Genomic DNA, 56,220 nt, shown 5'->3' with positions numbered 1-56,220 from the left:
ACAGGTCGGCCACGCCGTGCCGGATCAGGTGTGCGAGGAGGTCGTCCGGGTCTTCACGCAGTTCGCCGGCGGTCACCAGGCGGGCGGCCGCGTCCACCTGTGCGGAGGAGACGAAGAAGAGCGGCAGCCCGACGAGCAGTTCCACCAATCCGTCCACGGCCTTGAACGCGAACCCGACGAGGAAGGCGATGTCGAACCAGCGGTCCCCGGCCCTGCGTTCTCGATGCATCCGTCCATCGTGGCCCGCGGCCTCCCAGAAAGCGCGGATCATGCGGACCGTGGCCCGTCGATGCTCAGCGCCGCGTCCGGCGGCCAGGTCGCTCTGGCGGTCAGGCCGCCGCCCGGGCCCGCCGGTGCAGCGTCGCCGACGGTGACTCGCCGAACTCGGCTGCGTAGTAGCCGGCGAACCGGCCGAGGTGCGCGAAGCCCCACGCTCCCGCGACGGCTGCGACGGTCGTCGTCCCGGGATCGGCCGCGACCAGGTCGGCGCGGACCCGGTCGAGCCGGAACTCGCGCAGGAACCGCATCGGCGTCGTGTCCGCGTGTCGGCTGAACGCCGCCTGCAGCCCGCGTGCGCTCATGCCCAGCGCGCGGTGCACGTCGGTGCTCGTGATCGGTTCGCGCGCATGGGCTGCGATCCACTCCTGGGCGTCGCGGACCGTCCGACTCCCGCTGTCGACCACGCGTCCCGTCGGCGTCACGTCGAACGCGGCGATGACGGCCTCGGCGATGCGGGCGTTCACGGCCCGCCGGTGCGGCCCGCTCGCCGCCCCGAGGATCGTGGGCGCCGCGCTCCGGATCGCGTCCTGCAGTGTCCGGACCGCTTCCGTGTCGAGCGTGCGGCGGAACCGCAGCGGCTTGGGCAGGTCGTCCCGCGCCGACGCCGCGACACCCTCGAGGAAGTCCGCGTCGAACCGGAGCACGTGCTGCGTCGCCGGCAGCGCGTCGAACGTGAACGCCCGCTGCGTCGGGTACATCACGGGGACGCCCGGGAGCATGGCGATCGGGTCACGACCGCCCGTGTCGAGGGTCATCCCCGGCACCGTCGCCCAGGCGAGCACGTACTCGCGGCCGGCGTTGATCGTGCCCCACCGTCGCGCGTCGACGGTCGAGGACGCCGCCGTGACCTGGTCGTCGCCCACCGCGCGGTACCGGTACGAGAACCCGTCCGGTCCTGGCACGCCGACGTTGATGTCGTGACTGGCGTAGACGCGCTCGAACAGTTCCACGCAGTCGTCGACACCGCTGCCGGACCGGGCGGTCCGGAGGAGTTCGGGTTCGGGTCGAGCGATGGACATCGGGTCCACTCTGCTCCGACCGGCTCGGCGTCGCCGGTGAGTCGCTGGGAACCGCAACGGCGCACCCTGCTGGCGCACCGACCCGGTCACCGTACGGGGAGCATCCGCAGCGGCTCGACGTCCGGGGCCGGATCGACGGCCAGGCGCGCGTGGGTCTCGACGTCGAACCGCTCACGGCCGTACCGGAGCTTCAGCCGCTCGACGCCCTCCGCCGCGAACCCCGCGGCGACGGCGACCCGGCACGACGCGGGGTTGTTGACGCGGTGACCGAGCTCGAGGCGGAACGAGCCCTCGTCGAACGCCCGCTGCGCGACGGCGGCGACCGCGCGCGCGGCCAGGCCCCGACCACGTGCGGTGCCGGCCAACCAGTAGGACACCCACGCGGTGTCGTGCCGGTGCTCGATCGCGCTCAGGCCGACGTTCCCCACCGCCACCCCGTCGACGACGACCGCCCAGTGCTGGACGCTGTCGTCCACCCGGAGCGTCTCCTCGATGAACCGGGCGGCGTCGGCGTGGTCGGACAGCGGCCCGAACTGGGTCGCCAGGTCATCGTTCTCCCGCCGTGCCGCGAGCAGGGCCTCGGCGTCGGTCGCCGACCACGGTCGCAGCAGCGCCGACGGGTGGTGCATCGGCTCGTGCATGCGCCCACGCTAGCGGTGCCCGCGGTAGCGTCGTCGACGACCTCGGGGAGGAACTGCATGACGACGACGACCACGGCCGGCCGCGAGCGACTCCGCGCCGACTGCTCGTCGTGCGCAGCGCTCTGCTGCACGGCGCTCGGGTTCCAGCGCAGCGCGGACTTCCCGGTCGACAAGCCCGCCGGGACACCGTGCGGCAACCTCGATGCCGACTTCGCCTGCACGATCCACCGCTCGCTCCGGCCGCGCGGGTTCGTCGGCTGCACCGTGTTCGACTGCTTCGGCGCCGGTCAGCACGTCATCACCACGCTGTACGGCGGACGTACCTGGCGGGACGACCCGGACAGCGCCGACGAGCAGTTCCGCGTCTTCGGGGTCACCCGCCGCCTGTACGAGCTGCTGTGGTACCTCGCCGAGGCCGCGGACCGTGCGGTCGACCCGGACACGGTCGACCGTGTCGACGCGCTCCGGTCCGCCGTCACCGCCGCGACGGCGAGCGCGGCCGCTGCGCTCGCCGCGGACGCCGAGGCGCTCCACGGTGCGGTGCGCGACGTGCTGGTCGAGGTCAGCCTGGAGGCACGGGGCGGCTACGCGGGTCGATCCACGGACGTCGACCCGGCAGTGGGGCCGGGGGCGGACCTCGCTGGTCGCGACCTGCGAGGCGCACCGCTGTGCGGCGCGGACCTCCGGTCGGCAGTGCTCATCGCGGCGGACCTCCGTGGGGTCGACCTCACCGACACCGACCTGCTCGGCGCCGATCTCCGCAACGCACGGCTCGACGGCGCCGACCTCTCCCGAACGCTGTTCACCACGTCGACGCAGCTCGCCGGCGCGCACGGCGACCACCGGACGCGCCTGCCCACCGCGGTGGCACGTCCGGCGCACTGGCGCTGAGCCGCGGGGGTCCGGCGTCAGCGCGCTGTGGCGAGCGCCGCCAGGCGCACCATCAGTGCCCGCGGGACGAACCGGTGCGCGCTCGCCGTCAGGCGGTTGCCGAGTCCGGACACGACGGTCGGACCGCCACCACGCGCGAAGGCCGCGAGCCCGACCGACGCGACCTCGTCCGGGGTCTGGCGCCCGGCCTCCAGGAGGGCTTCGCCACCGCCGGCCGCCTCGAAGAAGCCGGTCGACGTCGGGCCGGGGCAGAGCGCGAGCACCCGCACGCCGCGGCCCAGGGTCTCCTGCCAGAGCGACTCCGTGAACGACAGGACGAACGCCTTCGTCGCGCCGTAGACGGCCATGCCCGGGGTCGGCTGGAAGGACGCGGTCGAGGCGACGGTGAGCACACCGCCGACCCGACGGGCGAGCATGCCGGGCAGGAACGCGTGCGTCAGCTCGGTGACGGCGGCGCAGTTCAGCGCGATCTGCGTCGCGGTCCGGTTGCTCGATTCGTCGACGAACGGTCCGTGCGAGCCCACCCCGGCGTTCGCGACCAGGATGTCGATCCGCGTGTCGGCGAGCTGCGCGACGACGTCGGCGACCCCCTCGGTCGTGCTCAGGTCGGCGACGAGCACCCGGGCGTCGACGCCGTGCCGGCCCGCCTCGTCCGCCACGGACCGCAGGGCGTCCTCGGAGCGGGCGACGAGCACGAGGTCCGACCCCGCGGCGGCGAGCTGCAGGGCGATCGACCGGCCGATGCCGCCGCTGGCGCCGGTGACGAGGGCGCGACGGCCGCGGAAGGGGGAGCGGTTGCGGGTCATGTGTCCAGTCGTACTCGTCGTGCCCGCTCCCGGGTGCTCGGACGTCGTGCGGTGACGAGGACGTCGATGACGACGAACGCGAGCAGGGTGACGCCGAGCGCCGGGAGGAACGCGCCGAGGACGATCGCGCCGACCGCGACGAGCCCGGACCCCCACCAGGGCGCGCGGACGAGCGCACCCGATGCCGGGGCCTTGCCGAACCGCTTGCCGGCGGGACGGCGCTGCCACCACATGACGTAGCCGAACACGACCATCGCGGCGATCCCGAGCGCGGTGACGAACAGCAGGATCTGGTTCGGCAGTCCCCACATGGTGCCCATGTGGGTGTCGATGCCCCAGCGCGTGAGCTTGGCGGGGAGGGAGTAAGCGTCGAAGTCCGTCTCGGACACCACGCTCATGTCCCGCGGGTCGATCGCGACGGAGTTCACCGCGGTCGGCCAGGACCGCTTGAGCTCCGCGACCGTCCACGCCTGGTCCGCGGTCGCGGGCGGGGTGATCTGCACCTGGGACGAGTGGATGTTCGCGCTCTTCGCCGCCGCCAGGACCTCGTCGAACAGCGCCGGGGTGACGGTCGCCGGTTCTGCCCCGGTCGCTGTGCCGCCGCCGTGGTGGGCGGCGTGCTCACCGCCACCAGCTGCCGTGTCGGTGCCGGTGAGGGAGGTGGTCAGGGCCGGGGTGCCCCAGCTGAGCGCGGAGCGGAGCTGGTCGACGTTCCCGCCGCCGTACTGTGACCAGGTGATCCCGGTCGCGGACAGGAACAGCGCCCCGAGCAGCAGCCACACCCCGGTGGAGGCGTGCCAGGAGAAGACCCGCCGGTAGCCGCGGACGCCGCGTGCGGGACGGACCATGTCGCGCTTGGCGCGCATCTTCCGGATCCGGATCACCCACAGGCCGAGCCCGGCGAGGGCGACGACGCCGAGCCAGGACGCGGCGGTCTCGGAGTAGAGCCGGCCGATGTCGCCGAGGAACAGCGTGCGGTGGAACGTGCTGATCCAGGTTCGGAACGGCAATGATCCAGAGGTGCCGTAGACCAGGAGGTCGCCGCGGACCTCGGCTGTTCCGGGGTCGACGAAGACCGCGCGGTCCTGCGAGTCCATCAGACCCGCTTCGGCGTACATCACCCGGGTCGTGGCGCCCTGCTCGGGTGCGGGGCGGACGGCGGCGAGTGTGTCCTCGGGGTGGTGCGCGTCGATGTAGGCCTGCGCGGCGTCGATCTGGTCCGCGAGCGGCTTCGCGGCGGCCGTCGAGGGCGCGGTGAGCTCGTGCCGGTACAGGCCCTGCTCGATCGTCGGGCCGAGCGCGTACACGGCGCCGGAGAGCGCGGCGACGAGGATGAACGGGCCGACGAAGAGCCCGGCGGAGAAGTGCAGCCGCAGCAGGAGCTGCCCGAACCAGCCGCGGTGCGGACTCCGCGGCGGTGTCGCGGCGGGCGTGGGGGCGATCGGCGGCGTGGGACGGTCGTCGGTCGTCGTCATGTCGGTGTCCTCAGCTCAGGGGATGAACGCGAGCGCCATGCCGGCACTCATCAGGGTCAGCAGCACGCCGTCGACGCGTGCGAGGGGGTGCAGACGGACGCGGGCCGACGTGGCCACGCGGACGAGGAGCCAGAGCGTGGCGAGCCCGAACAGGACGACGAACGCCCACGACACGGGTGTCCACCCGGACCAGGTCGAGCCGGACATCGCGTGCCCACTGGACATCCGCATGCCGGGCATCGACATGGCGCTGCCGCTCCCGGTGGGCAGCATCATGACGCCCATCACCACCATCGCGCCCATCATCAGCACGTGGTAGCCGAGCACGAGTCGTCCGGATCCGCCCGGTCCGTGGTGGTCGTGCCGGCCGAGCCGTCCGCCGCTGAGCACGAGCACGAGGTAGAACGCCGTGCCGATGCCGAACACGACGACCTGCAGGACCGGCGGCGCGACCGTCATGCCCCACGACCACGGCATCGCGAGCATCGCGACGCTCATCAGGACGTGGAGGACGTCGCTCACGCGGGCGACGCCGTCCGAGCCGGGACGGCACGCGAAGGCGAGGTACCCGGCACCGGTCAAGGCGAACAGCACCGTGAGCGCGGTGGACAGCGGCAGGGCGTGGGACACGGGGACCTCTCGACGAGTGGCGGGGCGGCGCAACTCTACAAGTTGTAGAGCAGTGTTTTCTACTCGATGTAGAATCTCCGCGTGTCCAATCGTCCGGAGTCGTTCGCCACGGGTCCCCGCACGTGAACGGCAGGCGTCCGCACGGCTCGCTCGAGGCGCGCGTCGTCCAGGTGCTGACGGCGGCGGTGCCCACCCCGTCCGACCCGCCCGCCACCGGTCGGGCGGTCCGCGACGCGCTCGCCGCTGCGGGGGACGAGCTCGCCGTCACCACGGTGCTCACGGTCCTCACGCGGTTGCAGCGGAAGGGCCTCGTCGAGCGCGACGCCGACGGCCGCGCATACCGTCCGACCCGCAGCGGATCAGAGGCCACGGCCGAGGCGATGACCGCGGTGCTCGCCCGGGCGGGGGACCGCGCAGCGGTCCTGCAGCGGTTCACGGGAGCCCTCGACGAGCACGACCTCGACGTCCTGCGTGCGGCGCTCGGGTCCGGTCGCCGGCTCGACTGACCCGGCACCCGGTGGGAGGATCGTCACCGTGCTCGTCGTCCTCGGTCTCGTCGGCTCCGCCGTCGCGGTGACCCTCGCCGCACCCGTCGTGCTCGGACGCGGCACCTGGTGGACCCGGCACCCGACGCTGGCGCTCCGGTCCTGGCTCGTCGCCCTCGCGCTCGCCGCCGGAGCACTGCTGCTGAGCGTGGCCGTCGCGGCCACCATCGTGGCGGTCCGCGCGCACACGTCCGGGTTCGGGGCGGTCGCCGCCGGGCTCTTCGCCTGGTGCGGCCTGGCCGTCGCCGGCGGTGTCGGAGCGCTGCTCCTGACGACCGCCGAACCGCTGTCGGACGCCGCACGCCGCGCCGACGCCGCGGTGACGCTGCTGGTCGCACGCTCGGCCGGGCGGCCGCGGCGGGTCGGGGCGCACGAGGTCGTGTCGCTGCCGGTGGACGTCCCGCTCGCGTGCGCGACGCCGGACGGGCGCATCGTCGTGTCGACCGTCGTCGAGGCCGCCATGTCGCCGCAGTGCCTCCGCGCGGTCGTCGAGCACGAGCGGGCACACGTCCGAGGGCGGCACGAGCTCATCCGGCGCATCGCGGCCGTCAACGCCGCCGCCTTCCCCGGCCTCCGGACGGCGCAGGACCTCCGGCGGACGGTCGCGCTCCTCGTCGAGCTGGTCGCCGACGACGCCGCCGCGCGCGTGTGCGGTCCGGCCACCGTGTGCAACGCGCTGGTCGCGATGGATGCCCTCGACCCGGACCCCGGCCTCCAGCTCCGTGCCGAGCGGCTCGCGAGGGTGCGGGTCCGGACGTGGGAGCACCGCCGAGGCGCCGTCGCAGCACGCTGAACGCTTGCACAAGAATGCACTGCGGGATCGATTTCTACCCGTCGTAGAATGTGCTGCATGGAGCAGTTCGAGTACCACGTGGACGGCATGACCTGCGACCACTGCGAGCGTCGCGTCGCCGCCGAGGTCGGCACGGTCCACGGCGTCGAGCACGTCACGGCGGACGCGTCCACCGGGCTCGTGGTCGTCACCGCGGACCACCGACCGGACCGGGACGCCATCGCCGAGGCCGTCGACGAGGCGGGCTACGAACTCACCCGTGGCTGACGCCGCGGTCGAGCCCGACCGGGAGCCGGACCGTCCCGTCCCGTCCCGTCCCGTCCCGCGCCGAACCGTCCTGCGCCGACCCGGCCGGACTCGGCTCGTCCGGCCCGCCCGTGGCTCCTGCCCGTGGCGGCCGCGGTCGTCGGGGCGGTCATCGTCGTCGTCGCGGTGGTGCTGCTCGGCGCGGCCCCCTACGACCAGCTCAGTCGCGGGTACCCGGGCCTCCCCACGTCGATCACGAGCGCCGTGCTCCGGCTGGTCGCCGACCTCGCGGGCGGCACCACGGTCGGCGGACTCCTCGCCGCCGCGGTCCTGACGCCGACCCGGGCACGCGGCACCGTCGGCGGCGGTCTGGAGCGGTCGGTCGTCCGACCCGCCGCGTGGGTGTGGTTGATCGCCGCGGTGCTCCTCGTGCCGGTCGACGCGGCGGACGCCAACGGTGAGCCGTTCGCCAAGCTGCTCGAACCGGGCGCGCTCGCGTACCTGGTGCAGGCGAGCTACCTGCCGGGCGCCTGGCTCGTCGTCGTCGGTGTCGCACTGACCGTCGTCGTCGCGGTGCACCTCGTCCGCAGCTGGGTCGCCACCGTGCTGCTCGCCGCGATCGGTGCCGTCGGTCTGCTCGCCCCCGTCCTGGTCACCCAGGTGCTCGTCGGGCCGAACCACGACTTCGCCGGGGACGCCGCGATGTTCGCCACCCCGGCACTCGGGGTCTGGACCGGTGCGACGGCGGCGCTCGTGGCCCGGTGGCGACGTGGCGTGCCCGGCCCGACCACGCTCCGGCGCCACCGCGTGCTCGCCGTCACGACCTGGGCGACGTGGACCGCGGGGAGCGTGGTCGTCATCGCGGTCGAGCTCGCCGGCCGCGCGCCGTGGTCGGTGCCCACCGGGGTGCTCGCCACCGTGCAGCTCGGGCTGGTGGCGGCCGTCGCGGCGCCGCTCGTGCTCCGTCGCCGGGCTGCCGCGTCGGCGACCACGCCGTCCGTCGTGCTCGCCGTGCTCGTCGTCGCCACGGCCGTCGGGGTCGTCATGACCCGGGTCCCGCCGCCCGTGTACTTCGTCCCGACGGACGGTCAGCAGCTGTTCCTCGGCTACCGGGTGGACACGCCCCTCACCCCGATCACGCTGTGGACCGCGGCCCGCGTGAACATCCTGTTCCTCGTGGTCTCCCTCGTCGGGATCGTCGCGTACGCGGCCGCCGTCGTCCGGCTCCGGCGGCGGGGCGACCACTGGTCGAACGGCCGCACGAGCGCGTGGATGCTCGGCTGGGTCTCCGTCATCCTCACGACCTCGTCCGGCGTCGGCCCCTACTCGTCGGCCTCCTTCGCCGTGCACATGGCGCTCCACATGAGCCTCAACATGCTCGGACCGCTCCTGCTCGTGCTCGGCGGTCCGGTCACCCTGTTCCTCCGGGCGACGACCGCGCACCGACGCGACGAGTTCGCCGGCCCGCACGAGTGGCTCGTCGCCGTGACCCACTCGAAGCTCCTCCGCGCGACCTACAACCCGCTCTACGTCCTCGTCGTGTTCGTCGGGTCGTACTACGTCATCTACCTCACGCCGTTCTTCGACTGGGCGATGCGGTACCACTGGGCGCACCAGGCCATGACGCTGCACTACCTGGCGATCGGGTACGTCTTCTACGCGCTCATCATCGGCGTCGATGCCCCGCCACGCCCGCTGCCGTACATCGGGAAGCTCGGCCTGGTGCTCGCCGCGATGCCGTTCCACGCGTTCTTCGGCGTCGTCGTCATGACGAGCGACACCCTGCTCGCCGGCACCTACTTCCGCTACCTCGACGTCCCGTGGATCGGCAGCCTCGCCCACGACCAGTACGTCGCCGGCGGGGTCGCCTGGGCGGCCGGCGAACTGCCGCTCGTGGTGGTCGTCATCGCCCTCGTCACGCAGTGGGCGAAGCAGGACGCCCGCCAGGCGAAGCGACTCGACCGGCACGCCGACCGCGGCCTCGACGACGACTTCGAGCAGTACAACGCGATGCTCGGCCGCCTGTCGACGCGCGACGAACCCGCACCGGAGCGCACCGCGCAGCGGCCGACGCTCACCGTCACCGACCACGGGGAGCGACCGTGACCACCTCCGCCAGCACCACCTCCGCCAGCACCACCTCCGCCAGCACCACCACCGTCGGCTCCTCGACCGGCTCCGTCGACCTCCGGCTCGAGCTCGACATCGGCGGGATGACCTGCTCGGCCTGCGCGAACGCGATCGAACGGAAGCTCGGCAAGCTCGACGGCGTCACCGCGTCCGTGAACTTCGCCACCGAGCGCGCCACCGTGAGCGGGCTCGGACCGGACGACGCCGGGACCGCCATCGCCCAGGTCGAGCGCGCGGGGTACACCGCGGCCGTGCACACGCCGGGCGACGACGCCTGGAGCGCCCGCGCCGCCGAGACCCGGACCACCACGCTCCGCCGACGGCTCGCGGTCGCCGCGCTCCTGACGATCCCGCTGTGCGACCTCACGATCATCCTGGCGCTCGTCCCCGCCTGGCGGTTCCCCGGCTGGCAGGCGCTGTGCGTGCTCCTCGCGGTGCCGATCGTCACGTGGGCCGCCTGGCCGTTCCACCGCGCGACGCTCCGCGGGATCCGGCACCGCAGCACGAGCATGGACACCCTCGTCTCACTGGGTGCGGTGGTGTCCTTCGGGTGGGCGCTCTGGACGCTGCTCGTCGACCCGGCGACCACCCCCGGGTACTGGCTCGGCTTCGGGCGCACCCCGGCCGGCGCGGACTCGATCTACCTCGACGTCGCCGCGGGCATGGTCACCTTCCAGCTCGCCGGACGCTACTTCGAGAGCCGCAGCCGCCGTCGCGCCGCCGACGTCCTCGAGGCGATCGGTGACCTCGGCGTCAGCGAGGCACAGGTGCTCGACGACGACGGGGAGCGGACCGTCCCGCTCGGATCGGTCCGCGTCGGCGACCGGGTCGTCGTGCGTCCCGGGGGTCGCGTCCCCGTCGACGGGACCGTCACCGAGGGGACGGCGACCGTGGACACCTCGGCCATGACGGGGGAGTCCGTCCCCGTCGAGGCCACGCCCGGCGACACCGTCATCGGCGGCACGCTCGTGGCGGGCGGGCGGCTCGTGGTCCGTACGGACGCGGTGGGCACCAGGACCCGCCTCGCGCAGATGGCCGCGGTCGCCGACGACGCCCAGCGCCGCAAGGCCGCGGTGCAGCGGACGGTCGACCGGGTCACGTCGGTGTTCGTCCCCGTCGTCATCGGCATCGCGGTCGTCGTCGCCGCCGGCTGGCTCGTGGCCGGTGCGCCGACGGGCACGGCCGTCGCGAACGGCGTCGCCGTGCTCATCATCGCCTGCCCGTGCGCCCTCGGTCTCGCCACCCCGACGGCGCTCATGGTCGGTGTCGGTCGCGGTGGGCAGCTCGGTGTCCTCATCAAGGGGCCCGATGCACTCGAGGCGAGCGGACGCATCGACACCGTCGTCCTCGACAAGACCGGCACGCTCACCACCGGGCGCATGGCGGTCACCGGGATCGACACCTTCGGCGCGGACGCCGACACGGCGCTGGCGCTCGCCGCGGCGCTCGAATCGGCCTCCGAGCACCCGATCGCGACGGCGATCACCACCGCGGCTGCGGAGCGGGTGGGGCGCCCCGGACCGGTCGCGGACTTCACGGCCCACGCGGGGCTCGGCGCCTCCGGCACCGTCGACGGGCGGCGCTGCGTCATCGGTCGACGTGAACTGCTCGAGGACGCCGGCGTCCCGGTCGACGCGCGGGTGCGCGAAGTGGTGGACGGCCGGGAGGCATCGGGTGCGACGGTCGTGCTGCTCGCGGTCGACGGGGTGGTCGCCGCCGTCCTCGCGGTGCGCGACACGCTCCGGCCCGGTGCCGTCGAGGCGGTCGGGCGGCTGCGCCGCCTGGGGCTGCGCACGGTCCTGCTCTCGGGCGACGCGGAGGCGACGGCGGCCGCCGTCGGCGCCGTCGTCGGCGTCGACGAGGTCATCGCCCGCGTCCTGCCGGACCAGAAGGCGGAACGTGTGGCGCGCCTCCAGGCCGACGGCCACCACGTCGCGATGGTCGGCGACGGGGTCAACGACTCCGCCGCGCTCGCGACCGCGACCCTCGGCGTGGCCGTGGTGCAGGGGACCGACATCGCGATGAAGGCAGCGGACGTGATCGTCGTGCGCGAGGACCTGCAGGCGGTCGTGGACGCCGTGCTGCTGTCGCGGGCGACGCTCCGGACGATCCGCGTCAACCTCGTGTGGGCGTTCGGCTACAACATCGCCGCGATCCCGCTCGCGGCGGCCGGGTTCCTCAACCCCCTGATCGCGGCGGCGGCCATGGCGCTGTCGTCCACCCTCGTCGTGTCGAACAGCCTGCGGCTGCGGTCCTTCGGGCGCTGAACAGGGCGCCCGGAGGACTGCTCGGGACACCAGCCGGAAGACGCACCCGTCCGTGAGGGGTCATCAAGACCCCCCGAACGGGGCACACATGGTGCACAATGTCCGGGGACGCATCACCGAACGCTGCCCCACGACCGTTCGGACGTCCCCTGCACCAAGCGTCCTGCGCCCTGCGAACCCGACACCTCCGAGGAGCTCGACATCTCTGTCTCCACGACGCGCACCCGCGCGCACGAACACACATCCATGCCCATCGACGATGGGAGCACCCGGTGAACCGCCGGCGCATGGTCGTCGCGGCCTCGACCGCCGCGGCCCTGCTGATCGGCATCCCGACCGCCGCCTCCGCCGCACCCTGGTGGGGATGGCACCACCACTGGCACCCGACGCCCACGCCGACCGCCTCGCCGGACCCGACGGACACGCCGACGGACACGCCCACGGACGACCCGACCGACACGCCGTCGGACGAGGCGACCCCCACCGCCGAGGCCACACCGAGCGGCGCCCCGATCGAGGTGACCCCGAGCGAGGAGTCCACCCCGACGGCGACGGCCACACCGAGCGCCGAGGCCGACCAGGTCGCGTCCGACCCGAGCGGGGCCACCCCTCCGGCGGCGTCGTTCGTCGAGGACTTCGACGCCTCGGCCGCGCTCGGCCAGGTCGCTTCGCTGTACCAGCAGGCGTGGCAGCCGTACCCGGACGGCACCTCCGGCATCTACGACCCGAGCAAGACCGTCACCGTCCACGACGGCGTCATGGACGTCGCGCTCGGCGGTGCGGGCACGGCCGGCACCTTCGGCACGAAGGACGGCGCGTGGGGCCACGTCGGCGGGTCGTTCTCGGTCCGCGCGAAGGCCACCGGCGGTGACGGCAACGGCGCGGCGTTCATGCTGTGGCCGACGTCCGACAAGTGGTCCGACGGGGAGATCGACTTCCCCGAGGGCAACTTCGAGTCGGAACCGATGGCGTTCCACCACTCGATGACCCCCGGGCAAGAGGCCGAGCGCGTCCAGGTCCCGACCGGGGTCTCGTGGCGCGACTGGCACACGTACACGGTCGACTGGGACCCGGGGAAGTCGGTGACGTACAGCGTCGACGGCAAGGTCCTCGCGACCATCACCCACGACGTCCCGACGACGCCGCACCGCTTCATGTTCCAGACCGGCAACTGGGGTGCCGACGGCAACCTCCTCATCGACTGGGTGTCGACGACGGAGTGATCCACCCGGTCGCGGACGCCGATCGTCGCGCGACCGACACAGCCACCTGACGGACGGGAGGCACGGTGCCCAACCGCAGCGTGCCTCCCGTCCGTGCGTCCACCGGTAGCGTTCCGGCATGATCGTCTGGTTGAACGGCACGCACGGGGTGGGCAAGACGACCACCGCCCGACTGGTCCAGGAGCGCCTTCCGGGCTCGCGCGTCCTGGACGCCGAGAAGGTCGGGGAGACCCTGATGGACGTGTCGCCGTCCCTGGGGTGGACGGGCAACTTCCAGGACTGGGACCCGTGGCGGCCCCTCGTCGTCGAGACCGCGCGGCGGGTGCTCGAGTACGCCGGAGGCACGCTCGTCATGCCGATGACGGTGCTCGTCGAGGCGTACTGGCGCGAGATCGCCGCCGGCCTCGCCGAGCACGGAGCCCCGGTCCGTCACTTCGTGCTGCACACCGACCCGGAGACGCTCCGCCACCGCATCCTGCACGATGAGGTCGTCGGACCGTCGACCTTCCGGCTCGCGTACGTCGACCGGTACGCCGAGGCTGCCGCGGGCTGGCTGCATGCCGAGGCCGAGGTCGTCGACACGACGTCCGCACCGGCCGCGGAGGTGGCGGACCGGATCGCGGCGTCCGTGCTCGGCGGCTGACGGCGGACGGGACGGCCGTGGCGGACGAAGCCGGGGCGGTGGCCGGCGCGGGCTGTGGCTCCCGTCGGTCCGACGCGTCCGCCGGTCAGTGCGCGGCGTCCGGGGGAGCGGACCGCACCGCCTGTGCTCGCCAGCTGATCTCGGCGACGAAGGACTCGGTGTCCGGACCGAGCGGATCGTCGGGGGCGTCCTCGACGAGGACGCCGAGCGCCGGGGCGAGCAGGAACGAGGTGGTGGTCTGCGTGCCGAACGGGTCGACGGTCGGCACCGCGACGACGTCGCTGAGGCCGGCGTGCGCGAGGGCCGCGGCGTAGTCGAGGACGGCGTCCGCGGCCTCGTCCGTGGTCAGGACGGCGGTGAGTCCGTAGACGATGTGCTTCATGATCCGTGCTGCGGATGGTGGGGTGAGCACGCGCGGGACGAGTGTTCCGGACAGAGGGGGGCGACGCCCATCCGGAGCCGGTACAGCGGAACCGGCTCGTCCTGGACAGTACGCGCCGTTCCCGGGTGGCGCACGGGTGCGGTGCGTACAGTTGTCCGGACCGCGTACGCGGCAACACATCGTTCGGCCGAAGGGCTGTCCCTGACGGAAGCGCCCACGCCATGGCCACGTCGTCCACCCTGTACCGCCCCACCGCACCACGTCCGGCCACGGTCCGGTCCGGCACCTCCAGCTACAAGGACCTCCTCCAGCAGGTCAAGGACGCGGGACTGCTCCGCCGTCGCACCGGCTTCTACTGGACCGTCTTCTCGGTCCTCGTCGCCGTCGGCGTCGTCGCCTTCGCCGCGACCGCCGTCATCGGGCACAGCTGGTTCGCGCTCATCCCCGCCGGGGTCCTCGGCGTGGTCTTCACGCAGTTCGCGTTCCTGTCGCACGAAGCGGCGCACCGGCAGATCTTCGCCTCCAACCGGTGGAACGACCACGCCGGTCGGTTCGTCGGGGTGTTCCTCGTCGGCATGTCGTACTCGTGGTGGATGAACAAGCACACGCGGCACCACGGCAACCCGAACACCATCGGCAAGGACCCGGACATCGCGCAGGACACGGTGTCGTTCGTCGAGGAGGACGCCGCGAAGCGCCGCGGACTGCTCCGGCTGTTGACCCGCGTGCAGGGCTGGGCGTTCTTCCCGCTGCTCACGATGGAAGGGGTCAACCTGCACTGGCTCTCGATCCGTGCCGTCGTCACGGGCGAGCACGTCAAGGGCACCGCGCGGGGCCGTGCGGTCGAAGGGGTGCTGCTGCTGGTCCGCTTCGGGCTGTACTTCTGGGCGGTGTTCGCATTCCTGCCGGTCGGTATCGGCTTCGCGTTCGTCGGGGTGCAGGTCGCGGTCTTCGGCGTGATGATGGGCGCGTCGTTCGCTCCGAACCACAAGGGCATGCCGGTGATCGCCGAGGGAGCCCGCATCGACTTCTTCTCGCGCCAGGTCCGCACGTCCCGGAACATCGTCGGAGGACGGTGGGTGGACCACCTGCTCGGCGGACTGAACCACCAGGCCGAGCACCACCTGTTCCCGAGCATGGCGCGACCGAACCTCCGTCGGGCGAAGCCGCTCGTCCAGGCGCACTGCCGCGAGCTCGGCGTGCCCTACACCGAGACGACCTTGCTGCGGTCGTACGGCATCGTCGTGGCGTACCTCAACCGGGTCGGCCTCGCGGCGCGGGACCCGTTCGCGTGCCCGATGGTGACGTCGCTGCGGCTCCACTGACCCGTACGGACGATCGGCGACGTCATCCCTGCCCCTCGTCCCGGAGGCGCCAGCCGTCCGTGGTCCGGACCCAGCACCACGACCAGTCGATCGTGCCCGGGTCGTCGCCGTTCATCCACCGCTGCGTGATCATCGAGGACACGCAGGTCTCCGCCGGGGTGCCCTGCCCGGCCGGGAACGCCTCGCCGGCTCCGACGTCCCGGTAGGCGCGCAGCTCCGGTTCGCCGTCGCTCCACGCCGTCGGCGCCCGCGGGCACCAGTCCGTCTTCCCGTCCGCCTGCAGGTAGTCCATCAGCGCGCAGTCGTGCCGGACCGCTGCCCCGAGGTAGGCGAGCGTCACCTGCCGTGCCGACGCGTCCCGCGGGGGTGCCTCGGCAGCGGCACGGGCGTGGGCGGCGGCGTCGACCGCGGCCGAGTGGATGACGACCGCGGTGCCGACGGCCACGACGGCCGCCGCGGCGAGCACGATCCGCCACCGCGTGCGCAGCCGTCGCGGCGCCGGTCCGGTCGTCGTCATCATCCGTGCTCCCGATCCGTCGTGGTCATCATCCCTGCCCCTGGTCCCGGAGTCGCCAGCCGTCGGGCGTCCGGACCCAGCACCACTCCCACGGCAGGGTGCCCCGGTCCGGGCCGACGAGCCCCCGCTGCGCGATCGTCGTCGCGACGCACTCCTCGTTCCGGGAGGTGGTCGGCGGCCCCTCGCGCACGGCGTGACGGGCGACGTGGCCGTACCCGGTGAGCGTGGGCTCGCCCTCGGCCCACCCGCGGAGGCCGCCGCACCAGGCGGTGGTGTGCGACGTCGTGAGGCGTGCCGTGAGGTCGCAGTCGTGCCACTCCGCGGCGTCGAGGTAGGTCCTCGTGACCGCGACCGGCGAGGCGTCCCGGGCGGGCGGGGCGACGTCGCCGTGTCCGAACGCGAGCGCACCGAGGATCCCCGAGGTCACCACGAGGGCGGCGAGGGTGATCGTCTGCGAGGTGCGCACTCCGTGATCGTGGCACGGCCGGCGACCGCCGTGGTGCCCCGCGGCGGGAACTCCGTCCCGGGGACGGTCCCGTTCGTCCTCGGGAGGGAAGCGTCCGGCCGACCGGCGGGCGCGGGCGGCGCGCAGGGCGGTGAGACGCCTGGCAGCCGGGGCGGATGCTCGTCAGCCGGCGGGCGGTGCGGCCGTGCTCGCCCGGACGACGAGTCGCGTCGGGACGAGGTCGGCGACGGTCGACGCCGGCTCCGGGTGGCCCTCGATCTGTCCGAGGAGGTTCCGGACCGCGCGCCGGCCGACCTCGTCGAAGGACTGGTGCACGGTCGTGAGCGGCGGCCAGAACGAGTCGGACTCGGGGGAGTCGTCGAAGCCGACCACGCTGAGCGACGCGGGCACCTCCCGCCCGGACTCGTGCGCCGCGCGGAGGACCCCGAGCGCGGTCTGGTCGTTGGCGGCGAACACGGCGGTGATGTCCGGCCGAGCGGCGATCGCGAGCCCGGCCTCGTAGCCGTGGGAGGTCGTCCACCCGCCGTGGAACACCGGTGGGACCTCCCGGCCGGCGCGTTCGAGGGTGTCCTGCCACGCCGCGAGCCGCCGTGCGGCCGAGTAGGACGAGACCGGTCCGGCGACGTGCCACACCGTCTCGTGTCCCAGGTCGAGCAGGTGTTGCGTGGCCTGGCGGGCGCCGTCGGCCTGGTCGGTGTCGATCGCGGGGTGCTGCGTGGTGCCGGTGGAGTCGATCACGACCATCGGGACGCCGTCGGGCAGGACGACCTCGGCGGTGTCGATGATGTGCGACTCGATGATGATGACGACCCCGTCGACCGCCTGCTCGTGCAGCCGCGAGAACGCCGACCGGACGCCCTCCTCGGTCCGGGACGCCATCGGCAGCAGGGTGATCGTGAAGTCGGCGGCCCCGGCGGCGTCGGCGATGGCCTCGAGCGTGCGCATGTTGCCGAAGGACGCGAGCGTGAACATGATCACGCCGATCGTCCGGAAGCGACCCGAGCGCAGTGCCCGTGCGGCGCGGTTCGGGCGGTACCCGAGCTCGTCCATGACCCGCTGCACCCGGTCGCGGGTGTGCGGGGAGACGTTGTCGAAGCCGCGCGCCACCCGGGACACGGTCTGCATCGACACGCCGGCGGCCTCAGCGACCGCCGCCAGGGACGGAGCACGGCGCACCCCGCTCAGTTCCGTGCTCACGGGCCCTCCCTCGACGCTCGTCATCGGATCGTGATCGAGCCCGACTCCGCTGACGCTAGCGCATGTTGACGTTGCCATGCTATCGTCGCGTCGTTCGATGTTGACGTCAACACGGCAGTGACCGAAGACGGTCGCCGCGGTGGTGAGCGGCGGCACCGACGCACCCGGAAGCAGGACGACAAGGGAGTCACATGACCACGCTCGAAGCGCGCGCACCCGGAGCCGCGGCTCCGGCGACGCCGCCACGGCGCCGCACCAAGCAGCGCGGCCGCTGGACCGGCTGGATGTTCGTCGGCCCCTTCGTCGTCGTCCTCACGGCGATGCTCATCGTGCCGATCGGCTACGCGCTCTGGCTCAGCCTGTTCCGCGACCAGCTCATCGGCGGCAACCAGTTCGTCTGGTTCGCCAACTACGCCCAGCTCCTGCAGGACGCCAAGTTCTGGACCGGGTTCGGCCGCGTCGCGCTGTTCCTCGTCGTGCAGGTGCCGATCATGCTCGTGGTGGCGCTCATCGCCGCGCTCGCCCTCGACTCCGCCCGTCTCTGGGCCTCGTCGTTCTTCCGCATCGCGATCTTCCTGCCGTACGCCGTCCCCGGTGTCGTCGCCGCGCTCATCTGGGGCTTCATCTACGGCAACCAGTTCGGTCTCACCGGGTCGATCAACAACGCCCTCGGCATCGACCTGCTCCAGCCGTTCAGCCCCGACTGGGTGCTCGCCTCGATCGGCAACATCGTCACGTGGGAGTTCGTCGGCTACAACATGCTGATCTTCTACGCGGCCCTGCGTGTGGTCCCGACCGAGCTGTACGAGGCCGCCGAGATCGACGGCGCCGGCCCGCTGCGCACCGTGTGGTCGATCAAGATCCCGGCGCTCCGCGGCTCGATCGTCATCGCGACGATCTTCTCGATCATCGGCAGCTTCCAGCTCTTCAACGAGCCGAACCTGCTCAAGACGCTCGCACCGAACGTCATCGGCACGTCCTTCACCCCGAACATGTACGCCTACTCGCTGTCCTTCAGCGGCCAGCAGTTCAACTACTCCGCCACCGTCGCGATCGTCATGGGCGTCATCACCGCCGTGATCGCCTACGTCGTCCAGGTGCGCGGGACCCGAGCGGAGAACCGATGAGCGCCGTCGACACCCAGACCCCGGCCGCCACCGTGACCGAGGCGGTGACCACCCGCCGCGGCGGCGGGGCGGGCCGCACCCGGGCCTCCCGTCCGAGCGCCCGTCAGGGCCGCGGTCCGCGCGCCCGCAAGTCACCGCTCCTGCTCGTGGTGATGATCGTCATCACCGTCTACTCGCTGCTGCCGCTGTTCTACCTCGTCGTCAACGCGACGAAGACGCAGGACCAGCTCCTCAGCACCTTCGGACTGTGGTTCGGCAACGGCTTCTCGCTGTTCCAGAACATCGGCGAGACGCTGACGTACGACAACGGCATCTACCTGCAGTGGCTCGGCAACACCGTCCTGTACGTCGTCGTCGGCGCCGGTGGGGCGACGCTCCTCGCGACCGTCGCCGGCTACGGCATGGCGAAGTTCCGCTTCCCCGGCCGGCGTGCCGTGTTCGCCGTCGTCCTCGGCGCGATCGCCATCCCCGGCACCGCGCTGGCCGTCCCGACCTTCCTGCTGTTCTCGGCGGTCGGGCTGACGAACACCCCGTGGGCGATCATCCTGCCGTCGCTCATCAGCCCGTTCGGGATGTACCTCATCTGGACCTACGCCATCGACGCGGTCCCGACGGAGGTCATCGAGGCGGCCCGCATGGACGGCGCCGGCGAGTTCCGGATCTTCTTCACGATCGCCCTGCGGCTGCTCGCCCCCGGCGTCGTCACGGTCCTGCTGTTCGCCGTCGTCGCCACGTGGAACAACTACTTCCTGCCCCTCATCATGCTCAGCGACCCGAAGCTCTACCCGCTCACGGTCGGCCTGAACCAGTGGAGTGCGCAGGCGCAGGGTGTCTCCGCGCACCCGATCTACAACCTCGTCGTCACCGGATCGCTCCTCACGATCATCCCGATCGTGGTCGCGTTCCTCTTCCTCCAGCGCTCCTGGCAGTCCGGCCTCGCGGCCGGTTCCGTCAAGGCCTGATCCCGCCACCCGGCCGCCGGTCCGCAGCAGCGGGCGACGGCCGGGAGGCACGGTGCGGGTCCGCCAGCGGACCGCACCGCAGCACACAGCAGCACCGCCAACACCCCGTCACGAAGAAGTGGAAGGCACACCCGAATGAAGAAGCAACTGCGGCGCGGGCTCAGCGCCCTCGCCATCGGCGTCACCGCGGCCATCGCGATGACCGCCTGCGCGTCCGGCAGCTCCGGCTCCGGCGGCGGCTCGGCCGACGACATCACCAAGGCGCTCGAGAAGGGCGGCACGATCACGTACTGGTCGTGGACCCCCTCCGCCGAGGCCCAGGTCGCCGCGTTCGAGAAGGCGTACCCGAAGGTCAAGGTCAAGCTCGTCAACGCCGGCACCGGCAACGACCAGTACACCAAGCTCCAGAACACGATCAAGGCGGGTTCGGGCGCCCCCGACGTCGCGCAGATCGAGTACTTCGCCCTGCCGCAGTTCGCACTGAGCGACTCGCTCGTCGACCTGAAGTCCTACGGCTTCGACAAGCTGTCCGACAAGTACGGCGCCGGCACCTGGCAGTCGGTCGACCTCGACGGCAAGATCTACGGCCTGCCGCAGGACTCCGGCCCCATGGCGATGTTCTACAACAAGAAGACCTTCGACGAGGCCGGCATCAGCTCCCCGCCGAAGACCTGGGACGAGTACGTCGCGGACGCCAAGAAGATCCACGAGTCGAACCCGAACGCCTACATCGCCGCCGACTCGGGCGACGCGGGCTTCACCACCTCGATGATCTGGCAGGCCGGTGGTCGCCCGTTCGAGGTGAACGGCACTGACGTCACCGTCAACCTGCAGGACTCCGGCACCAAGAAGTGGACCTCGACCTGGAACCAGCTCGTCGAGGGCGGCCTGCTCTCGCAGACCCCCGGCTGGACCGACGACTGGTACAAGCAGCTCGGCAACGGTGAGATCGCCACGATGGTCACCGGCGCCTGGATGCCCGGCGTCCTCGAGTCGAGCGTCAAGGACGGCAGCGGCAACTGGCGCGTCGCCCCGATCCCGACCTACGACGGCTCCTCCGACGTCACCGCGAACAACGGTGGTTCCGCCGAGGTCGTCATGAAGCAGTCGAAGAACCCGGCCCTCGCCGCCGGCTTCCTCAAGTGGCTGAACTCCTCGCAGGACTCGATCAACGTGTTCCTGAAGTCCGGCGGGTTCCCGTCGACCAAGGCGCAGCTCGACGCGTCGTCGTTCACCACCGAGACGCCGTCGTACTTCGGCGGCCAGGCGATCAACGAGGTGCTGTCGAAGGCGTCCTCGAACGTCGCCGAGGGCTGGCAGTACCTGCCGTTCCAGGTGTACGCGAACAGCATCTACGCGGACACCGTCGGCCAGGCGTACCAGGACAAGTCCGACCTGAACGCCGGCCTCGAGGCCTGGCAGAAGGCGATCGTGAAGTACGGCAACGAGCAGGGCTTCAAGGTCACCTCGAAGTAGTCCTGTCCCTCTCGTCCTGATCGAACCGGGGCCGCGCGGACACCGTCCGCGCGGCCCCGCCCCTGAAAGGCCCTCCCATGCGCTTCGCCATCGGCGACACCGACTTCCTGCTCGACGGCGAGCCGCACCGCGTCCTCTCCGGCGCGATCCACTACTTCCGCGTCCACCCCGACCTGTGGCAGGACCGGATCCGCAAGGCCAAGCTCATGGGCCTCAACACCATCGAGACCTACGTCGCCTGGAACGCGCACGCACCGCGCCGCGGCGAGTTCGACCTGACCGGCGGACTCGACCTCGGCCGCTTCCTCGACCTCGTCGCCGAGGAGGGCATGCACGCGATCGTCCGTCCCGGCCCCTACATCTGCGCCGAGTGGACGAACGGCGGGCTGCCGTACTGGCTCTTCGCCGACGGGTCCGTCGGGGTGCGCCGTGACGAGCCGGGGTTCCTCGCAGCAGTCTCGTCGTACTTGGAGGCGTTGGCGCCGGTGCTGGTCCCGCGGCAGATCGACGACGGCGGCCCGATCGTGCTCGTCCAGGTCGAGAACGAGTACGGCGCCTACGGCTCCGACCCCGTCTACCTGTCGAAGCTCGAGCAGATGCACCGCGACATCGGCCTGACGGTGCCGTTCACGAGCGTCGACCAGCCGATGGGCACCATGCTCGAGGACGGCTCGCTCCCGTCGCTCCACAAGACCGGCTCGTTCGGGTCCCGTTCGGCAGCGCGCATCGAGCGTCTCCGCGAGGTCCAGCCCACCGGCCCGCTGATGTGCTCCGAGTTCTGGGACGGCTGGTTCGACAGTTGGGGCGAGCACCACCACACCACACCGGCGTCCGACAGCGCCGCCGAGCTCGACGTCCTCCTCGCCGCCGGGGGGTCCGTGAACATCTACATGTTCCACGGCGGCACGAACTTCGGGTTCACCAACGGGGCGAACGACAAGGGCGTCTACCGCCCGATCGCGACCTCGTACGACTACGACGCCCCGCTCGACGAAGCCGGTCGCCCGACGGAGAAGTTCCACGCGTTCCGCTCCGTCATCGAGCGCTACGCGCCCGTGCCGCCCCTGCCGGCGTCGATGCAGCCGGGTGGGTCGGGTCAACTCGTCGCCGACGACGTAGTCGCTGGTCCCGGCGTCGGCCTGGAGGCACGGGTCGCCCCCGCCACGGACGTCGCCGTCCGTCTCGACCGCGTCGCACCCCTGCGCTCCCTGCTCCCCGCACTGACCGAGTGGTCCACGCACGACGCGCCGCCCACGTTCGACGCGCTCGGTGCCGCCTCCGGCTTCGTCCTGTACCGCACCGAGGTCGCCCTGCCCGACGGTGGCGTGCTGACGGTCGGCACCGAGGTCCGCGACCGGGCGATCGTGTCCGTCGACGGGGTCGTCGTCGGGGTCCTCGAGCGCGAGCACCACGACCGTGCGATCACGCTCCCGCCCGTCACCGGCACGCTGGAGCTCCTCGTCGAGGACCAGGGTCGCGTCGACTACGGTCCCCGCATCGGCGAGCCGAAGGGCCTCATCGGGGACGTCCGGGTCGACGGCGAGCTGCTGTCCCGGTGGACGGCGTCGCCGCTCGCGCTCGACCCGATCGCGCCCGCTGCCCTCGCCGTGCTCGACGGTTCGCCGTCGGAGGCCGGTGACGTCCTCGCCGGCCCCGTGTTCGCCGCGGGCTCGTTCGAGCTCGCCTCCGTCGAGGACCGCTTCCTGTGCCTCGACGGTTTCCGCAAGGGCGTGGCGTGGGTGAACGGGTTCTGCCTCGGCAGGTACTGGTCGCGCGGGCCGCAGCAGACCCTCGCCGTGCCGGGCCCGGTACTCCGCCGAGGCCGCAACGAGGTCGTCGTGTTCGAACTGCACGCCGCCGCATCCCGCACCGTGTGCCTGCTCACGGAGCCGGACCTCGGCCACACCGAGGGCTGAGCCGCCGCGGTGGCCGATCCGCTCGTGGTTGGTCGATCCGCTCGTAGGATGCCCGAACTTCCGGCACCCCACGAGCGATCCGGCTTCCTACTGCGGGCGTGATGGGTTGTCCCAGACAGCCGGGGCACCCGCCCACCCGCGCACCTGGAGCAGTCCCTCGCGCCGCCACCGCCAGAGGGGCGCGAACACCGTGCCGTCGTCCTCCCGCGCCTGGGTGAGCAGCCACATCTGTCTCCGGTGCTCCTCGCCGCGCGCATCTCGCCACTCGACGAACGCGTCGTCGAGCACGGTCGTGATGCCCGCCCGCGGAGCGCTCCACGAGAACATGAACCCGCGGTAGAGCAGGGTCTCCTCGGACAGGCGGACGCCGACGTGTCGAGCGCGGACCAGGCACCAGACGCCGAGCGCCACGAACACCGAGCCGAGGACGAACACGAAGCCCTTCGCCGAGGCCTCCGGCTCGAACGCGACGCTCGCGACGGAGCCGCCCACGACGATCAGCAGGGGACCCACCACGATCGCGTTCAGGACACGTTCCCAGCGCGGCGGGCGGATGACCGTCACGGTGCTCCCGCGTCGAGGGCGTCGAGCTCGCTCAACGCGCGGCGGGCGTCGGCGACCCGGTCGGCTTCCGGTCGCGACCACCACTCCGGGCCGCGCTCACCCAGGCCGTGCTTCGCCAACCCGTTCCGGTGCCGTGCGACCGCAAGAGCACCGTCGTCTCCGGCCTTCTTCGCCAGCTTGACGGCGTTCCGCCCGCGTCCGAGGTGCGACCGGAGCGCAGCGGCGACGTCCTCGGGGATCGCCGGGTCCGTTCGCCGCCAGCGCCGTCCGTCGACGACGAAGAAGTGGTCGTCGGGTTCGGTGGGCATGACCTGAGTCTGCACCGTCGGTGGTCAGCGGTAGACAGGTGGTGATGAGCGAAGCACGCACGCGTCCGATGCTCGACGTCCGCCGGATCTACGCCGAGGACGCCGCGCTCGAGCTGCCCCGTGGGCAGGAGGTACTGGGCCGCTGGCCCGACGCCGAGATCGTGCCGGTCGCCTCGCACTGGAACATCCCCGAGGTCCACGGCGACGAGCGCAACGTCCAGCGGTGGGTGCGGATCAAGACCGAGGCGCTCGTCCTCGGCGTGAAGAAGTCGCTCGTCACGCGGCCGAACGGGCGCTCGGCCGACTTCATCGCCCCCTCGACGGCGAACGGCTGCGCCATGGCGTGCGCGTACTGCTACGTGCCGAGGCGCAAGGGGTACTCGAACCCGGTCACGGTGTTCGCGAACATCGAGCAGATCACGAAGCACGTGGCGCGGAACATCGCGAAGCAGGGTCCGAAGACCGAACCGAACCAGTGCGACCCCGACGCCTGGGTGTACGACATCGGCGAGAACAGCGACTGCTCGGTCGACGCGATGATCAGCGACAACGTGCGCGACCTCTGCGACCTGTTCCGGATGACCCCGACGGCGAAGGCGTCGTTCGCCACGAAGTACGTCAACCGTGCCCTGCTCGACTGGGACCCGATGGGTCGCACCCGCATCCGGTTCTCGCTCATGCCGCACGAGACGGCGAAGGTGACCGACATCCGCACGAGCCCGATCGCCGACCGCATCGCCGCGGTGAACGACTTCGTCGATGCCGGCTACGAGGTCCACCTGAACTTCTCGCCCGTCATCCTCACCCCGACGTGGGAGTCCGATTGGGCCGAGCTCCTGCGGCAGGTCGACGACGTGCTCTCTCCTGCGGCCAAGGCGCAGCTCGCGGCCGAGGTGATCTTCCTCACGCACAACGAGCCGCTGCACGAGGTCAACCTCGGTTGGCACCCGAAGGCCGAGGACCTGCTCTGGCGGCCGGACCTGCAGGAGCAGAAGGTGTCACAGAACGGCGCTGTCAACGTCCGGTACCGGTCGGGGATGAAGGGCCAGCTCGTCGAGCGGTTCCGAGAACTCGTCGCGGAGCACCTGCCGAGCTGCCGCATCCGCTACGCGTTCTGACGGCCAACAGCGAACGCCCGCACCGTCGAGCGGTACGGGCGTCAGCGGAGCGGACGGATCAGTTGCCCGTCAGCTTGTCCTTGGCCTTCTCGGTCTCCAGGCGGGCCTCGCCCATGGCCTGGTCCTTCTGGCCCTGGTGCTTCAGCTCGTCGTCGTCGGTGTGCTTGCCGACCGCTTCCTCGACCTTGCCGACGATCTTCTGGGTGGCGTCCTTGGCCTTGTCTCCGAGCGACATGGTGTCTTCCTTCCTGTGGGAACCGCCGAGGGTCCCCGGCGCCTGTGCACCGAACACAACCAGACCCGCCGCCGCGGTTCGGGGCCAGGCCGCAGGTTCCTGTCCCCCGGTTGGTTCGAACGGGGTACGGGTCAGGGGATGAGCCGGTCGGCCCGGTACCGGTCGACGAGCTCCGCGAACGCGCGCTCCGTGCGCCGGAACGCCGTGAAGCCGGCCTCGCGGCTCTTGCCCATGTCGGTCACGACCTCCATCGCCCGCCCGAGGTCGGCGTCGGTGTGCCACCACGAGGCGAGTCGGGTGATGTCCCGCTCGGCCAGTCCGTGCCGCTCGGCGATCTCGGGCCAGGCCTGTTCGTACGGGGCCATCTGCTCCTCGAGGGGTCGGGCCGCGCCCTCGAAGCCGACGACGCGCGCCGGGTCGACCCCGAGGTGTGCGGCGAGCCGGGGCCACATCCAGCGCCAGCGGAAGACGTCGCCGTTCACGACGTTGAACGCCTCGTCGGCACCCTTGGGCGAGGTGGCTGCCCAGACCATGTGCTCGGCGAGGATGCCGGCGTCGGTCATGTCGGTCAGACCGTTCCACTGCGCCTCGCTGCCGGGGAAGACGAAGTCGAGGTCGAGCTCCTTCGCGAGCGTCGCCTGCACCGCGATCGTGAGGCCCATGTTCATGGCGTTGCCGACCGCGTGGCCGATGACGGTGTGCGAGCGGTGGACGGACCACGTGAAGCCCTGGCGCTCGGCCGCGGCGAAGAGCTCGTCCTCCTGCGCGTAGTAGAAGTTCGGGGTGTCGAGCCGCGGCTCCTCCTCGTGGAAGGGGGTGTCGGGCATCTCGCCCGCGGCGTACGCCTCGAACGGGCCGAGGTAGTGCTTCAGCCCGGTGACCAGGGCGACGTGGGCGAGCGGCGCGTGCGACAGCGCCGCGAGGAGGTCGCGGACCATCCCGCCGTTGACGCGGATGTTCTCGGCCTCGGTGTCCTGCCGTTGCCACGCGGTGAAGAACACGTGCGTCGGACGTTCGTCGGCGAGTGCCGTCCGGAGTGACTCCGGGTCGCGCAGATCGGCGGCCACGGTGCGGACGCCGTCGCGGGGGAGCGGTCGACGGGACAGCGCGGTGACGGCCCACCCGAGGTCGAGGAGGTGGTCCACGAGCGCGGAGCCGGTGATGCCGCTGGCGCCCACGACGAGGGCCTCGGGACGGACTGGTGTCGGTTCGGTGGTGTTCGTCATCGTGGTGGTGCAACGTCCGCGGACGACAGGTGTTCCCTACCGCGGGCGGCGGATCCGGATCGGCCCCTTGGCGGTGGACGGGTCCACGACGCTGCCGTGTTGCGTGATCTCGACCTCGCCACGGGCGACCATGCGGCGCGCTGCCCGGCGAGCCGGCTCCATGAGGTCACGCCAGCCGTCCGGGTCGAGCGCGCGGGCGGCGTCGGACGGGCAGATGCTCGACGACCGGGACCGTGCGGCGAGGAGCTCGTCGATCCGCTGTTCGAGCGCGCGGTCGGTCGCGTCGACGCCGTGCTTCCGGCACGCGGCCGAGCAGTACTTCGCGTCCGGGGCCGCCGACGAGGGCATCCGACGGCCGCACGAGGCGCACGTGCGTTCGGCGTGCTCGGCTGCGTTCGCCGCGGCGTCGGCCTCGGTCCTGATCGCGCGTCCCATGGGCCCATCCTCTCCCCGATGTCCGGTCCGGCGCCCAGCCCAGGCACGGCTGGCACGATCGGAGCAGTGACGACCGACACCGCACCCGGACAGCACCGCCCGCACGAGCCCGCCTGGGTCGAGCACGTGATGTGGTGGCACGTCTACCCGATCGGGTTCGTGGGGGCCGAGGTCCGACCCGAGACCGAGGTGGTGGACCGTCCCGTCGAGCACCGACTCGACCGCATCGCCGGCTGGCTCGACCACGTGGTGGACCTCGGGCTCAACGGACTGCTGCTCGGGCCCGTCTTCGCGAGCAGCACGCACGGCTACGACACGGTCGACCACTTCCGGATCGACCCGCGCCTCGGGGACGACGACGACTTCGACCGGCTGGTGACGGCCGCCCACGAGCGCGGCGTGCGGGTGCTGCTCGACGGCGTGTTCAACCACGTGGGTCGCGAGCACCCGGCCTTCCGTGCCGTCGAGGACCTCGGGCCCGACGCCGACACCGCGCGGTTGTTCGCCGTCGACTGGACGGGGTGGTCACCTGGACAGCCTGTGCCCGTGCGGGACTTCGAGGGCCATGACATCCTCGTCGCCCTCGACCACGAGGGTGCCGCAGCCGAGGACCTGGTCGTCGACGTGATGGCGCACTGGCTCGCCCGCGGGGTGGACGGGTGGCGGCTCGACGCTGCCTACGCGGTGCCCCCGGCGTTCTGGGCGAGGGTGCTGCCCCGGGTGCGGGAGCGGTTCCCGGACGCCTGGTTCAGTGGCGAGGTCATCCACGGCGACGCGGCGGAGGTCGCCCGCGCGTCGACGATGGACTCCACCACCCAGTACGAGCTGTGGCAGGCGGTCTGGCACGGCATCGCCGACCGCAACCTCTTCGAGCTCGCGCACGCCGTCGAACGGCACGACGAACTGCTCGCGACGCAGGTGCCGACCACGTTCATCGGCAACCACGACGTCACCCGGATCGCCGATGCCGTGGGGGAGCGGTTCGCCGGTCACGCGGCCGCCGTCCTGTTCACCGTGGCGGGGACGCCGGTCGTGTACGCGGGCGACGAGTACGGCTGGACCGGGGTGAAGGAGGAACGCGAGGGTGGCGACGACGCGGTCCGGCCCACGTTCCCGGAGGTACCGCCGGAGCCGACCGACCTGACGCACGCGTACGAGGGGCTCGTCGCGCTCCGGCGACGGCACCCCTGGCTGCACCGGGCGCACACCGACGTCGTGCACCTGGCGAACACCGCGCTCGTGCTGCGGACCGCGACCGCGGACGCGGCCGTGGTGACTGCGCTGAACCTGGCAGACGAGCCGGTGGAGCTGCCCGCGGCGGGTGCGACGCGCGTGGAGGCGGGCGGGGGCGACCTGCGGGACGGGACCCTGCGCCTCCCGGCCGGCGGGTGGGCCGTCCTGACGGCCTGACCGCACCGCGAAAGCGACACATCGCCGACCGCCGCAACGCGGAAGCGACAGATCTCTGCGGCCGGACCGCAGAGATCTGTCGCTTTGGCGCGCAAGGAGGAGTGGGACGACCCGCGCTACTTCCGCGCGGCCGCCGCCCGGCGCTTGTTGAACACGTCGAACGCGACGGCGGCGAGCAGCACCAGGCCCTTGATGAGCGACTGGAACTCGGTGCCGACACCGAGGATCGACATGCCGTTGTTCAGGATGCCGATGATGAGACCACCGACGATCGCGCCCGGCACCGTGCCGATGCCGCCCGTGACGGCCGCGCCACCGATGAAGACGGCCGCGATGGCGTCGAGCTCGAAGCCGTTGCCTGCGCCCGGAGCAGCGAGGTTGAGCTGGCCGGTGAACACCACGCCCGCCAGGGCCGCGATGACGCCCATGTTCACGAACAGCAGGAACGTCACGCGCTTCGTCTTCACGCCGGACAGCTGCGCGGCGAGGGCGTTGCCGCCGATCGCGTAGACGTGTCGGCCGAAGACCGCGCTCCGCATGACGACCGAGTAGATGACCACGAGGGCGCCGAGGACGACGAGCACGATCGGCGTGCCGTTGTAGCTCGCGAGCAGCAGGGCGACGTAGATCACGAGCGCCGCGCCGAACGCCGTCTTCACGATGAACCAGGCGAACGGCTCGCTCTCGAGCTGGTACTTGCGGCGGGTCGCCCGGCCCCGGAAGGCCGTGATCACCATGATCGCGGCCGCGGCGATGCCGAGGACCATCGTGAGCGGCTCGTACCCGGTGGTGCCGAACGACGGCAGGAAGCCCGATCCGAGCGACCGGAAGCCGGCCGGGAACGGCGAGATCTGCTGGTTCTGCAGGACGATCTGCGCCGCGCCGCGGAAGGCGAGCATGCCCGCGAGCGTCACGATGAACGCCGGGATCCCGAAGTAGGCGATCCAGAAGCCCTGCCACGCGCCGACGAGCGCACCGATCACGAGGCAGAGGACGACCGCGACCGGCCAGGGGAGACCCCACTGGGTGATCATCACACCGGCCATCGCACCGCTGAACGCGACGACCGACCCGACGGACAGGTCGATGTGGCCGGCGATGATGACCATCACCATGCCGATCGCCAGGATCAGGATGTAGCTGTTCTGGACGATGATGTTCGACACGTTGATCGGTGCCAGGGTGATGCCGCTCGTCGCCACCTGGAAGAAGATCACGATGACGATCAGCGCGATGAACAGGCCGATCTGTCGGAGCTGCCCGGTGAGGTAGCTCGCTGCGGACTTAAGCGCGTTCATTGACAGGGGTCTCCCGTTCCTGGGTCATGTACTGCATGAGGACCTCTGGGGTGGCCTCGGAGCGGGGCACGTCGGCGGTGATCGTGCCCTCGGAGAGTGTGTAGATGCGGTCGCAGATGCCGAGGAGCTCCGGGAGCTCGGAGGAGATCACGATGATCCCCTTGCCCTGGTCCGCCAGGCTGTTGATGAGCGTGTAGATCTCGTACTTCGCCCCGACGTCGATGCCGCGGGTCGGCTCGTCGAGGATGAGCACGTCGGGGTCGGCGTACATCCACTTCGACAGGACGACCTTCTGCTGGTTGCCGCCGGAGAGCTTGCCCGTGACGGCGTTCACCGACGGGGCCTTGATGTTCATGCTCTTGAGGAACTGCGACGCGACAGTGGTCTCCTGCGAGCTGTTCACGAAGCCCCAGTTGGCGAGCTTCCCGAGCGCCGACCCGGAGATGTTCCGCTTGATGTCGTCGATCAGGTTGAGACCGTAGCGCTTCCGGTCCTCGGTCGCGTACGCGATGCCGTTGTCGATCGCGCGGGTCACGGTGTTCGTCTTGATCGGGACACCGCGCTTGTACACGGTGCCGCTGATGCCGGTGCCGTACGAGTGCCCGAAGACGCTCATCGCGAGTTCGGTGCGGCCGGCGCCCATGAGCCCGGCGATGCCGACGACCTCGCCCGCGCGGACGGTGAGGTTCGCCTGGTGGATGATCTCGCGCGAGCCGTCGAGCGGGTGGTGGACCGTCCAGTCCTCGATGCGCAGGAGCTCCTCGCCGATCTTCGGCTCGCGCTCCGGGTAGCGGCTCGACAGGTCTCGGCCGACCATGCCGCGGATGATGCGGTCCTCGGAGACGTCGTCGCCGTGCATGTCGAGCGTCTCGATGGTCTTGCCGTCGCGGATGATCGTGACCTTGTCCGCGATCGCCTTGATCTCGTTGAGCTTGTGGCTGATGATGATCGCCGTCATGCCCTCGGCCTGCAGCGACCGGATGAGGTCGAGCAGGTGCGCGGAGTCGTCGTCGTTCAGCGCCGCCGTGGGCTCGTCGAGGATGAGCAGCTTGACGTCCTTCGAGAGCGCCTTCGCGATCTCGACGAGCTGCTGCTTCCCGACGCCGATGTCGACGATCTTCGTGACGGGGTTGTCCTTGAGCCCGACGCGCTGCAGGAGCGCCGCCGCCTCGAGGTTGGTCTGGTTCCAGTCGATGAGCCCGCCCTTCACGCGCTCGTTGCCGAGGAAGATGTTCTCGGCGATCGACAGGAAGGGACTGAGGGCGAGCTCCTGGTGGATGATGACCACGCCAGCGGCCTCGGAGTCGTTGATGGAGCCGAACCGCACCGGCTGCCCGTCGAGGAGGATCTCGCCGTCGAAGGAGCCGTGCGGGTAGACACCAGACAGCACCTTCATCAGGGTCGACTTGCCGGCGCCGTTCTCGCCGCAGATCGCGTGGACCTGACCGCGTTCGACCTCGATCGAGACCCCCTGCAGGGCCTTCACGCCGGGGAAGGTCTTGGTGATGTCCCGCATCTCGAGGATGGTGTCCGCCATGTGGACCGCCTTTCCGTCGTGCGCGCGTGCGCGCGCTGGTGGAGACGGACGGGAGGCGCGGTGCGGGCGTGCACCGCGCCTCCCGTCCGTGAGATGGGTCGCGCCTACTTCAGGTCGGCCTCGGTGTAGTAGCCCGAGTCGATGAGGACGGACTTGTAGTTGTCCTTCGTGACCACGGTCGGCTGGAAGAGGTAGGTCGGGACGACCTTCTCCTTGTTGTCGTAGCTCTTGGTGTCGTTCACCTCGGGCTTCTTGCCGGAGAGCAGGTCCTCGGCCATGGTGACCGACTGCTTCGCGAGCTTGCGCGTGTCCTTGTAGATCGTCGAGTACTGCTGACCGGCGATGATCGACTTGACCGACGCGGCCTCGGCGTCCTGGCCGGTGATCACGGGCAGCGGGCGGTCACCCGAGCCGTACCCGGCGCCCTGGAGCGCCGAGATGATGCCGATCGACATGCCGTCGTAGGGCGAGAGCACGCCGTTCAGCGTGGTGCCGCCGGAGTACGACTTCGCGATGAGGTTCTGCATGCGGGCCTTGGCGGTCGCCGGGTCCCACTGCTGCGTGGCGGCCTGGGAGAGCTGGTCCTGGCCGGACTGGATCTTCAGCGTGCCGTCCTCGAGGTACGGCTTCAGGGTGTCCATCGCGCCGTTGAAGAAGAACCCGGCGTTGTTGTCGTCGAGCGAGCCCGCGAACACCTCGATGTTGAACGGGCCCTTCTTGCCGGTCTTCTTGCCGTCCGAGTCGAGGATGCCCAGACCGGTGAGCAGCGAGGTGGCCTGGTCGACGCCGACCTTGTAGTTGTCGAACGACACGTAGTAGTCGACGTTCTTGTTGCCGGTGAGCAGGCGGTCGTAGGAGATGACCTTGATGCCGGCCTTCGCGGCGGCGTCGAGCTGGTCGGACAGTGCGCCACCGTCGATCGACGCGATGATCAGGACCTTCGCGCCCTTGGTGATCATGTTGCTGACCTGCTGCGCCTGCTGCTGGACCTTGTTGTCGCCGTACTCGAGGTCGACCTTGTAGCCGGCCTTCTCGAGGTCGCTCTTGACCGCGTCGCCGTCCTTGATCCACCGTTCGGAGACCTTGGTCGGCATCGCGACGCCGACGAGCGCGCCCTTGTTGTCCCCGCTGCCCCCACCGCTGCCGGTGGCGCCGCGTCCCCCTGCGGAGCACGCCGCCAGGCTGACTGCCAGGCCGACGGCGACGATCCCCGCTGCGATCTTGCGCTTCATCATCGAAGTACCTCTGTTCCTCTCACGTCGTCCTCGACGCGCTGGGTTCGGGCTGCTGTGCCCCGTTGTGCTCTGGATGCGAGCTGTGGTGCTCTGAGTGAGCGCTCACATCATGTGGGTTCCGTGACGGGGTGTCAACTCGTCGTGATCATTTCGCGACCTTTCCTCGTCCGGCGGATCCAGCGGTACGGTTGCCCACGTGACCACCACGACGGCCCACGGGGGCAAGGGCCGCAAGGCGCCGACGATCTTCGACGTCGCCGAGCGCGCCGGGGTGTCCCACCAGACCGTCTCGCGCGTCATCAACGGCGACCCCACCGTCCGCGAGCAGTTCCGCGCCCAGGTCGCCGCCGCCGTCAGCGAGCTCGGGTACCGACCCCGGGCCGCGGCACGGGCGCTCGCCGGGGGACGGAGTCGTGCACTCGGGATCGTCAGCGCGGGCGAGGCGCTCTACGGCCCCTCGAGCACGGCGATCGGCTTCGAACGCGCCGCCCGCGGAGCCGGCTACCACGTGTTGCTCTCGACCCTGCCGGAGGATCCCCGCCCGGTCGACCTGTCGAACGCCCTCACCACGCTGCTCGCGCAGGACGTCGCCGCCGTGGTGCTCGTCGCCGCCGACAACCGCGTGCTCGACGCCCTCGCCTCGCTGACCGTCCCCGTGAGCGTGCCGGTCGTGGTCGCGAACGCCGTGCAGCGCGACGCCGCACGCACCGACGCGGCCCCGAACGTCGCGGCCGTCGCGATCGACCAGGCGGCCGGGGCGACCCTGGCGATGGAGCACCTGCTCGCCCGCGGGCACCGCCGGATCGTCCACATCGCCGGACCCTCGGTGTCGCAGGAGTCCGAGGTCCGTCGGGCGACCTACGAGCGGATCATGGCCGGACGGGGTCTCGAACCGGTCGTGCTGCAGGGCGACTGGACCCCGGCGAGCGGCTTCGCGGCGGCGCAGTCGCTCGACGTGCACACCGTCGACGCGGTCTTCGCCGGGAACGACCAGATGGCCCTCGGCGTGCTGCACGCCTTCGCCGAGGAGGGTCTCCGGGTCCCCGACGACATCGCGGTCGTGGGCTTCGACGACGTGCCCGAGGCCGCGCACTTCACGCCGCCGCTCACCACCGTCCGCCAGGACTTCCGCGCGATGGGGGAGCGGGTGCTGGCGTCGGCCCGGGCCCTCGTCGAGGGGGAGTCCCACGACGAGGAGCTCATCGCGCCCGAGCTCGTGGTGCGCCGGAGCGCGTAGGTCGCTCCACACGACGGACGCCAGGCGCGGGACCGACCCGTCCCGCGCCTCCCGTCCGTCGCCGCTGTGGTCAGCCCTTCAGCGCACCCGACGACAGCCCCGCCACGTAGAACCGCTGCAGGCCGACGTACAGCGCGATGCACGGGATCATCGCCACGACCGACCCCGCGACGAGGTTGCCGTACGACACCTGCCCGTACGCACCCGTCTGCAGGTTGAGCAGCGCCACGGGGAGCGTGTAGAGCGAGTCCTTCGTGAGGAAGGTCAACGCTCCGAGGAACTCCGTCCACGACGCCAGGAACGCGTAGAGCGCGGCCGTCGCCGCCCCCGGCAGCAGCAGCGGCCGGAGCACGGAGACGACGACCCGGAAGCGGGAGGCTCCGTCGACGAACGCCGAGTCCTCGAGCTCGGTGGGGATCGACTCGAACGCGTTCCGCATGACGAACACGCCGAACGGCAGGTTGACGGTCGTGTAGAAGAGCACGAGACCGAGCAGCGAGTTCGTGAGCTTCATGGCGTTCATCTCGAGGTACAGCGGCGTCAGGATCGCCTGGAACGGCACCATCATCGTCAGGAGCACGAGCCCGAAGACGAGTCCGGCGCCGCGGAACCGGAAGCGGGCGAACCCGTACCCGGCCATCGTGGCGAGCACCGCGGTCAGCACGGCGGTCGAGATCGACACCACGAGCGAGTTGATCACGCCGGAGAGCAGTCGCGCCGACGGACTGAACACGGCTCGGAAGTTCTGCCAGGTCAGGTCGAAGAACGTCGCCGGGTCCGGCGCCTGCGTGATCACCGACTCCGGTTGGAACGCCCGCAGGATCGCCCAGAGCAGCGGGACGCCGAACACCAGGGCGGATCCCACGCCGGCGATGACGTAGAGGGTCCGCTTGACGGCGGTGTCGCGCGGGTGGCGGACGCTGCCCTGGTGGTGCCGACGCCGGTGCCCGTCACCGGTCGTGACGGCACGGGTGGAGAGGTCGGCAGCGGCGATGGTCGACGGGGTGGTCGTGGTGCTCATGGTTCAGTCCTTCTCGCGGAGTGCCCAGAACTGGAACACGGTGACGGCGGCGATGACGACGACGAGGGCGATGGACTCCGCGGTCGCCGCGCCGAGCTGCAGGTTCACGAACCCGCGGTTGTAGATCGCGTTGACGATCGTCGTGGTCTCGGTGCCCGGTCCGCCCTGGGTGAGGATGTAGAACTGGTTGAACGCCAGCAGCGACCCGATGACCGAGATGATGACGCTCAGCGCGACCGTCGACCGGATCATCGGCAACGTGATGAGCCGCTCGGTCTGCCACCACGACGCGCCCTCGAGTTGCGCCGACTCGTACACCTCGTCGGGCACACCCTGCATGGCCGACATGAGCAGCACCATCGTCAGCCCGGACACGGCCCACACCACGAGCACGCAGATGAGCAGCGTCGCGAGCGGTCCGTTGACGAGCCACGCCGTGCTGCCGTCGGTGATCCCGAGCCACCGCAGGACCATGTTCACCGCGCCCGAGTTCGGCTGCGCCTCCAGGACGAGGGTGAAGCTCAGGGTCGTCAGTCCCACGACGTACGGCAGGAAGAACACCGTCCGGAGGAACGTGCTGCCACGGCGCCGGGCGCGGACCACGACGGCGAGGAAGTACCCGAGCGCCAGGATCGGGACCGTCACGATCGCCGTGTAGAGCAGCGTGTAGCCGATCGCGTGCACGAACGTCGGGTCCTGGAACAGCGTGAGGTAGTTCTCCAGGCCGATGAACCGGTACGGGCCGATCAGGGGCCAGTTCGTCAGCGAGATGTACAGCGCGAAGAGGAGCGGCGCGAGGACGAACACCGCGACGAACGCGATCGCCGGGGTGACGAGCAACGCGCCGGTGCGCGGCGGGTGGGTGAGCGAACTCCGGGTGGCCGGACCGCGGCCGCCGACGGTGGGGCGACCGGCTCCCGTCCGGTGGGGACGGGATGCGGAGCCGGACGTCCGCTTGGCGGGGATGGTCGACATGCGTGCACCTCTCTGTGCGACTGACTGGCCGTGCGGGTCAGGCCTGGACCTGGTCGAGGATGCGCTCGTACTCGGGTTGCGCGGCCTGCATGGCCGGTCCGACCCCGGCGCCGAAGACGGCCTCGCGGAACATCGCGAAGTACGGCGACGAGGGCTGGTTGACGAGCAGGTTGTAGGCGAGCGTCCGCGGCGCGTAGCCCTCGTCGATGGCGTCGAGCGGCCCCGAGGCGAGCGGGTACTGCTTCCGGTACGCGGGCGTCGCGGCGTCGGAGCGCGTCGGGAAGTAGCCGCCGTCCGGCAGGGCCTGCTGCGGGCCCAGTCCGTTCGCGTACCGCATGAACGCCCAGCCGCCGGAGGGGTTCGCCGCCCCGTTCGGGATGCACATGTTGTCGCCCCCGTCGAAGAACGACCGCTTGCCGTCCCACGACGGGATGAGCACCGTCCGCATCTTCGCACGCATCGACTTCGTGGCAGCGGGGACGGTGGCACCGTACGAGGTCGGGAAGATGCCGACCTTGCCCGCGCGGAAGTCCGCCCCCCACGTCGTGCCGGCGTCCGCGAACGCGGCCTTCGAGAGCACGCCGTCCTTCCACAGCTCGCGGTAGAACTCGAGCATCCGTTCGAGGGCGACGTTGCCGGTGATGTTCGCCCGTTGCGACCCGACCTCGCCGGACATCATGTCGACGCCGGTGGCCCAGACGTGCGGCTGCGTGACGAAGCCGATGATGCCCGCGGAGTTGCCAGCGATCGACCACCCGTAGACGTCGTCCGCGACCTTCCGGAGCGCCTTCGCCGCGACGAGGAGGGAATCGAGGTCCTTCGTGGAGTCCTCGACGTCGAGCCCGGCCCGCTCGAACAAGTCCGTGTTGATGAACAGTTGCGAGTTGTCGGCGAGGTACGGCAGTCCGTAGTACCGGTCCCGGTACTCGAGCAGCCGGAGGTGCCCCGGGGACAGCTCGGAGAAGTAGTCGAGACCCTTCACGACCTCGGTCAGGTCGGCGAACGCCTCGCGGAAGATGAACAGTTGCGAGTTGATGTCGTCGATGTCCACCACGTCCGGCGGCTCACCTCCGCGGATCGCGGTCGCGAGCTTGGTGACGTACTGCCCGTCCGGCACCGGCGTCAGTTCGACCTGCAGCTCCGGGTTCGCCCGGTTGAAGCCCGCCACCGTCGCGGTGAGGCCGGCCTGTGTCGCGGCGCGGCACCACACCTGCACGGTGCCGGTCGCGCCCTTGCCGAAGCTCGCGCGCTGCGCGTCGACCTTCGGCAGGGTGCCGGAGCACCCGGCGAGGGCGAGTGCAGCGGCGCTGGCGAAACTGCCTGCGAGGAACGTTCTCCGGTCCACGACGTCACCGCGCGATCGGGAGCCAGACGCGCATGGGCGCGGCCCCGCGGTTCGCCCAGGCGTAGTAGGGCACCGCAGTCGCCGTGACGGCGTGCGTCGTTCCGGCACTCGCCGTGTCGGCCGGGAGGCGCGGATCGCCCCCGGCGCCACCGGTCGCGTCGTCGACGTCGGTGGCGTCGAGGGCCGACGCCGTGCCTCCCGTCCTGCCCGCGTCGATCCGGCGGTACGGCCACGCTGCCTGCTCGTGCGACGACGGTGCGGAGCCCGGGACGCGCAGCGTGACGACGCCGTCGAGGAGGTCGTCCCGCCGCTCCTCGGTGATCGGCGCCGACGGGTCGACCGTCAGGTCGTCGACGGTGAAGCCCTCCTGGTCGGCCTGCTCGACCGCGTAGACGAGCGGGCCGCGTTCGATCGCGACCTGCCCGCGGGACGCGTCGATCCGGGAGTCGGCGACGTACGGGTGCGGCGTCGTGTCGAAGACGAGCTCGACCGTGTCGCCGGCGGTCCACTCACGGTCGATCACGTGCAGGGTGCCCGGCTCCGGTGACGCCTGGCCGTCCGGGCCGGACACCGTCGTGACGTCCGACCACCCCGGGATGCGCAGGCCGAGGGCGAGCGGCCCGTCCGCCGTCACGGTGACGACCACCCGGCCGTCGTGCGGGTACCCGGTCTCCACGCGGACCGGCCCGAGGTCGGCGGTGGCGTACTGGTGCACCTGGAGGCCGCCGTCGGTCGCGGTCGCGAGGTAGCCGTCGAGGCTCGCGAACGTCCGCATGATGTTCGGCGGGCAGCAGGCGCAGTCGAACCAGCCGCGGCGGCCGTGCGCCGGAGAGCGGTTCTCATCTTGGTGGGCGTGGTCCCGCTGCTGCAGCGGGTTGACGTAGAAGTACTCGGTGCCGGCGAGGCTCACGCCAGCGAGGAACGCGTTGTACAGCAGGCGCTCGATCGCGTCCGCGTAGACGGGCCTCCCGGTCGCGAGCAGCAGCCGCCACGCCCACTGGATGCCGCCGATCGCGGCGCAGGTCTCGGCGTAGCCCCGGTCGGTCGGTAGCTCGTACGGGTCGCCGAACGCCTCGTAGTCCCAGCGTGCGCCGAGGCCGCCCGTGATGAACGCCTTCGTCGCCATCATGTCGGCGAACTGGCGCTCGCTCGCGGCGAGGAGCTCGGTGTCCCCGGTCTCGATCGCGACGTCGACCGCTCCCGCCGCCAGGTACACGGCGCGGACCGCGTGGCCCTCGACCGTCGTCGCCTCGCGTGCGGGGATCCGGTCCGAGAAGTACGTCGGCTCGCCGCCGGCGCGTTCGATGATGCCGTGGCCGCGTGCGTCGACGAACCAGTGCGCGAGGTCGAGGTAGGCGCGGGTGCCCGTCTCGCGGTACAGCTCGACCAAGCCCATCTCGACCACGGGGTGCCCGTCGATGTCCACGGTCTTGCCCGGGCCGTCACCGAACGTGCGGACGAGGTGGTCGGCGCTCTTCACGGCGACGTCGAGCAGTCCGGTGTCGCCGGTCGCCCGGTGCTGCGCGACCGCAGCCTGGTACAGGTGCCCGGCGCAGTACAGCTCGTGGCTCCACTTGAGGTCGACGTAGCGCTCGCCCTTCCCGCGGACCTGCTGCACCGAGTCGAGGTAGCCGTCGTCGGCCTGCGCGCGGGCGTAGAGGTCGGTGACCTCGCGCTGCAGGGCGAGGAGGTCCTCGGCCGGTGCGCGTCCGTACTCCCACGCGACCGCCTCGAGCCACTTCGTCACGTCGGAGTCCATGAAGATCGGTCCGACGGCCTCGCCCTGCTCGTCGCCGGCCGCGATCCGGAGGTTCCGGAAGTTGCCCGCGGCCTCGAGCTGGTCGTACCCGCTGCGGATCGCGTCCCGGCCGTTGCGGTCCTGCCGGAGCGCCCAGAAGCCACCGGAGATCCGCGCGGACCCGGTCGGGAGCGGTCGGTACGTCAGGTGTGCGCCGTCTGTCGGGAGGACCGGGGTCGCCGTGCGTGGACGGACGTCGGTCGCGAGCGTGGTGGTCATGTCGCCTCCTTGCGAATGCCGATGCCGTTCCGGTCGCGGAGCGGAGTCGCCCACCGTTCCGGAAAACGGTTTCTGGCGCTGACCGTACGTCACGCTCCGGCACTGCGCAACCCCGGACTGCCGTGTGTTGCGTATGATCGCGTTGTCCGACCCGATCCGGAAAGGAGTTGCCGTGACCGTCGATCGCGCCGCACCGCCCGTCCGGATCAGCGACGTCGCGGCGCTCGCCGGGGTGTCGATCGGCACGGCCTCCAAGGCACTCAACGACACCGGCCAGCTCCGCGAGTCGACACGGGTGCGGGTGAAGCAGGCCGCCGAGAAGCTCGGCTTCGTCGGCGATGCGCGGGCGCGGGCGCTGTCGTCCGGACGCACGTACACCGTCGGCATGATCACCACCGACTCGTTCGGACGCTTCACCATCCCGGTCCTGCTGGGCGCAGAGGACGCGCTCTCCGCCGGACAGATGGCCGTGCTCCTCTGCGACACCCGCGACGACCACGTCCGCGAGGCGCACTACCTCCGCTCGCTCGCGGCCCGCGGCATCGACGGCGTGATCGTGACCGGCCGGTCCGCGGACTCGCGCCCACCGATCGACGTCCCGGTACCGGTCGTCTACGCGTTCACGCCCTCGACCGACCCGACCGACGTGTCGGTGACGCTCGACGATGCCGCCGGGGCCGCGATGGTCGCCGAGCACGTGCTCAGCCTCGGTCGTCGGCGCGTCGCGATCGTCACCGGCCCGGAACGGCACGCCTCGGCGGTGCGCCGCGTCGACGGTGCTGCCCCGGTCCTCGGCGAGCACCTGGTCGGCCCGGCGTCGTACGGGGAGTGGTCGGAACGGTGGGGGCGACAGGCTGTCGACCTGCTGGCCCGGACCGCCCCCGACGTCGACGCGATCATCGCCGGGAGTGACCAGATCGCCCGCGGTGTCTGTGACCGGCTGCGCGAGACGGGGCGGTCGGTCCCGGGTGACGTCGCCGTGACGGGGTTCGACGACTGGGACGTCATGGCACTGGCGTCCCGGCCGCCGCTCACGACCGTCGACCTGCGTCTCGAGGAGCTCGGACGCGTGGCGGGGCGGGCCCTGCTCGAGCTGATCGACGGCGGGACGGTGGCCTCGGCGACCGTGACGCCCTCACTCGTGGTCCGCGAGAGCACCGTCGGCGGGTAGTCACGCGGTCGGGGCTCCCTGCTCGGCTCCTGCAGCTCCGGATGCCGGACGCCGCGGTGCCATGACGTGCTGTTGCAGGGATGAGCGCTCACGTACTACCGTGTGAGCGCTCACTCAACGAAGAGAGCAGCAGGAGGAGACATGGACGACGAGCGCCGCCAGGCCATCGCCGACGGACGCACGACGCTCGGCATCGAGCTCGGTTCCACCCGCATCAAGGCGGTGCTGGTCGACGAGGAGATGCGGCCGGTCGCCTCCGGCTCCCACGAGTGGGAGAACGACTACGTCGACGGTCGCTGGACCTACTCGCTGGACGCCGTCGAGGCCGGGCTCCGCGCCGCCTACGCCGACCTCGTCGCCGACACCGAGCGCCGCCACGGCGTCCGCCCGACGACCTTCCGCGCGGCCGGCGTGAGCGCGATGATGCACGGCTACCTGCCGTTCGACGCCGACGGTGCGCTGCTCGTGCCGTTCCGGACCTGGCGGAACACCTCCACCGGTCCGGCCGCAGCACGACTGAGCGACGCCTTCCGGTTCAACGTGCCGCTCCGCTGGTCGATCGCGCACCTGTACCAGGCCGTGCTCGACGGCGAGCCGCACGTGGCGCACGTGGCGGGCATCACGACGCTCGCGGGCTACGTGCACCGGCGACTGACCGGGCGCGACGTCCTCGGCGTCGGCGACGCGAGCGGGCTGTTCCCGATCGACTCCGCGCCCGTCGAGAGCGCTCCGGGGGAGCCCGGACGCCGCGACTACGACGCGGACATGCTCGCCGCCGCGCAGGACCTGCTCGGCGACCGGGTGCCTGACCTCCGTGCGCTCCTGCCGGACGTGCTCGTCGCGGGCGAGGACGCGGGATCGCTCACCGCCGAGGGGGCTGCCTGGCTCGACCCGACCGGCACGCTCGAGCCCGGCGTGGCCTTCTGCCCACCGGAGGGCGACGCCGGCACCGGCATGGTCGCCACGAACGCGGTCGCACCGCGGACCGGCAACGTCAGCGTGGGCACGAGCATCTTCGCGATGGTCGTGCTCGAGCGCCCCCTCGGCACACCGCACGAGGAGCTCGACGTCGTCACCACCCCGGCGGGCGACGCCGTGGCGATGGTGCACTGCAACAACGGTGCGAGCGAGATCGCCGCGTGGGCCCGGGTGTTCGGACGGTTCGCGGCCGCCGCCACCGAGCGCACCGGAGGGACCGCGCCGGAGATCGACGACGTCTACGCGACCCTCCTCGACGAGGCCGCGCAGGCCGACCCGGACGCCGGCGGACTCCTGTCGTTCAACTACCTGGCCGGCGAGCCCGTCACCGGCGTCGACGACGGCCGGCCCCTGCTGCTCCGCACCCCCGACGCCCGCTTCACCCTGGGCAACCTGGTCCGGTCCGAGGTGCACGGCGCGTTCGCCACCCTCGCGATCGGCATGGACGTCCTGCACGACGAGCACGTCGAGGTCGACCGGATGACCGCGCACGGCGGGCTGTTCCGCACACCGGGGACGCCGCAGCGACTGCTCGCAGCGGCCCTCCGCGTGCCCGTCGCCCTCGAGGAGACCGCGGGCGAGGGTGGTGCGTGGGGCATCGCCGTGCTCGCGGCGTACCTCGAGCACACCGAGCAGTCCCTCGCGGACTTCCTGTCCGACGTGGTGTTCCGCGGCGACGCCGTGCACGTCGCCGAGCCGCAGGCCGACGACGTCGCCGGCTTCCAGACCTACCTCGACCGGTACCGCGCGGCCCTGCCCGTGCAGGACGTGGCGGCAGCGGCGACCCGCACCAGCGCGACCACCGACCAGGGCGAGCCGACCGACGGCGCCGAGCCGCGCCTCCAGGCAGAAGGAGCCACCCGATGACCGCACCGATCACCGACGAGACGCGGGCCGCCGTCGCCGCTGCCCGGGAGCGCGTCGCGCGACTGCACGGCGAGCTCGTCCGCTACGGACTCGTCATCTGGACCGGCGGCAACGTCTCGGAGCGCGTCCCCGGCACGGACCTGTTCGTCATCAAGCCGTCCGGCGTGGCGAGCGAGGACCTCACCCCCGAGAACCAGGTGGTCTGCACGCTCGACGGCGTCCCGGCGGACGGCTGGGGCAACGCGCACGGCCCGTCCTCCGACACCGCCGCGCACGCGTTCGTGTACCGGAACATGCCCGAGGTCGGCGGCGTCGTGCACACCCACTCCACCTACGCGACCGCCTGGGCGGCCCGCGCCGAGGAGATCCCCTGCGTCATCACGGCGATGGCGGACGAGTTCGGCGGGCCGATCCCGGTCGGGCCGTTCGCGATCATCGGCGACGACTCGATCGGCCGCGGCATCGTGTCGACGCTCAGCGGGCACCGCAGTCGCGCGGTCCTCATGCAGAACCACGGCGTGTTCACGATCGGTCGCGACGCCCGCGACGCGGTCAAGGCCGCCGTGATGTGCGAGGACGTCGCCCGCACCGTGCACATCGCGCAGCAGGGCGGCGAGACCGTGCCGATCGCGCAGGACGACATCGACCGACTCTTCGACCGCTACCAGAACGTCTACGGACAGAACCCCGAAGGAGCACTCTCATGACGCACGTCGTCGACCCCGCCGAGACACTGGCGGGCTACGAGGTCTGGTTCCTGACGGGGAGCCAGGGGCTGTACGGCGAGGAGACCCTCCGCCAGGTGGAGCAGCAGAGCCGTGCCGTGCACGAGGCCCTGGCGCCGCACGTGCCGGTGAAGCTCGTGTGGAAGCCCGTCCTGAAGGACGCCGACGGCATCCGCCGCGCGCTCATCGAGGCCAGCGCCGACGACCGGGTCATCGGCGTCACGACCTGGATGCACACGTTCAGCCCGGCGAAGATGTGGATCGGCGGCCTGCAGGCACTCACCAAGCCGCTGCTGCACCTGCACACGCAGGCGAACGTCGCGCTCCCGTGGAGCGACATCGACTTCGACTTCATGAACCTCAACCAGGCCGCCCACGGCGACCGCGAGTTCGGCTACGCACTCGCGCGGCTGGGCGTCCGGCACGCCACCGCCGTCGGACACGTGTCCGACGAGCGGGTCCAGCAGCGCGTCGCGGACTGGACCCGCGCGGCGGCCGGTGCTGCCGCCGTCCGTGAACTCAAGCTGACGCGCTTCGGCGACAACATGCGCTACGTCGCCGTCACCGAGGGCGACAAGACCGAGGCCGAGATCGAGCTCGGCGTGCAGGTCAACACCTGGGCGGTGAACGAGCTGGCGGCTGCGGTGGACGCCGCCGCTGCCGACACGGCCGCCGTGGACGAGCTCGTCGCCGTCTACGAGCGCGACTACGACGTCGACCCCGCGCTGCGTGGAGGCACCGACGGCGGGGGCGCCGGTGATCGTCACCAGTCGCTCCGCGACGGTGCCGCCATCGAGCTCGGCCTCCGCGCGCTCCTCGAGCAGAACGGCTCCGCCGCGTTCACCACGAACTTCGAGGACCTCGGCACGCTCAAGCAGCTGCCCGGCCTCGCGGTGCAGCGGCTCATGGCCGACGGCTACGGCTTCGGCGCCGAGGGCGACTGGAAGACCGCCGTCCTCGTCCGCGCGATGAACGTCGCCGGCGCGGGCCTGCCGGGTGGCGCGTCGCTCATGGAGGACTACACGTACGACCTCACCCCGGGTGCCGAGAAGATCCTCGGCGCGCACATGCTCGAGGTGTCGCCGACGCTCACCACCGCGAAGCCGACGCTCGAGATCCACCCGCTCGGCATCGGCGGGAAGGACGACCCGGTGCGCCTGGTCTTCACCGCCGACGCGGGCGAGGCCGTCGTCGTCGCCCTGTCCGACACCCGCGACGGCTTCCGCCTCACCGCGAACGTGGTCGACGTCGTGCCCCCGACCGAGGCGCTGCCCAACTTGCCGGTCGGCCGCGCGGTCTGGGAGCCGCGGCCGTCGTTCCCCGTCGCAGCCGAGGCCTGGCTCACCGCCGGCGCCGCCCACCACACCGTCATGACCACGGCCGTCGGGCTGCAGGTCGTCGAGGACTTCGCGACCATGGTCGGCACCGAGTTCCTCGTCATCGACGAGCACACCACCGCCCGCGGCTTCCGCGACGAGCTCCGGCTCCAGCAGGCCTGGCACCGGCTGGACCGGGGGTTCTAGGCTCGTGTCCATGACCGCGACGACGCGCACGAACTGGGCGGGGAACGTCACCTACGCCGCCTCCGGCCTCGTCTCGCCGACCTCGGTCGACGAGGTCCGGCGCGTCGTCGCGGACACGCCGCGCCTGACGGCGCTGGGCTCGACGCACTCCTTCAACCGGATCGCCGACACCGACGGCGTGCAGCTCAGCCTCGCCGCGCTGCCGCCCGTGCTCGACGTCGACAGCGACCGTCGGGTCGTGCGGGTCGCGGCCGGCATGACGCACGCGCAGGTCGCGGCCGGCCTGGAGGCCCGTGGCTGGGCCCTCGCAAACCTCGCGTCCCTGCCGCACATCTCCACCGCCGGCGCGGTCGCCACCGGCACGCACGGCTCCGGCGTCCGCAACCCGTCGCTCGCGCAGGCGGTGGTCGCGCTCGAGGTCGTACGCGCTTCCGGCGACGTCGCATGGGTGGATGCGTCGACTCCGGATGGTGCCCTGGATGCGCACCGGGTGGCGCTCGGTGCGCTCGGCGTCATCACCGCGGTGGAGCTCGCGATCGAGCCGAGCTTCCAGGTCGCGACGACCGTGCACCTCGACCTGCCGTGGGACGCCGTGGTCGAGCACTTCGACGCGGTCGTGTCCGACGCGTACTCGGTGTCGCTCTTCACGTCGTTCGACGACCGCGGGGCCCGGCAGGTGTGGGTCAAGCATCGCGTGGACGAGCCCGCTCCCTCGGTCGATCTCGTCGCCCTCGGTGCCCGACCCGCGACGGGTCCGGTCCACCCCGGCGAGAACGACCCGGCGGGCGTCACCGAGCAGGGCGGGGTGCCCGGGCCGTGGTCCGAGCGGCTGCCGCACTTCCGGTCGACGTTCACGCCGTCCACCGGCGCGGAGATCCAGTCGGAGTACCTGCTGCCCGCGTCGTCCGCGGTGCCGGCACTGCAGGCACTGCGCCCGCTGCAGGACCTCCTCGCCCCGATCCTCATCGCCGCCGAAGTCCGGACGGTCGCCCCCGACACCGCGTGGCTCGCGCCGTCGTCCGGACGCCAGTCGGTCGGCATCCACTTCACGTTCCGCCGGGAGCCCGAGGCCGTCGAGGCGGCGGTGCGTCGGATCGAGGACGTCCTCGCGCCGTTCGAGCCGCGGCCGCACTGGGGGAAGGTGTCGGTGGCCAGCGTCGAGCAGCTGCACGAGGCGTACCCGAGGCTCGGGGACTTCGCCGCACTCGCGCGGGACCTCGACCCGACGGGGCGGTTCCGGAACGGGTTCCTCGCGCGCGTCTTGTCCTGACCGACGGGGCGTCCCTCGCCGGCCGCGGCGACGAGCCGGCCCGGGTGCTCACAGCGCTCTCGGACGCGATCGACGGGTGACGCACTGCTTCGTCGCTGAGTGCGCGCATGTGTGATCGCAAAGGTTGGGACATGGCGAACCTCAACCGCATCCTCGGAATGGCCTCGAAGGTCATCGACCAGCAGCTCCAGAAGCGCGGCCACTCGGGGTCCGGGCAGCAGCGGACCAGTTCGGACCAGCGCTCCGGCGGCACGGACTGGCGCGACGTCGTCCGGTCGGCGGCCGACAGGCTCACCGGTGACGACCGCGACCGCCGGACCCCGCAGCCGCCGGTCGCGCAGCAGCCGTCCGGTCGGCAGGCGGCACCGGACCGGGCGCAGCGCGGGCCGGTCGACGAGGACGCGGTGGCGATCGCGAAGTACGACTACCTGCTCCGCACGGCCCCGCCCGAGCGGCTCGAGCAGGTTCACCACGATGCCTTCGCGCGGCTCACCCCCGCGCAGCGGCAGGAGATCCGCAACCGGCTGAACTCCGAGCTGCCGCCGCACGAACACCTGCGCGACGACTCGGCCGGGGGACTCGCCCGGGCGGCCACCCGCGGTGAGGTCGCTCGGCCCGGGCTGCTCCGCCGGGTCCTCGGCGGACGGGGTGGTGCCTTCGCGGGCGGCGCGGCCGTCGGTGCCGGAGCGATGGCGATCGGAGGGCTCGGGGTCGCCGTCGCCGGGGCAGCGGTCATGAGCGCCGCGGCCGGACCGGTCCTGGCCGAGGCCGTCGGCGCGGGCGTCGACTTCGAGGGCCTGGCCTCCGGCATCGGCGATGCCGGGCTCGCTGACCCCGGGGAGGGCGCGTCCGGACTCGTCGGCGAGGGCGAGCAGCTCCTCGGCGGGTTCGGTGAGCAGGCGTCCGGGCTCGGAGAGCAGGTGTCCGGGCTGGGTGAGCAGGCGTCGAACATCGGCAACGACTTCCTCGGTGGGTTGTTCGACCGCTGACACCAGGCCGCGCGGTGACGCTCACCCTCCGATCGGCGCAGAGCGACGCGGCCGTGCAGTGGGCGCATCGAGGTCGTCACTGTGCCGCCGTCGGGTCAGGAGCAGCGGCACACCGATCCCGACCAGCACGAGGACGAGTCCGACGTCCTGTCGGATCCCGAGGTGGTCGCCGGCGACGGCCACGCCGAGCAGGACGCCGACCACCGGGTTGAGGAGCCCGACGAGCCCGACGGCGTCGCTGCGGAGTCGACCGAGCGCGGCGAACCAGGCGAGGTACGCGACCGCGGTCGCCACCACGGTCAGGTAGACGGCGGCTCCGAGCGCTCGAGGACCGAGTGGCGGAGGGGCTCCCTCTATGACGATCGCGACGGCAAGCAGCAGGACCCCGCCGACGACCAGCTGCCACGCCGTCGACGCGAGCACGCCCACCTCGGGGTTCCACCGTTTGCCGAGCACGAACCCGATCGACGACGTGAGCATCGCTCCGCACGACGCTGCGACCCCGCCCCAGTCCAGCCGACCCGCGCCGCCGAGCAGCAGCAGGCACACGCCGCCCAACCCGACCACCGCGCCCGACAGTCGCGCCCGCGACGGGCGTTCGTGCACGACGAGCCACGCCACGAGCGCGAGCGCGATCGGAGCAGCCGCCATCACCGTCGACGCGATGCTCGTCGGTAGCAGGGTCGCGGCCTGGTACACGAGCACGAAGAACGCCCCGACGTTCAGGATGCCGAGCACCACGGCCTTCCACCACCACGATCGGCGCGGGAGCCGGCGGACGACGACGAGCAGGACGAGCCCGGCGGGGAGCGCTCGGAGCGTCGCGCCCCAGAGCGGCTCGGGTGGCAGGAACGTCTTCGTGACGAAGTACGTGCTCCCCCAGACGACCGGAGCGATCGCGGCCAGCAGCAGCCACCGTTTGTCTTCCATGGAAGGTAAATTACCTTTCCGGCAAGGTAAAGTCGAGGTCATGGATGACCGGATCGACCGAGTGGCGCGGATCCAGGCCGAGTGGCGACGCGAACGACCGGAGCTCGACGTCGCGCCCCAGGGGATCATCGGGCGTCTGCACCGGCTCGCGGCTCGGCTCTCCGAAGAGTTGGCGGTGGTCTACGCCGAGCACGGCCTCACCGAGGGGGAGTTCGACGTGTTGGCGACGCTCCGTCGCGCGGGGGAGCCGTTCGAACGGAGCGCGGGCGACCTCGCCGTGTCGACGATGATCACGACGGGCGGCATGACGAAGCGTCTCGACCGGCTCGAACGCGCGGGGCTCGTCGTACGGCGGACGAGCCCGACCGACGGGCGGGGGCGGACGGTGCGCTTGACGGGTGCAGGCCGCGACCTGGTGGACCGGGCGTTCGAGGCACACATGGTGAACGAGCGCCGCCTGGTCGACCTCGTCCCCGAGGAGGACCGCGTGCAGCTCGAATCGACGCTCCGGGACTGGCTGGCGGCGCTCGATCCGGAGGGGTGACCACCCGCTGACGTTCCGTGCTGACGGACGCACCCCGTGCCTCCCGTTCGCGTCAGGTCCCGCTCAGCGCCACCATGGTGAGCCGTCTCGGCGACAGCCGCTCCTGCAGCACGGCGGTGGCGGCACCGATCACGGCCGCATCTTGACCGTTCACACTGACACGGACCGCCGTCGGGTGGACGCGGCGAGCGAGGGCCCGGGTCTGCAACGCACGCTCGATCTCGCGGACGTAGTCCACGGCGGCGTCGGTGAACCCGGCCCCGGCGAGGACGACGAGGTCGACGTCGAACAGGTTCACGAGGGTCACGACCGCCGAACCGATCGCCTGTGCACTCCGCTCGATCGCGGCGCGGGCCGGACCTGGACCGGCAACCGCGGCCCGGGCGATGCTGCCCATCGCCCGGGTCGGGTCGCCGGAGCGTCCACCCACGGCCGCGACCACGGCTGCCGGGGCGGCGACGAGTTCGAGACAGCCGACGTTGCCGCACCGACACAGACCGGCGCCGGGGTCGACGGTCACGTGACCGATCTCGCCGACGTTCGAACTCACGCCGCGGTACACGGTGCCGTCGACCACGATACCCGCGCCGATCCCGGCGTCCATGTACACGGTCGCGTACGACCGGTGGTCGTCGGTCGCGCCGAGCCAGTACTCGCTCAGGGCCGCCGCGGTCGCGTCGTTCTCGAGTTCGCACGGGATCCCGGTCGCGGCCTCCATCGCGTCGCGCACCCCGAACCCGTCCCAGCCGGGGAGGTGTGGTGACGGTCCGATCGATCCGAGCGTCCGATCGATGGGCCCGGGCGCAGCGATGCCGATGCCGACGACCGCTGAGCGCGGGACGTCGAGGTCGTCCAGCAGACCGATGAGCTCACGAGCGATCCGGTGGGTGGCCTCTGCGGGTTCCTGCTGCGCGATTCCCTGCGTCCGAAGCCGACCGACGAGTTCACCGCCGAGGTTCGCCACCACGTAGCTGACGCTCCCCTCGCCGAGGTGGACGCCGATGCCGAGCCGTGACGCAGGGTTGATCTCCAACCAGGTGCGCGGCTTCCCTCCGGTCGACTCGGACCGCCCGGTCTCGACGACGAGCCCCTCGTTGATCAGCGCTCGGACGGTCGTCGAGACCGTTGCCTGGGTCAACCCGGTGCGTTCGGCGAGTTCGACCCGCGTGATCGGGCCGGCCGAACGGACGAGATCGAGCAGCAGGCCCCTGGACGACGTGCGCGGGGGTGGGGTCATGGGATGAACCTAGGCGATCGGCCAGCCGTGCGTCGACTCCGGACGGACGAATCGCGAAACTATCTTGACCCGCTTGATTAAGTCGACTAAGAAAGTGCGTGCGCGGTCTTCTATGGGCCGACGGATCGGCACACCGACGTGTCGACCTGGATGAAAGGTCAAGGATGCTCTTCACCACCGCCCGTCGCCGACGTCGTCTGACGGCCGTCGCTGCCGGACTCGCCACGATCACAGCACTCGCGCTCAGCGGGTGCTCCTCCACGTCCTCCGGTGCCGGAACCTCGAGCATCACCGTGTTCAACGGCGCGACGGGGACCATCGCCGAGAACTGGAACCCGTTCTCGCCGAGCATGCTGCAGCCCACGCAGGGCGTCATCTACGAGCCGCTGTACTACTACAACCTCGCATCGACGTCGAAGCCGCAACCGGAGCTCGCCACCGGGTTCTCGTGGAACGACGCGGGGACGCAGCTCACGATCACGACCCGCAAGGACGTCACCTGGACCGACGGCAAGCCGTTCAGCGCCTCGGACGTCGCGTTCACGTTCAACCTGATCCACGACACACCCGCCCTGAACACCAGCGGGCTGAACGCGACGGCGAAGGCGACGAACTCGGACACCGTCGTCCTGACCTTCCCCGAGAAGTCCTTCACCCAGGAGCCGCAGATCCTCGGGAACCAGGCGATCGTCCCGGAGCACATCTGGTCGAAGGTCAAGGACCCGACCACCACGATCAACGCGAACCCGGTCGGTACCGGCCCGTACAAGCTCCAGTCCTTCAACGCGCAGAGCTACGTGCTCACGAAGAACACGAAGTACTGGCAGCCCGGGAAGCCCGCGATCGACACGGTGCGCTACATCTCGCTCTCGAACGCCGACGCGGCCAGCGCCGCGCTGCTGTCCGGGAAGGTCGACTGGATGAGCTCGTTCCTGCCGAACCTGAAGCAGCTCCTCGCGAACCACAAGGAACTGTCCTACGTGAACACGCCCGCCCTCACGACGTCGCTGTTCGCGTGCTCGAACGCCGATCTCGGGTGCACGGGACCGCAGACTGATCCGGCCGTCCGCCGGGCGATCTACCAGGCGATCGACCGGACACAGCTGAACAAGCTCGCCGGGGGAGGGTTCGCAGCCGAGGCATCGCCGACCATGCTCCTGCCGGACCGCGACGAGCAGTGGATCGCGAAGAGCGAGGACCGGACCGCACCACAGGAGGCGGACACCTCGGGTGCGACCACCACGCTCGCCGATGCCGGTTGGACGAAGGGCAGCGACGGGATCCTGGAGAAGGACGGCCAGCGTCTGAGCATGACGGTGCAGGTCGTCGCGGGCTACAGCGACTACATCTCCGCGATCCAGGTCATGCAGACGGAGCTGAAGAAGGTCGGGATCGAACTCAAGTCGAACCAGCTCTCGTACAACGAGTGGAGCAACAACGAGACCAAGGGCGACTTCCAGCTCACGATGGACTCGATCGGGCTCGGTGCGTCGTCGAACCCGTTCTACACGTACAACCCGCGCTACTCGTCGAAGAACACCGCGAAGGTCGGCACCGCTGCACCCTCCGGCGGCAACTTCGCCCGCTACTCGAACGCCACCGTCGACAAGGCGCTGACCACCGCTGCAGCGACGAACGACGAGTCCGTGCAGCGCGAGCAGTACGCCACCGTCCAGGAGCAGATCGTCCGAGACCTGCCGTACATCCCGATCTACGTCAACTCCACGCTGACGGAGTTCAACACCTCGCGGGCGACGGGCTGGCCGACCAACGACGACAAGTACGCGTTCCCCGCGTCGTGGAAGTCGTGGGACAACGGCATCGTCCTGAAGAACCTGAAGCCGGCGAAGTAGCCGGACCGGCACCGAGGAGCAGAACGGCATCCGATGCGGTACATCCTGCAGAAAGCGGCCTTCTACGTCGTGGCGCTCTGGGCAGCCCTGACGCTGAACTTCTTCATCCCGAGATGGATGCCGGGCAACCCGGTCGACATCCTCATCTCGAAGCTGTCGGCGAAAGGGCCGGTCAGTCCGGCGACCCGGCGTGCGATCGAGCTGCTCCTCGGTGCCGACACCAACGAACCGCTCTGGCGGCAGTACCTGGACTACCTCGGGAACCTGTTCCACGGCGACCTCGGGGTGAGCGTCACGTACTTCCCGGCGTCCGTGACGCAGATCATCGGCCAGACCCTGCCCTGGACGGTCGGGCTGATCGGCATCGCGACGGTCATCTCGTTCCTGGTCGGGATACTCCTCGGTCAACTGGCCGGCTGGAAGCGCGGCTCGTGGCTGGACAGTGTCATCCCGGTGACCACGATGTTCCAGTCGGTGCCCTACTTCTGGCTGGCGCTCATCCTGCTGTACCTGTTCGCGAGCGTCCTCCCGGTGTTCCCGCTCAACGGCGGCTACGACGTGTACGGGACACAGCCCGGACCGACGGCCGACTTCGTGGGGAGCGTCCTGTACTACGGAACGCTGCCGGCCCTCACGATCGTCATCTCGTCGATCGGCGGGTGGATGCTCGGGATGCGCAACATGATGGTGTCGACCCTGTCGGAGGACTACATCCTGACGGCAGAGGCGAAGGGCCTGCACCCCCGCCGCGTCCGGACGGTCTACGCCGCGAGGAACGCGGTCCTGCCATCGGTGTCCGGCTTCGCCATCTCGCTCGGCTTCGTGGTCGCGGGCTCGATCGTCACGGAACAGGTGTTCTCGTACCCCGGCATCGGGTCGGCGCTCCTGACCGCTGTCCAGGGCAACGACTACGCCCTCATGCAGGGGATCTTCCTCGTCATCACCGTGTCCGTGCTCGGCGCGAACCTGCTCGTCGACCTGCTCTACGCGATCATCGACCCCCGCACCCGGGCACGGGTCTAGGAGGACTCCCATGGCCATCACCACAGCGCTCGACCCGGCGGTGCCGGCGGCGGGCGGACCCCGTCGGCGCCGGATCCTGCCGACCCCGACGCCGAAGCTCGTGACCGGAGCGACGATCGCGGTCGTCATCGTCCTCTTCGGTGCACTCGGACCGCTGTTCGTCGGCAACCCGAACAGCGTCAGTGACGTCGGCCTCGCAGGGCCCTCGGCATCGCACCTCCTGGGCACGACGCAGACCGGGCAGGACGTCCTCGCGCAGCTCGCGAACGCCACGCGCGGCTCCCTCGTGATCGGGGTCGTCGTCGGGGTCCTCGCGACGATCGCCTCGGCGTTCTTCGGGATCGTCGGCGCGTACATCGGCGGATGGGTCGACGAGGGGTTCTCCCTGTTCACGAACGTCGTGCTCGTCATCCCGGGCCTGCCACTGGTCATCATCATCTCGAGCTACGTCCCGGACAAGGGACTGCTGCTCATCGCGGGCGTGCTGGCGATCACGAGCTGGGCCGGCAGCGCGCGGGTGCTCCGCAGTGTCACCCTCAGCCTGCGCGGTCGGGACTACGTCGCGGCGTCCCGCGTCTCGGGCGAGCGCACCTGGCGCATCCTGATCGTCGAGATCCTGCCGAACCTGGTCCCGGTGCTCGCGTCGCAGTTCGTCTTCGCGATCATCTTCGCGATCCTCGGCGAAGCGGGTCTCTCGTTCCTGGGGCTCGGTGCCTCCGGTTCGCTCACGTGGGGCACGATGCTCTTCTACGCGCAGAACGGCCTCGCACTCCGGCTCGGGGCGTGGTGGTGGTTCGTGCCGCCGGGACTCATGATCGCCTTGTTCGGTGCGGCCCTGTCCCTCATCAACTTCTCGATCGACGAGGTGATCGACCCGAAGCTGCGGGCGTCGACGCGGTCGCAGCGGCGCAGGTGGGTCATGGGCCGTCGTGAGGCCCGTGCGATCGAGCGCGACCTCCTCGCGGGCGACACCCGTACCGCAACGGTCGCGAACCCCACGCCGTCCCGTCAGCACCAGGAGGACCGATGACGACCACTGCCCCATCCGACACCGGACGGGTGCCGCGCCACGAGGCCGATCCGGTCCTCAGCATCGAGCACTTCAGCGTCGACTACCTCGGCGAGCAGGTGACCCACGCCGTCCGCGACGTCAGCCTGACGCTCGGGCGCGGCGAGGTCCTCGGCCTCGCGGGAGAGAGCGGCTGCGGCAAGTCCACTCTTGCCTACGGCATCAACCGGCTGCTGAAGCCGCCGGCGAAGGTCGTCTCCGGGCGTGCTGTCTTCCATTCCCGCGAGGGCGTCGACGTCGACCTCGGCCTGCTCGAAGGTGAGGACCTCCGCGCGTTCCGGTGGGACCGGATCTCGATGGTGTTCCAGGGCGCGATGAACTCGCTGAACCCCGTCGTCTCCGTCCGATCACAACTCGAGGACGTCTTCCGGACGCACCGGCCCGAGATGTCCCGGCAGGAGCGCCGGACCCGAGCCGGCGACCTGTTGGAGCGGGTCGGCGTCGACCGTGACCGACTCGGCTCGTACGCACACGAGCTCTCCGGCGGCATGCGTCAGCGGGTGATGATCGCGATGGCGATGGCGCTCGACCCGCAGGTGATGATCATGGACGAGCCGACGACCGCGCTCGACGTCGTCGTCCAGCGCGAGATCCTGCGCGAGATCACCCGGCTGCGCGCGGAGCTCGGCTTCGCCGTCGTCTTCATCACCCACGACCTGCCGTTGCTGCTCGAGATCAGCGATCGCATCGCCGTCATGCGCCACGGCAGGATCGTCGAGCTCGGCGACGCGGTACAGGTCTACACGCAGCCGCGCGACGACTACACCAAGCAGCTGCTCGCGTCGTTCCCGAGCCTCACCGGCTCACGGGGCGACTTCATCCGAAGCGGTCACGCCGCCCGCGCCCTGCACGAGGAGGACGACGCATGAGCGCACTCGAGTTCCGGTCGGTCAGCAAGGAGTACCGCATCCGCGACGGCCGCCGCACACGGACCCTCCTCGCCGTCGACGACGTCTCGTTCACGATCGAGGCCGGGCGCACGACGGCCCTGGTCGGTCAGTCGGGCAGCGGCAAGTCGACCATCGCGAAGCTGCTCCTCCAGCTCGAACGGCCGACGCGCGGCACCGTCCTGCTCGACGACGAGCCCGTCCACCGGCACGGGGCCGGGCTGCGGTCCTACCGGAGTGCGGTACAGATGGTGTTCCAGGATCCGTTCGCGTCGCTCAACCCGTTCCACACGATCGGGCACCACCTCGCCCGGCCGCTGCGGTTGCACGGCAAGGTCCGGTCGCGTGACGACGAGCGAACGCAGGTGCGTCGGCTGCTCGAACGCGTCCGCCTCACCCCCGCCGACGACATCGCCGAGCGGCGTCCGCACGAGCTCTCCGGCGGGCAACGACAGCGCGTCGCGATCGCCAGGGCGCTTGCGCCCGGACCGAGGATCCTCATCGCCGACGAGCCGGTGTCGATGCTCGACGTGTCGATCCGGCTCGGCGTGCTGAACCTCCTCGCCGACCTGCAGCGCGAGGAGGACCTGGGTGTCCTCTACATCACCCACGACCTCGCAACCGCCCGGCACTTCTCCGACGACATCCTCGTGATGTACCGCGGCGTCGTCGTCGAACGGGGTCCGGCGGACGACGTCATCCTGAACCCGACCCACGAGTACACCAAGCTCCTCGCCGAGGCGGCTCCCAACCCCGAGAAGAGGCTCGCATCGTGAGCACCACGACCCTCCCGACACCGTCCACCGAGGTCCTGGCGCCGCGACGCACCGACCTCGGCGGGACGGGCTGGACCCTGCACGCGACGACCGGCCCGATCCCCGCGGAGCTCCGGACCGCGCTGTCCGACGGCATCCCGGCAACCGTGCCGAGCGAGGTCCACGTGGACCTGCTCGCGGCCGGACTCGTGCCGGACCCGTTCGATGCGGACAACGAGCAGACGACTGCGTGGATCGGGTACTGCGACTGGCAGTACCGACGCTCCTTCGAGCTCTCCGCAGCGGACCTGGCCGCGGCGGTCCGTCACGACCTGGTCGCCGAAGGACTCGACACGGCCGCGACCGTCACCCTCAACGGCACCGTGGTGGCGACCACCGCGAACCAGCACCGCTCGTACCGGTTCGACGTCCGTGACGTCCTCGTGCCCGGACCGAACGAACTCGTCGTCGACCTGCGTTCGCCCATCGAGTACGCCCGTGAGCAAGAGGAACTGCTGGGGCACCGACCCCGGGTCATGCACCACCCGTTCAACGCGATCCGGAAGCGCGCGAGCGACTTCGGCTGGGACTGGGGGATCGACCTGTCGAGCTCCGGCATCTGGCGTCCGATCGCCCTGGAGTCGTGGTCCGGCGTCCGCATCGCGAGCGTCCGGCCCCTGGTCGACGTCGTCGACGGTCACGGCGTCCTGACCGCGCACGTCACCGTGGAGCGTGCCGATCGGGACACCGACCTGCCCGTCCGCGTCACGGTCGCCGGGACGACCAGCGCGGGGACCGTACCGCCCGGGTCGATCGAGACCACGGTGACCGTGACGACGGACGCCGTCGAGCTCTGGTGGCCCCGCGGACACGGAGCGCAGCGCCTGTACGAGGTCTCGGTGGAGGTCGACGACGTCTCGTGGACGGGTCGCGTGGGGTTCCGCACGACGCGCCTCGACACGACGCCCGACGCGGACGGCTCACCGTTCCGGATCCTCGTGAACGACGTCCCGATCTGGGTCAAGGGAGCGAACTGGATCCCGGGCGACGCGCTGCTCACCCGGATGACTCGCGAGCGGTACCGGAAGGCCGTCGGCGACGCGGTCGATGCGGGCATGAACCTCCTGCGGGTCTGGGGCGGGGGAACCTATGAGTCCGAAGACTTCTACGATGTGTGCGACGAGCACGGGATCCTCGTCTGGCAGGACTTCCCCTTCGCCTGTGCCGCCTACAGCGAGGAGGAACCGCTCCGCAGCGAGGTCGAGGCCGAGGCCCGGGAAGCGGTGACCCGGCTGTCCGGTCACCCGTCGCTGGTGCTCTGGAACGGGTGCAACGAGAACATCTGGGCGTACGTGGAGTGGGGCTGGGCGCCGGCACTCGTGGGCCGTTCGTGGGGCGATGGCTACTACCGCGGCCTCCTTCCGGCCATCGTGGCCGAACTCGACCCGACGCGACCGTACTCGCCGGGCAGCCCGTACTCGT

Annotated in this window: 53 protein-coding genes (2 of these 53 running past the window's edge); 29 read left to right on the top strand and 24 right to left on the bottom strand. The window is 71.2% G+C overall.

Going from position 1 to position 56,220, the window contains the following annotated elements; translation table 11 throughout:
- From Csp2054_RS08555 to Csp2054_RS08545, 3 genes are all read right to left on the bottom strand, one after another.
- On the bottom strand, positions 1-229 hold the start of the coding sequence (locus Csp2054_RS08555; RefSeq protein WP_176491623.1) for a DUF2127 domain-containing protein. It extends 350 nt beyond the left edge of the window; only the first 229 of its 579 coding nucleotides appear in the window; the start codon lies at positions 227-229; the stop codon falls past the left edge of the window.
- Positions 230-329: 100 nt separating this feature from the next.
- Positions 330-1,298, bottom strand: a complete 969-nt coding sequence (locus tag Csp2054_RS08550) for a helix-turn-helix domain-containing protein (protein WP_141399186.1) — start codon at positions 1,296-1,298, stop codon at positions 330-332.
- An 86-nt stretch (positions 1,299-1,384) separates the two neighbouring features.
- Complete coding sequence (locus Csp2054_RS08545; protein WP_255252672.1) at positions 1,385-1,939, bottom strand: GNAT family N-acetyltransferase; 555 nt, start codon at positions 1,937-1,939, stop codon at positions 1,385-1,387.
- 57 nt (positions 1,940-1,996) lie between these two features.
- On the opposite strand from Csp2054_RS08545, the gene Csp2054_RS08540 reads away from it, so the two are divergent.
- Positions 1,997-2,830, top strand: a complete 834-nt coding sequence (locus tag Csp2054_RS08540; protein WP_096898879.1) for a pentapeptide repeat-containing protein — start codon at positions 1,997-1,999, stop codon at positions 2,828-2,830.
- Between the two features lie 17 nt (positions 2,831-2,847).
- Here Csp2054_RS08540 and Csp2054_RS08535 read toward each other — a convergent pair whose 3' ends face one another.
- Genes Csp2054_RS08535 through Csp2054_RS08525 form a run of 3 tightly spaced genes read right to left on the bottom strand, consistent with a single transcriptional unit; the run spans position 2,848 to position 5,741 of the window.
- Complete coding sequence (locus Csp2054_RS08535; RefSeq protein WP_096898878.1) at positions 2,848-3,636, bottom strand: SDR family NAD(P)-dependent oxidoreductase; 789 nt, start codon at positions 3,634-3,636, stop codon at positions 2,848-2,850.
- On the bottom strand, positions 3,633-5,111 hold the full coding sequence (locus Csp2054_RS08530; RefSeq protein WP_096898877.1) for a PepSY-associated TM helix domain-containing protein: 1,479 nt from the start codon (positions 5,109-5,111) through the stop codon (positions 3,633-3,635). Before Csp2054_RS08530 ends, Csp2054_RS08535 begins: the two co-directional genes overlap by 4 nt.
- A gap of 15 nt (positions 5,112-5,126) precedes the next feature.
- Entirely contained in the window at positions 5,127-5,741 is a 615-nt protein-coding gene (locus Csp2054_RS08525; protein WP_096898876.1) for a DUF5134 domain-containing protein, read from the bottom strand.
- A 122-nt stretch (positions 5,742-5,863) separates the two neighbouring features.
- Here Csp2054_RS08525 and Csp2054_RS08520 point away from each other — a divergent pair, with 122 nt between their 5' ends.
- The 7 genes from Csp2054_RS08520 (at position 5,864) to Csp2054_RS08490 (ending at position 13,588) form a co-directional block, all read left to right on the top strand.
- Positions 5,864-6,247 (top strand): BlaI/MecI/CopY family transcriptional regulator, encoded by a 384-nt coding sequence (locus Csp2054_RS08520; RefSeq protein ID WP_096898875.1) that lies wholly within the window; start codon positions 5,864-5,866, stop codon positions 6,245-6,247.
- 28 nt (positions 6,248-6,275) lie between these two features.
- Positions 6,276-7,079, top strand: a complete 804-nt coding sequence (locus Csp2054_RS08515) for a M56 family metallopeptidase (protein ID WP_176491622.1) — start codon at positions 6,276-6,278, stop codon at positions 7,077-7,079.
- 57 nt (positions 7,080-7,136) lie between these two features.
- Positions 7,137-7,346, top strand: a complete 210-nt coding sequence (locus Csp2054_RS08510; protein ID WP_096898873.1) for a heavy-metal-associated domain-containing protein — start codon at positions 7,137-7,139, stop codon at positions 7,344-7,346.
- Between the two features lie 123 nt (positions 7,347-7,469).
- On the top strand, positions 7,470-9,431 hold the full coding sequence (locus Csp2054_RS18070; RefSeq protein ID WP_096898872.1) for a cytochrome c oxidase assembly protein: 1,962 nt from the start codon (positions 7,470-7,472) through the stop codon (positions 9,429-9,431).
- Between the two features lie 107 nt (positions 9,432-9,538).
- Positions 9,539-11,722, top strand: a complete 2,184-nt coding sequence (locus Csp2054_RS08500) for a heavy metal translocating P-type ATPase (RefSeq protein WP_096898912.1) — start codon at positions 9,539-9,541, stop codon at positions 11,720-11,722.
- A 272-nt stretch (positions 11,723-11,994) separates the two neighbouring features.
- Entirely contained in the window at positions 11,995-12,945 is a 951-nt protein-coding gene (locus Csp2054_RS18540; RefSeq protein ID WP_255252670.1) for a glycoside hydrolase family 16 protein, read from the top strand.
- A gap of 118 nt (positions 12,946-13,063) precedes the next feature.
- The gene (locus Csp2054_RS08490) at positions 13,064-13,588 is read left to right on the top strand and encodes an AAA family ATPase (protein ID WP_096898871.1); all 525 of its coding nucleotides are present in this window, start codon (positions 13,064-13,066) and stop codon (positions 13,586-13,588) included.
- Positions 13,589-13,673: 85 nt separating this feature from the next.
- Here the strand turns inward: Csp2054_RS08490 and Csp2054_RS08485 are convergent, their stop codons facing one another.
- Positions 13,674-13,970, bottom strand: coding sequence for a hypothetical protein (locus Csp2054_RS08485; protein WP_096898870.1), 297 nt, complete (start codon positions 13,968-13,970; stop codon positions 13,674-13,676).
- A gap of 221 nt (positions 13,971-14,191) precedes the next feature.
- On the opposite strand from Csp2054_RS08485, the gene Csp2054_RS08480 reads away from it, so the two are divergent.
- A complete protein-coding gene (locus Csp2054_RS08480; protein ID WP_096898869.1) occupies positions 14,192-15,295 on the top strand; it encodes a fatty acid desaturase family protein in 1,104 nt (367 codons plus the stop codon).
- A gap of 22 nt (positions 15,296-15,317) precedes the next feature.
- On the opposite strand, the gene Csp2054_RS08475 is transcribed toward Csp2054_RS08480, so the two are convergent.
- From Csp2054_RS08475 to Csp2054_RS08465, 3 genes are all read right to left on the bottom strand, one after another.
- A complete protein-coding gene (locus Csp2054_RS08475) occupies positions 15,318-15,815 on the bottom strand; it encodes a hypothetical protein (protein WP_096898868.1) in 498 nt (165 codons plus the stop codon).
- A 25-nt stretch (positions 15,816-15,840) separates the two neighbouring features.
- A complete protein-coding gene (locus tag Csp2054_RS08470; RefSeq protein ID WP_096898867.1) occupies positions 15,841-16,278 on the bottom strand; it encodes a hypothetical protein in 438 nt (145 codons plus the stop codon).
- A gap of 162 nt (positions 16,279-16,440) precedes the next feature.
- On the bottom strand, positions 16,441-17,499 hold the full coding sequence (locus Csp2054_RS08465; protein WP_096898866.1) for a LacI family DNA-binding transcriptional regulator: 1,059 nt from the start codon (positions 17,497-17,499) through the stop codon (positions 16,441-16,443).
- Positions 17,500-17,666: 167 nt separating this feature from the next.
- Here Csp2054_RS08465 and Csp2054_RS08460 point away from each other — a divergent pair, with 167 nt between their 5' ends.
- From Csp2054_RS08460 to Csp2054_RS08445, 4 genes are all read left to right on the top strand, one after another.
- Complete coding sequence (locus tag Csp2054_RS08460) at positions 17,667-18,602, top strand: carbohydrate ABC transporter permease (protein ID WP_096898865.1); 936 nt, start codon at positions 17,667-17,669, stop codon at positions 18,600-18,602.
- Positions 18,599-19,564, top strand: coding sequence for a carbohydrate ABC transporter permease (locus Csp2054_RS08455; protein ID WP_096898864.1), 966 nt, complete (start codon positions 18,599-18,601; stop codon positions 19,562-19,564). Before Csp2054_RS08460 ends, Csp2054_RS08455 begins: the two co-directional genes overlap by 4 nt.
- A gap of 135 nt (positions 19,565-19,699) precedes the next feature.
- Positions 19,700-21,040 carry an ABC transporter substrate-binding protein gene (locus tag Csp2054_RS08450; RefSeq protein ID WP_096898863.1) on the top strand — a complete coding sequence of 447 codons (1,341 nt, stop codon included), beginning with the start codon at positions 19,700-19,702 and terminating at the stop codon, positions 21,038-21,040.
- Positions 21,041-21,117: 77 nt separating this feature from the next.
- Positions 21,118-22,956, top strand: coding sequence for a glycoside hydrolase family 35 protein (locus Csp2054_RS08445; RefSeq protein ID WP_096898862.1), 1,839 nt, complete (start codon positions 21,118-21,120; stop codon positions 22,954-22,956).
- A gap of 87 nt (positions 22,957-23,043) precedes the next feature.
- Here Csp2054_RS08445 and Csp2054_RS08440 read toward each other — a convergent pair whose 3' ends face one another.
- Together Csp2054_RS08440 and Csp2054_RS08435 are read right to left on the bottom strand one after the other, a co-directional pair.
- On the bottom strand, positions 23,044-23,520 hold the full coding sequence (locus tag Csp2054_RS08440; RefSeq protein WP_096898861.1) for a hypothetical protein: 477 nt from the start codon (positions 23,518-23,520) through the stop codon (positions 23,044-23,046).
- Positions 23,517-23,828, bottom strand: a complete 312-nt coding sequence (locus tag Csp2054_RS08435) for a biopolymer transporter Tol (protein WP_096898860.1) — start codon at positions 23,826-23,828, stop codon at positions 23,517-23,519. The genes Csp2054_RS08440 and Csp2054_RS08435 overlap by 4 nt, the downstream gene beginning before the upstream one ends.
- A 44-nt stretch (positions 23,829-23,872) precedes the next feature.
- On the opposite strand from Csp2054_RS08435, the gene Csp2054_RS08430 reads away from it, so the two are divergent.
- Positions 23,873-24,946 (top strand): spore photoproduct lyase family protein, encoded by a 1,074-nt coding sequence (locus Csp2054_RS08430; RefSeq protein WP_096898910.1) that lies wholly within the window; start codon positions 23,873-23,875, stop codon positions 24,944-24,946.
- Positions 24,947-25,004: 58 nt separating this feature from the next.
- Here Csp2054_RS08430 and Csp2054_RS17720 read toward each other — a convergent pair whose 3' ends face one another.
- The 3 genes from Csp2054_RS17720 to Csp2054_RS08420 form a co-directional block, all read right to left on the bottom strand.
- The gene (locus Csp2054_RS17720) at positions 25,005-25,181 is read right to left on the bottom strand and encodes a CsbD family protein (protein WP_141399185.1); all 177 of its coding nucleotides are present in this window, start codon (positions 25,179-25,181) and stop codon (positions 25,005-25,007) included.
- A 131-nt stretch (positions 25,182-25,312) separates the two neighbouring features.
- The gene (locus Csp2054_RS08425) at positions 25,313-26,407 is read right to left on the bottom strand and encodes an SDR family oxidoreductase (protein ID WP_096898859.1); all 1,095 of its coding nucleotides are present in this window, start codon (positions 26,405-26,407) and stop codon (positions 25,313-25,315) included.
- Between the two features lie 36 nt (positions 26,408-26,443).
- Positions 26,444-26,842: a DUF3253 domain-containing protein gene (locus Csp2054_RS08420; RefSeq protein WP_096898858.1), complete on the bottom strand. Its 399-nt coding sequence runs from the start codon at positions 26,840-26,842 to the stop codon at positions 26,444-26,446.
- A gap of 66 nt (positions 26,843-26,908) precedes the next feature.
- Between Csp2054_RS08420 and Csp2054_RS08415 the strand changes: the two genes are divergently transcribed.
- On the top strand, positions 26,909-28,252 hold the full coding sequence (locus tag Csp2054_RS08415; protein ID WP_255252669.1) for an alpha-amylase family glycosyl hydrolase: 1,344 nt from the start codon (positions 26,909-26,911) through the stop codon (positions 28,250-28,252).
- A gap of 116 nt (positions 28,253-28,368) precedes the next feature.
- Here Csp2054_RS08415 and mmsB read toward each other — a convergent pair whose 3' ends face one another.
- The 3 genes from mmsB to chvE form a co-directional block, all read right to left on the bottom strand.
- Positions 28,369-29,550 (bottom strand): multiple monosaccharide ABC transporter permease, encoded by a 1,182-nt coding sequence (mmsB, locus tag Csp2054_RS08410; RefSeq protein ID WP_022903571.1) that lies wholly within the window; start codon positions 29,548-29,550, stop codon positions 28,369-28,371.
- A complete protein-coding gene (gene mmsA / locus Csp2054_RS08405) occupies positions 29,537-31,087 on the bottom strand; it encodes a multiple monosaccharide ABC transporter ATP-binding protein (protein WP_096898856.1) in 1,551 nt (516 codons plus the stop codon). The genes mmsB and mmsA overlap by 14 nt, the downstream gene beginning before the upstream one ends.
- Positions 31,088-31,191: 104 nt before the next feature.
- Positions 31,192-32,322, bottom strand: a complete 1,131-nt coding sequence (gene chvE, locus Csp2054_RS08400; protein ID WP_096898855.1) for a multiple monosaccharide ABC transporter substrate-binding protein — start codon at positions 32,320-32,322, stop codon at positions 31,192-31,194.
- A 196-nt stretch (positions 32,323-32,518) separates the two neighbouring features.
- Here chvE and Csp2054_RS08395 point away from each other — a divergent pair, with 196 nt between their 5' ends.
- Positions 32,519-33,559, top strand: coding sequence for a substrate-binding domain-containing protein (locus tag Csp2054_RS08395; RefSeq protein ID WP_096898854.1), 1,041 nt, complete (start codon positions 32,519-32,521; stop codon positions 33,557-33,559).
- A 70-nt stretch (positions 33,560-33,629) separates the two neighbouring features.
- On the opposite strand, the gene Csp2054_RS08390 is transcribed toward Csp2054_RS08395, so the two are convergent.
- Genes Csp2054_RS08390 through Csp2054_RS08375 form a run of 4 tightly spaced genes read right to left on the bottom strand, consistent with a single transcriptional unit; the run spans position 33,630 to position 38,917 of the window.
- Positions 33,630-34,580 (bottom strand): carbohydrate ABC transporter permease, encoded by a 951-nt coding sequence (locus Csp2054_RS08390; protein WP_096898853.1) that lies wholly within the window; start codon positions 34,578-34,580, stop codon positions 33,630-33,632.
- 3 nt (positions 34,581-34,583) lie between these two features.
- Positions 34,584-35,555: a carbohydrate ABC transporter permease gene (locus Csp2054_RS08385; protein WP_096898852.1), complete on the bottom strand. Its 972-nt coding sequence runs from the start codon at positions 35,553-35,555 to the stop codon at positions 34,584-34,586.
- Positions 35,556-35,592: 37 nt separating this feature from the next.
- Entirely contained in the window at positions 35,593-36,900 is a 1,308-nt protein-coding gene (locus Csp2054_RS08380) for an ABC transporter substrate-binding protein (RefSeq protein WP_096898851.1), read from the bottom strand.
- A gap of 4 nt (positions 36,901-36,904) precedes the next feature.
- Positions 36,905-38,917, bottom strand: a complete 2,013-nt coding sequence (locus tag Csp2054_RS08375) for a glycoside hydrolase family 127 protein (RefSeq protein WP_096898850.1) — start codon at positions 38,915-38,917, stop codon at positions 36,905-36,907.
- A 172-nt stretch (positions 38,918-39,089) separates the two neighbouring features.
- Between Csp2054_RS08375 and Csp2054_RS08370 the strand changes: the two genes are divergently transcribed.
- The 6 genes from Csp2054_RS08370 to Csp2054_RS08345 all read left to right on the top strand — a co-directional run bounded on the left by Csp2054_RS08370 (position 39,090) and on the right by Csp2054_RS08345 (position 46,440).
- Positions 39,090-40,088, top strand: a complete 999-nt coding sequence (locus tag Csp2054_RS08370; RefSeq protein ID WP_217990891.1) for a LacI family DNA-binding transcriptional regulator — start codon at positions 39,090-39,092, stop codon at positions 40,086-40,088.
- A gap of 141 nt (positions 40,089-40,229) precedes the next feature.
- A complete protein-coding gene (locus Csp2054_RS08365) occupies positions 40,230-41,933 on the top strand; it encodes a xylulokinase (RefSeq protein ID WP_096898848.1) in 1,704 nt (567 codons plus the stop codon).
- Positions 41,930-42,640, top strand: coding sequence for an L-ribulose-5-phosphate 4-epimerase (locus Csp2054_RS08360; RefSeq protein ID WP_096898847.1), 711 nt, complete (start codon positions 41,930-41,932; stop codon positions 42,638-42,640). The genes Csp2054_RS08365 and Csp2054_RS08360 overlap by 4 nt, the downstream gene beginning before the upstream one ends.
- Positions 42,637-44,181, top strand: coding sequence for an L-arabinose isomerase (araA, locus tag Csp2054_RS08355; protein ID WP_096898846.1), 1,545 nt, complete (start codon positions 42,637-42,639; stop codon positions 44,179-44,181). Before Csp2054_RS08360 ends, araA begins: the two co-directional genes overlap by 4 nt.
- 10 nt (positions 44,182-44,191) lie before the next feature.
- Positions 44,192-45,451: a D-arabinono-1,4-lactone oxidase gene (locus tag Csp2054_RS08350; RefSeq protein WP_096898845.1), complete on the top strand. Its 1,260-nt coding sequence runs from the start codon at positions 44,192-44,194 to the stop codon at positions 45,449-45,451.
- 131 nt (positions 45,452-45,582) lie between these two features.
- The gene (locus tag Csp2054_RS08345) at positions 45,583-46,440 is read left to right on the top strand and encodes a cation-transporting ATPase (RefSeq protein ID WP_096898844.1); all 858 of its coding nucleotides are present in this window, start codon (positions 45,583-45,585) and stop codon (positions 46,438-46,440) included.
- A 21-nt stretch (positions 46,441-46,461) separates the two neighbouring features.
- Here the strand turns inward: Csp2054_RS08345 and Csp2054_RS08340 are convergent, their stop codons facing one another.
- Complete coding sequence (locus tag Csp2054_RS08340) at positions 46,462-47,370, bottom strand: DMT family transporter (protein WP_096898843.1); 909 nt, start codon at positions 47,368-47,370, stop codon at positions 46,462-46,464.
- A 40-nt stretch (positions 47,371-47,410) separates the two neighbouring features.
- Between Csp2054_RS08340 and Csp2054_RS08335 the strand changes: the two genes are divergently transcribed.
- Positions 47,411-47,914, top strand: coding sequence for a MarR family winged helix-turn-helix transcriptional regulator (locus Csp2054_RS08335; protein WP_096898842.1), 504 nt, complete (start codon positions 47,411-47,413; stop codon positions 47,912-47,914).
- 52 nt (positions 47,915-47,966) lie between these two features.
- Here Csp2054_RS08335 and Csp2054_RS08330 read toward each other — a convergent pair whose 3' ends face one another.
- Positions 47,967-49,151 carry an ROK family transcriptional regulator gene (locus Csp2054_RS08330; RefSeq protein ID WP_096898841.1) on the bottom strand — a complete coding sequence of 395 codons (1,185 nt, stop codon included), beginning with the start codon at positions 49,149-49,151 and terminating at the stop codon, positions 47,967-47,969.
- Between the two features lie 164 nt (positions 49,152-49,315).
- Here Csp2054_RS08330 and Csp2054_RS08325 point away from each other — a divergent pair, with 164 nt between their 5' ends.
- The 6 genes in view from Csp2054_RS08325 to Csp2054_RS08300 are tightly spaced (at most 33 nt apart) and all read left to right on the top strand, a layout consistent with a single transcriptional unit that may run on beyond the window.
- A complete protein-coding gene (locus Csp2054_RS08325) occupies positions 49,316-51,004 on the top strand; it encodes an ABC transporter substrate-binding protein (protein WP_096898840.1) in 1,689 nt (562 codons plus the stop codon).
- 33 nt (positions 51,005-51,037) lie between these two features.
- Positions 51,038-52,027, top strand: coding sequence for an ABC transporter permease (locus Csp2054_RS08320; protein WP_096898839.1), 990 nt, complete (start codon positions 51,038-51,040; stop codon positions 52,025-52,027).
- A 10-nt stretch (positions 52,028-52,037) separates the two neighbouring features.
- Positions 52,038-53,057 carry an ABC transporter permease gene (locus Csp2054_RS08315; RefSeq protein WP_096898838.1) on the top strand — a complete coding sequence of 340 codons (1,020 nt, stop codon included), beginning with the start codon at positions 52,038-52,040 and terminating at the stop codon, positions 53,055-53,057.
- On the top strand, positions 53,054-53,965 hold the full coding sequence (locus Csp2054_RS08310; protein WP_096898837.1) for an ABC transporter ATP-binding protein: 912 nt from the start codon (positions 53,054-53,056) through the stop codon (positions 53,963-53,965). Before Csp2054_RS08315 ends, Csp2054_RS08310 begins: the two co-directional genes overlap by 4 nt.
- Positions 53,962-54,759: an ABC transporter ATP-binding protein gene (locus Csp2054_RS08305; RefSeq protein ID WP_096898836.1), complete on the top strand. Its 798-nt coding sequence runs from the start codon at positions 53,962-53,964 to the stop codon at positions 54,757-54,759. The genes Csp2054_RS08310 and Csp2054_RS08305 overlap by 4 nt, the downstream gene beginning before the upstream one ends.
- Positions 54,756-56,220: the 5' portion of a glycoside hydrolase family 2 protein gene (locus Csp2054_RS08300; RefSeq protein ID WP_255252668.1), read on the top strand. 1,064 nt of this gene lie beyond the right edge of the window; only the first 1,465 of its 2,529 coding nucleotides appear in the window; the start codon lies at positions 54,756-54,758; its stop codon lies beyond the right edge, outside the window. The genes Csp2054_RS08305 and Csp2054_RS08300 overlap by 4 nt, the downstream gene beginning before the upstream one ends.

Source organism: Curtobacterium sp. 'Ferrero', from assembly GCF_002412165.1.
GTDB lineage: Bacteria > Actinomycetota > Actinomycetes > Actinomycetales > Microbacteriaceae > Curtobacterium.
The sequence above is the reverse complement of the archived record's forward strand: the minus strand, read 5'-3'. Positions and strand labels throughout refer to the sequence as shown.

Bases quoted from the DNA above. Each gene is read 5' to 3' on its own strand.
- Csp2054_RS08550 (WP_141399186.1), bottom strand. From the start codon at position 1,298: ATGTCCATCGCTCGACCCGAACCCGAACTCCTCCGGACCGCCCGGTCC.
- Csp2054_RS08545 (WP_255252672.1), bottom strand. From the start codon at position 1,939: ATGCACGAGCCGATGCACCACCCGTCGGCGCTGCTGCGACCGTGGTCG.
- Csp2054_RS08540 (WP_096898879.1), top strand. From the start codon at position 1,997: ATGACGACGACGACCACGGCCGGCCGCGAGCGACTCCGCGCCGACTGC.
- Csp2054_RS08535 (WP_096898878.1), bottom strand. From the start codon at position 3,636: ATGACCCGCAACCGCTCCCCCTTCCGCGGCCGTCGCGCCCTCGTCACC.
- Csp2054_RS08530 (WP_096898877.1), bottom strand. From the start codon at position 5,111: ATGACGACGACCGACGACCGTCCCACGCCGCCGATCGCCCCCACGCCC.
- Csp2054_RS08510 (WP_096898873.1), top strand. From the start codon at position 7,137: ATGGAGCAGTTCGAGTACCACGTGGACGGCATGACCTGCGACCACTGC.
- Csp2054_RS08500 (WP_096898912.1), top strand. From the start codon at position 9,539: ATGACCTGCTCGGCCTGCGCGAACGCGATCGAACGGAAGCTCGGCAAG.
- Csp2054_RS08490 (WP_096898871.1), top strand. From the start codon at position 13,064: ATGATCGTCTGGTTGAACGGCACGCACGGGGTGGGCAAGACGACCACC.
- Csp2054_RS08485 (WP_096898870.1), bottom strand. From the start codon at position 13,970: ATGAAGCACATCGTCTACGGACTCACCGCCGTCCTGACCACGGACGAG.
- Csp2054_RS08480 (WP_096898869.1), top strand. From the start codon at position 14,192: ATGGCCACGTCGTCCACCCTGTACCGCCCCACCGCACCACGTCCGGCC.
- Csp2054_RS08475 (WP_096898868.1), bottom strand. From the start codon at position 15,815: ATGATGACGACGACCGGACCGGCGCCGCGACGGCTGCGCACGCGGTGG.
- Csp2054_RS08465 (WP_096898866.1), bottom strand. From the start codon at position 17,499: ATGACGAGCGTCGAGGGAGGGCCCGTGAGCACGGAACTGAGCGGGGTG.
- Csp2054_RS08460 (WP_096898865.1), top strand. From the start codon at position 17,667: ATGACCACGCTCGAAGCGCGCGCACCCGGAGCCGCGGCTCCGGCGACG.
- Csp2054_RS08455 (WP_096898864.1), top strand. From the start codon at position 18,599: ATGAGCGCCGTCGACACCCAGACCCCGGCCGCCACCGTGACCGAGGCG.
- Csp2054_RS08450 (WP_096898863.1), top strand. From the start codon at position 19,700: ATGAAGAAGCAACTGCGGCGCGGGCTCAGCGCCCTCGCCATCGGCGTC.
- Csp2054_RS08445 (WP_096898862.1), top strand. From the start codon at position 21,118: ATGCGCTTCGCCATCGGCGACACCGACTTCCTGCTCGACGGCGAGCCG.
- Csp2054_RS08435 (WP_096898860.1), bottom strand. From the start codon at position 23,828: ATGCCCACCGAACCCGACGACCACTTCTTCGTCGTCGACGGACGGCGC.
- Csp2054_RS08430 (WP_096898910.1), top strand. From the start codon at position 23,873: ATGAGCGAAGCACGCACGCGTCCGATGCTCGACGTCCGCCGGATCTAC.
- Csp2054_RS17720 (WP_141399185.1), bottom strand. From the start codon at position 25,181: ATGTCGCTCGGAGACAAGGCCAAGGACGCCACCCAGAAGATCGTCGGC.
- Csp2054_RS08425 (WP_096898859.1), bottom strand. From the start codon at position 26,407: ATGACGAACACCACCGAACCGACACCAGTCCGTCCCGAGGCCCTCGTC.
- Csp2054_RS08420 (WP_096898858.1), bottom strand. From the start codon at position 26,842: ATGGGACGCGCGATCAGGACCGAGGCCGACGCCGCGGCGAACGCAGCC.
- mmsB (WP_022903571.1), bottom strand. From the start codon at position 29,550: ATGAACGCGCTTAAGTCCGCAGCGAGCTACCTCACCGGGCAGCTCCGA.
- mmsA (WP_096898856.1), bottom strand. From the start codon at position 31,087: ATGGCGGACACCATCCTCGAGATGCGGGACATCACCAAGACCTTCCCC.
- chvE (WP_096898855.1), bottom strand. From the start codon at position 32,322: ATGATGAAGCGCAAGATCGCAGCGGGGATCGTCGCCGTCGGCCTGGCA.
- Csp2054_RS08390 (WP_096898853.1), bottom strand. From the start codon at position 34,580: ATGAGCACCACGACCACCCCGTCGACCATCGCCGCTGCCGACCTCTCC.
- Csp2054_RS08385 (WP_096898852.1), bottom strand. From the start codon at position 35,555: ATGTCGACCATCCCCGCCAAGCGGACGTCCGGCTCCGCATCCCGTCCC.
- Csp2054_RS08375 (WP_096898850.1), bottom strand. From the start codon at position 38,917: ATGACCACCACGCTCGCGACCGACGTCCGTCCACGCACGGCGACCCCG.
- Csp2054_RS08365 (WP_096898848.1), top strand. From the start codon at position 40,230: ATGGACGACGAGCGCCGCCAGGCCATCGCCGACGGACGCACGACGCTC.
- Csp2054_RS08360 (WP_096898847.1), top strand. From the start codon at position 41,930: ATGACCGCACCGATCACCGACGAGACGCGGGCCGCCGTCGCCGCTGCC.
- araA (WP_096898846.1), top strand. From the start codon at position 42,637: ATGACGCACGTCGTCGACCCCGCCGAGACACTGGCGGGCTACGAGGTC.
- Csp2054_RS08350 (WP_096898845.1), top strand. From the start codon at position 44,192: ATGACCGCGACGACGCGCACGAACTGGGCGGGGAACGTCACCTACGCC.
- Csp2054_RS08345 (WP_096898844.1), top strand. From the start codon at position 45,583: ATGGCGAACCTCAACCGCATCCTCGGAATGGCCTCGAAGGTCATCGAC.
- Csp2054_RS08340 (WP_096898843.1), bottom strand. From the start codon at position 47,370: ATGGAAGACAAACGGTGGCTGCTGCTGGCCGCGATCGCTCCGGTCGTC.
- Csp2054_RS08335 (WP_096898842.1), top strand. From the start codon at position 47,411: ATGGATGACCGGATCGACCGAGTGGCGCGGATCCAGGCCGAGTGGCGA.
- Csp2054_RS08330 (WP_096898841.1), bottom strand. From the start codon at position 49,151: ATGACCCCACCCCCGCGCACGTCGTCCAGGGGCCTGCTGCTCGATCTC.
- Csp2054_RS08325 (WP_096898840.1), top strand. From the start codon at position 49,316: ATGCTCTTCACCACCGCCCGTCGCCGACGTCGTCTGACGGCCGTCGCT.
- Csp2054_RS08320 (WP_096898839.1), top strand. From the start codon at position 51,038: ATGCGGTACATCCTGCAGAAAGCGGCCTTCTACGTCGTGGCGCTCTGG.
- Csp2054_RS08315 (WP_096898838.1), top strand. From the start codon at position 52,038: ATGGCCATCACCACAGCGCTCGACCCGGCGGTGCCGGCGGCGGGCGGA.
- Csp2054_RS08310 (WP_096898837.1), top strand. From the start codon at position 53,054: ATGACGACCACTGCCCCATCCGACACCGGACGGGTGCCGCGCCACGAG.
- Csp2054_RS08305 (WP_096898836.1), top strand. From the start codon at position 53,962: ATGAGCGCACTCGAGTTCCGGTCGGTCAGCAAGGAGTACCGCATCCGC.